The organism is Desulfosporomusa polytropa, from assembly GCF_055380075.1.
The window spans coordinates 4,929,877-4,987,547 of sequence record NZ_AP042400.1 but is presented as its reverse complement, the minus strand read 5'-3'; the positions used below and the strand labels follow the sequence as shown (position 1 = coordinate 4,987,547).

Sequence of the window (57,671 nt, the reverse complement as noted above, 5' to 3'; positions counted from 1 at the left end):
AAAGTAATTTTAATTTTCGCCATGGTGTTACCTCCTTAACCCAACAGTTCCTGAACGGTTTTGCCGCGCAGTGTGGCAACTTCTTCGGCACGTTTAAGCTGACTTAAGCCAGTCATTGTAGCGCGAACCATGTTGTTGGCGTTAGATGAACCCAGTGACTTAGTCAAAATATCATGAATGCCTGCAAGTTCAAGCACAGCACGAACAGGGCCGCCAGCAATTACGCCTGTACCTTCGGAGGCAGGCTTTAACAACACTTTGCCGGCACCGAACACACCCGTGATTTGATGAGGAATAGTGGTACCGACAATCGGAACTTTTATCAGGTTTTTCTTAGCGTCTTCCACGCCTTTACGAATGGCTTCTGGTACTTCACCAGCTTTACCCAGGCCGAAACCTACGTGGCCGTTTTCATCGCCAACAACTACCAGAGCGCTAAAGGAAAAGCGTCTACCACCTTTAACTACCTTGGCAACCCGGTTGATGAATACTACTTTTTCTTTAAGGTCAAGACCGGTGTAATCAATTCTGGCCATTAATTTCCCTCCTTTTCTTAGAATTCAAGTCCAGCTTCACGTGCAGCAGCTGCTAAAGCAGCAACGCGACCGTGATAGATATTACCAGCACGATCAAATACTACTTTGGTGATGCCTTTTTCGAGGGCCCGTTTAGCGATTGCCTCGCCTACAACTTTAGCTGCCTCAATGTTGCCACCATACTCAACTTTAGCCTGAACTTCTTTATCTACAGTACTGGCTGATACCAAGGTCACGCCAGTTTTGTCATTAATAATCTGAGCATAAATATGCTTCAAACTACGGAATACGTTAAGACGCGGACGTTCAGGACTACCAATTATGTTTTTCCGGGCTCTTAATTGACGTTTTTGACGCCCGATGTTTTTGCTCGGTTTACGCAGCAAGGTGTTCACTCCTTTCGCTTAAATTGCCTATCCTGAGTTTATTTCTTGCCTTTACCGCCAGCTTTACCAACTTTGCGACGGACAACTTCGCCTTCATATTTAATGCCTTTGCCTTTATACGGCTCTGGTTCGCGATAGCCACGGATCTTAGCGGCAAGCTCACCAACAGCTTCTTTATCAATACCGGAAACTACGATCCGGTTAGGCGCAGGAACATCAATGGTGATGCCTTGCGGCGGCTCAACTTCCAGCGGATGAGAAAAGCCTAAAGTGAGCGCCAGTTTTTGACCGGCTTTAGCAGCACGGTAACCAACACCAGCAATCTCCAAAGTTTTAGAAAAACCTTGGGTTACGCCTGTTACCATGTTGTTGACCAAAGTTCTGGTCAAACCGTGCAGCGAACGATGTTGTTTGTTATCTGTAGGCCGTTTGACGTTAATAACATTGCCTTCCATTTCGATAATCATATCTTTATGGAGCTGGCGTGTTAATTCGCCTTTAGGGCCTTTAACTGTCACTACATTGTCATCCCCGATAGTTACGGTAACGCCAGCAGCAACAGTGATGGGACTCCTACCAATTCTAGACATGTTGCACCTCCTGTATCACTACTAGACTACCAGACGTATGCGAGTACTTCGCCGCCTAGACCTTCTTTGCGTGCGACTTTATCGCTCATAATGCCTTTAGATGTCGAGATAATCGCAATTCCGAGACCTCCCAGTACGCGTGGCAATTGTTCTTTCTTTGCATATACGCGAAGACCTGGCTTGGAAATACGCTTAATCCCTGTAATTACTTTTTCGCGGTTCGGGCCGTATTTTAAACTTACCCGAAGCATTCCTTGTTTGTCATCAGCAATCAGGTCGTAGTCTCTAACAAAACCTTCGTCTTTTAGAATTTGTACTACGGCTTGTTTGATTTTAGATGCCGGAATTTCGACTTTATCGTGATAAACCGAGTTGGCATTGCGAATGCGAGTCAGCAGATCGGCAATCGGATCGGTCATTACCATGGTTCAGAACCCCCTTCCTATATGTTGCTGCTACTACCAGCTGGCCTTGGTTACTCCAGGAATGGCGCCTTTGTAGCTCAGTTCCCGGAAACAAATCCGGCACATTTCAAATTTACGCATATATCCGTGCGGACGACCGCAGATTTTACAACGATTGTATTTTTGCACTTTAAACTTAGGCTCGTTTTTCCATTTTTCAATCAAAGATTTTTTGGCCACCGAATTCCCTCCTTTGTTTAAACTGTTACCGACTATTCATAGAAAGTTATGCGCTGAATGGCATACCCATCAGTCTTAACAGTTCTCTAGCTTCTTCATCAGTTTTTGCGGTGGTAACAACGATTATCTCCATACCGCGAATTTTATCAACTTTATCATACTCAATTTCGGGGAAAATCAGTTGTTCTTTGATACCGAGCGTATAGTTACCGCGTCCATCAAAGGATTTGGGGCTTATACCGCGGAAATCTCGAACCCGCGGTAACGAAATGTTGATCAGTTTATCAAGAAATTGATACATCCGTTCTCCACGCATGGTAACTTTGGCACCGATTGGCATACCCTCACGGATTTTGAATGCAGCAATTGATTTTTTTGCTCTAGTTACAACCGGCTTTTGACCGGCAATGAGCGTCATATCACTTACCGCTGCATCAAGAACTTTGGGATTGCCTACAGCTTCACCAACACCCATATTAATGATTACTTTCTCGACTTTAGGAATCTCCATAACATTTTTGTAGCCAAACTTTTGCATCATCGCTTGCGCTACTTCATTTTTATATTTTTCTTTCAGTCTTGTAGCCATGAGTTAACCTCCTTTCAGGAAAGAGTGGTTTTACTTATCTTTATCAATAACTTCGCCGCATTTTTTGCACGCACGTGCAAATGCGCCGCTACTTAATTGTGTTTTTTTGATGCGTGTAGGTTTGTCGCAAGCAGGACATACCAGCATAACTTTGGCCGAAGCTAGAGCAGCTTCTTTTACCATAATGCCGCCTTGGGGCGCCTTCTGGCTGGGTTTTGTATGACGTTTTACTTTGTTTACGCCTTCTACAACAACTTTGCCTTTTTTAGGCAGAGCCTCCACAATTTTGCCTTGTTTGCCTTTATCTTTACCTGACAATACAACTACTTTATCGCCTTTTTTAACATGCAATTTTTGGGCTTCGGACACTCCGGACACCTCCTTAATCTAGATAACTTCCGGCGCCAGCGAGATAATTTTCATGAAATCTTTGTCCCTGAGCTCGCGTGCTACAGGTCCAAATATCCGTGTACCTCTCGGGCTTTTATCATCTTTTATAACAACTGCAGCATTCTCGTCAAACCGGATATAAGAACCATCCGGACGGCGCAGTCCTTTACGGGTACGAACAACAACGGCTTTAACTACATCGCCTTTCTTGACAACGCCACCGGGTGTAGCATCTTTAACAGCTGCCACGATAACATCACCAATGTTGGCATAGCGGCGGTAGGAACCACCCATTACGCGGATGCACATAATCTGCTTCGCGCCAGTATTGTCAGCAACATTCATGATAGTCTGTTGTTGAATCATAGTGCTTATCCTCCTTCCTTATGCGGCTCGATGCTTACTTAGCATCTTGAGCGTTAGAAGCATATTTGCAACGATGCGCTAGTATTATTTCGCTTTTTCGAGAACTTCTACTACACGCCACCGTTTTTCCTTAGATAGTGGACGAGTTTCCATGATTTTAACGGTATCACCAATATGGCTTTCGTTATTCTCATCATGGGCTTTAAATTTAACAGTTTGTTTAATTGATTTATGATACAGCGGATGCCGTACTAAGCGTTCAACCGCTACTACTACTGTTTTTTCCATTTTATCGCTTACTACTTTACCGATACGGGCCTTGCGCTCGTTTCTTTCAACGGTCACTTACATTGCCTCCCTTCATACTCACTTGCATACTGCCCTTACTTACTGAGCTTTAAGTTCACGTTGACGCTGAACAGTTTTAATGCGGGCAATTGTTTTCTTGACGGCAGGAATCCGCATTGGGTTGTCCAGTTGACCGGTGGCATGTTGGAACCGTAAGTTAAACAACTCTTCTTTCAGTTTGTTTAAATTTTGGTCAAGTTCGGCGGCACTCATTTCGCGGATATCATTAGCCTTCATTTACTTCACCACCCGCTTTAGCATTAGCACCTGGTGCGTCCATATCCAAGTTCGCGGTATCCTCCCGCGTAACGAACTTGGTTTTAATAGGCAGCTTGTGAGCAGCAAGACGCATCGCTTCACGCGCTACTTCTTCAGGCACGCCGTCCATTTCAAACATTACACGACCAGGTTTAACAACAGCTACCCAATATTCTGGTGAGCCTTTACCACTACCCATGCGAGTTTCGGCTGGCTTTGCAGTAATTGGTTTATCTGGGAATATTTTTATCCAAACTTTACCGCCCCGTTTAATGTAACGGGTCATGGCAATACGGGCTGCCTCAATTTGACGGTTGGAAATCCAAGCCGGTTCAAGCGCAACTAGTCCGAACTCACCATGGGAAACAGTAATGCCTTTAGTGGCTTTACCAGTCATACGACCACGGAATTGTTTGCGATGTTTTACTCTTTTTGGAATAAGCATTATTATTCGCCCCCTTCAATGGCGGCAGCGGCGACAACAGTTTTCTTGGCTTCAGGCAAAATTTCACCTTTATAAATCCAAACTTTTACGCCAATACGACCATAGGTGGTAGCAGCTTCGGCTGTGCCATAATCAATGTCGGCACGCAATGTATGAAGAGGAATACTTCCTTCACGGTAGCTTTCGGTACGGGCAATTTCAGCTCCGCCCAATCGACCGCCACACGTAATTTTGATCCCTTGGGCCCCCATACGCATAGTACGAGTTACTGACTGTTTCATCGCCCGACGGAAAGCAATACGCTTTTCGAGCTGAGCAGCAATATTTTCAGCAACTAAAGTGGCATCAAGCTCGGCCTGCTTAATTTCAGCGATGTTAACATCGATGACTTTACTGGTAAGCTGTTTGAGCCATTTCTTAATATTTTCAATTCCGCTGCCACCACGACCAATAACCATACCAGGTTTAGAGGTGTGAATAGTAACTTTCACCCTATTTGCCGCACGCTCAATAATGATTTGCGACACATTCGAAGTGTAAAGTTTTTCTTTTAGCATTTTACGGATTTTAATATCTTCATGCAGGTTTTTAGCATAGTCTTTATCGGCATACCATTTTGCGTCCCAAGTCTTGATAACGCCAAGGCGAAGACCATGCGGATTAACTTTTTGACCCACTAATTTTCCCTCCTTCGACCTTAGTTTATCTCTCTTTAACAACCAATGTTACGTGGCTGGTACGTTTTAGGATTTTGAATGCCTGGCCGCGTGAGCGCGGATGAATACGCTTTAATGTTGGCCCTTGATCAACAAAGGCTTGTGATATATAAAGAGCATCAGCATTCAAATCACAGTTGTGCTCAGCGTTGGCGATAGCCGATTTGAGCACTTTTTCCAAGACTTCAGCCCCGACTTTCGGAGTGAATTTTAGTATTGCAAAAGCTTCGCCCACGTTCTTGCCGCGGATTAAGTCAATAACAATGCGGATTTTGCGGGGAGCAATACGAATGTGTCTGGCAATTGCTTTAGCTTCCATTATTTAAACCCCCTTCCGGTTACAGTTCCCGGATTTTTGCTAAGCGTATTATTTTACCCCGGTAGACCGTTCAGAACCGCTGTGGCCTTTATATGTCCGGGTTGGCGCGAATTCGCCCAATTTGTGTCCTACCATATCTTCGGTACAATATACTGGTACATGCTTGCGGCCATCATGCACAGCGATGGTGTGTCCGATAAAGGTAGGCAGGATGGTCGAGCTGCGGGACCAGGTTTTAATAACTTTTTTATCATTAGTAGCATTAAGCGCACCAATCTTCTTAGTCAAACTTGCATGCACATAAGGCCCTTTTTTAATTGATCTTGACACCTAAAATAGCCTCCTTTCGCTACGTTCGCGGGTTCGTTCATTCGTGATTTTGCACTATTGGCTCATCCCACGAACATTCAAACCTCGACTTATCGGCCTGTCGTCTGCCTTGAACTACGTCTCTTAACGATCAATTTATCAGAAGCTTTCTTTGTACGGGTTATAGCACCCATAGCGCATTTACCCCATGGAGTAACCGGATGCTTACGTCCAACAGGGGAACGGCCTTCGCCACCACCGTGTGGATGGTCACATGGGTTCATCGCAACACCGCGGTTAGCAGGACGAATGCCCAACCAACGAGAACGGCCAGCTTTACCAATAGTGATGTTTTCGTGTTCAAGATTGCCTACCTGACCAATAGTAGCCCGGCAGTTAATATGAACTTTTCTAAGTTCGCCAGATGGCAAACGGAGCAGTGCGTGGCTGCCTTCTTTAGCCATAAGCTGAGCAGATGCACCAGCAGAACGAACCAATTGGCCACCTTTGCCGATTTTCATTTCAATGTTATGAACTTGAGTACCTACCGGAATATTTTTAAAAGGCAAGGCATTGCCCACTTTGATATCAGCCTCGGGGCCGCTCATTATGGTATCGCCTACTTTAAGACCGTTAGGAGCAAGAATATAACGTTTTTCGCCATCAGCATAGTTTAAGAGAGCAATCCGTGCTGAACGATTTGGATCATATTCAATGGTAGCAACGTTTGCAGGAACGCCATCTTTATTGCGTTTGAAGTCAATAACACGGTATAGACGCTTATGTCCACCGCCTTGATGACGAACAGTTAAACGACCTTGTTGGTTACGACCGGCGTGCTTTTGCAGACGCTCGGTAAGGGAACGCTCGGGACGATCTGAGGTAATATCCGAAAAATCGGCTACCGTCATAAATCTTCTGCCAGGAGCGTATGGTTTAAAACTTTTAACTGGCATGTATGCCCCTCCTTTTTAGAGAATTTGGTTATACACCTTCAAAGAATTCTATGCGCTCGCCGGCAGCCAATTTTACAATGGCTTTTTTGAAGTCCGAACGTTTGCCAATGTTCTTGCCCATACGTTTGGTTTTACCCATAACCCGAATGGTATTGACGTCAAGAACTTTTACTTTGAAGATTTGCTCAACAGCTTGACGAACTTCAACTTTATTGGCTGTAAGCGGCACAATAAACGTATATTTGTTCTCAGCCATCATTGCATTAGTTTTTTCAGTAATATATGGTCTGAGGAGAATGTCGCGTGGATTTGCCATTATGCCAGCACCTCCTCAATCTTGGCGACTGCTTCTTTAGTTACTAGCACTTTGTCATGGTGAAGAAGGTCAAAAACATTCAGTCCAATAGTTCCAATAGCTTTTACACCAGGAATATTGCGGGACGATTTTGCAACATTTTCATCATTATCAGCAGTAATAATCAAAGCTTTTGCTGGCGCCTCAAAATTACCAAGGAAATTTACTACATCTTTAGTTTTTGGCTCAGCAAAGTTAATACTTTCAACTATCAGTAATTCACCATCGTTGACCTTGGCGGTCAGTGCCGATTTAATTGCTAAACGGCGAGCTTTACGAGGCATACTGAACTTGTAGCTGCGTGGATGTGGTCCAAACGCTACACCGCCACCTACAAATAATGGAGAACGGATAGACCCAGCTCGTGCTCGGCCAGTACCTTTTTGCTTCCAGGGTTTTCTGCCGCCACCACGTACCATAGCTCTGGTCTTACTTGCGTGAGTGCCTTGACGCTGGCTTGCCAGCTGCATAACAACTGCCTGATGAACAACGGCTTCATTTATTTCTACGCCAAATATGCTATCATTAAGCTCTATTTCTTCACCGGTTTTTGCTCCGGTCATATCATATACTGCCACTTTCGGCATATAGCACATCCTCCTTTCGATGCTCGCAACCTGCACTCTACGACAAATCGCAAAGTTGCAAGCTGCGATTACTTATTGGGTTTTACTGTATTTTTAACAATCACGAAACTACCTTTAGGTCCGGGAACAGCACCTTTTACAAGCAAAAGGTTGCGAGGTACATCAACACGAACCACTTGCAGGCGTTGTACGGTGACTTTTTGTCCGCCCATACGACCTGGAAGTTTCTTACCTTTAAATACTTTACCGCCGCCGCCGCTCATCCGGGAACCAATAGTTCCTGGTTCACGATGGGATTTAGAGCCGTGGCCCATAGGTCCGCATGCAAAGTTGTGGCGTTTAATTGTGCCAGCAAAACCTTTGCCTTTAGCAGTACCGGTTACATCAATAAGTTCACCTTCGCTGAAAACATCAGCACTAAGAACTTGACCTACTGTATATTCAGAGGCTCCAGGCAGACGCATTTCACGGATAAACTTCACCGCTTTAACGTTGGCCTTAGCAAAGTGGCCCTGCATAGGTTTGTTAACCTTTTTCTCTTTAACAGCGCCAAATCCAAGCTGCACTGCATTGTAGCCATCATTTTCAACTGTCTTGTTTTGCACTACGACATTGGGACCGGCTTCAATAACAGTAACCGGAATAACTCTACCCTCAGCCGTAAAGATTTGGGTCATGCCCAGTTTTTTTCCTAAAATTCCTTTAGCCATATTATCGCACCTCCTCTACAGCTTGATTTCGATGTCCACACCAGCCGGCAAGTCGAGACGCATTAATGCATCTACCGTCTTGGGGGTCGGCTCTAAGATGTCAATAAGACGTTTATGGGTCCGCATTTCAAATTGTTCGCGGGAGTCTTTGTTGACATGGGGTGAACGCAAAATAGTAAAAATATTTTTTTCTGTAGGAAGCGGAATAGGCCCAGAAACCATTGCGCCTGTACGTTTTGCGGTTTCAACAATCTTGGCCGCACTTTGGTCAAGCGCCTTGTGGTCATATGCCTTAAGGCGGATTCTGATTTTTTGTTGTTTAGCCATTTATTTATTCCTCCTTATCGCCCTGTTTCTCTGAACAGACATTCTCGGTGGAAATTTCCCCGCGCGTGCGGGCCACCTTCCACGTCATCGCCGGTCAATACCCTGGTAGAGGCGGCGAACGCCGCCCTTGCCAGATATTATGTTACAAAAAGGGATTATTCTTCAACAGCAGTTACAACACCAGCGCCTACTGTACGGCCGCCTTCACGAATAGCGAAACGCAGACCTTCTTCGATAGCGATTGGGGTAATAAGCGCTATGCTCATTTGGATGTTGTCGCCAGGCATTACCATTTCTACGCCTTCTGGCAGAGTAACAACACCAGTTACGTCGGTTGTTCTAAAGTAGAACTGCGGACGATAGCCGTTAAAGAACGGGGTATGACGGCCGCCTTCTTCTTTGGACAATACATATACTTCGGATTTGAATTTGGTGTGCGGTTTAATACTACCAGGCTTAGCCAATACTTGGCCACGCTCGATTTCTTTACGCTCAACACCTCTTAAAAGTGCACCAATGTTGTCACCTGCTACTGCCGAATCAAGAAGTTTCCGGAACATTTCTACGCCAGTTACTACTGTCGATTTCGGTTTGTCGCTCATGCCAACGATTTCTATGGTATCGCCTACTTTTACTGCGCCACGCTCTACACGACCTGTAGCTACTGTGCCACGGCCAGTGATAGTGAACACATCTTCCACAGGCATTAGGAAAGGCTTGTCGGTAGCACGTTCCGGAGTCGGAATGTACTCGTCAACTTTTGCCATTAGTTCATGGATCTTGCCACACCATTCGCAATCAGCTTTCGCGCAACCACAGTTAAGTACTTTTACGGCCGAACCTGATACTACAGGAATGTCATCTCCTGGGAATTCATAGCTGGAGAGAAGTTCACGAACTTCCATTTCTACTAATTCCATCAGTTCTGCGTCATCAACCAGGTCGGCTTTGTTTAAGAAGACAACCATAGCTGGTACGCCTACTTGGCGGGACAGCAAAATGTGTTCGCGGGTTTGCGGCATCGGGCCGTCAGCAGCCGATACAACCAGGATAGCACCATCCATTTGTGCTGCACCAGTGATCATGTTTTTAACATAGTCAGCATGGCCTGGGCAATCCACGTGGGCATAGTGACGAGCAGTAGTCTCATATTCTACGTGAGCTGTGTTGATGGTGATACCGCGTTCTCTTTCTTCTGGTGCTTTGTCGATCATGTCATAGGCCATGAACTCAGCGCCACCGTGTTTTGCCAATGTCATGGTAATGGCAGCAGTCAGTGAAGTTTTGCCATGGTCAACGTGACCGATAGTACCAATGTTAACATGCGGTTTGTTTCTTTCAAACTTTTTCTTAGCCATTTGAGTGTTACCTCCTAAGTTTATTACTTTAAAGTTTTAGGTAAGCAAGTAAGTGAGCGAGTTATGCGCCCTTATTTTTAGCAGCGATAACTTCGGCGATATTTTTAGGAACTTCTTCATAATGATCAAATTCCATGGAGTAATTGCCACGTCCTTGCGTCTTTGAACGCAGATCGGTAGCGTAGCCAAACATTTCGGAAAGTGGTACAAACGATTTTATCGATTGTGCACCAGCACGTCCTTCCATGCCTTCGATGCGGCCACGGCGGGAGTTTAAATCACCAATAACATCGCCCATGTAATCTTCAGGCACTATAACTTCGACCTTCATATACGGTTCAAGAATAACCGGGCCAGCTTTGGTACAACCAGCTTTAAAGCCCATTGAACCTGCAATTTTGAAGGCCATTTCCGAGGAGTCAACATCATGGTATGAACCATCATACACAGTAACCTTAATGTCAACCATCGGATATCCAGCCGATACACCAGTTGCCATAGCTTCTTTGACACCAGCTTCAATCGGAGAAATGTATTCTCTCGGAATAGCACCACCGACAACTTTGTTTTCAAAGATAAAGCCTTCACCTGGTTCGAGTGGTTGAATTTCCAACCAGCAATGACCATATTGGCCACGGCCACCAGACTGACGAACAAATTTACCTTCAGATTTAACAGTCTTACGGATAGTTTCGCGGTAAGCAACCTGAGGTTTACCCACATTACATTCTACCTTGAATTCTCTAAGCATCCGGTCAACAATAATATCTAAGTGCAATTCGCCCATACCTGAGATAATAGTCTGGCCAGTTTCCTGGTCAGTACGTATTTTGAAGGTAGGATCTTCTTCTGCTAGGCGGTTAAGGGCTATACCCATTTTTTCTTGGTCAGCTTTGGTCTTAGGTTCAACAGCTATCGAAATAACTGGGTCAGGAAAGACCATGGATTCAAGAACAATGATGTTTTTATCATCACAAAGGGTGTCCCCAGTGGTAGTATCTTTAAGGCCTACTGCTGCAGCGATATCGCCGGTATAAACCACTTCGATCTCTTCACGGTGATTAGCATGCATTTGCAAAATCCGGCCGATACGTTCACGTTTACCTTTTGTGGAGTTATACACATAAGAGCCAGAAGCTAATTGACCGGAATATACCCGGAAGAACGCCAGTTTACCAACATACGGATCAGCCATGATCTTGAAGGCCAATGCCGAAAATGGCAGACTATCATCTGCTGCGCGTTCACCTTCCTCACCAGTCGCAGGATCAACACCCTTGATAGCGGGGATATCAGTTGGCGCAGGCATATAGGCAACTACTGCATCCAGCAGCGGTTGTACGCCTTTGTTCTTGTAAGATGATCCACACAGCACCGGTGTCATTTTACAGGCAATGGTAGCTTTGCGGATAGCCGTTTGGATCTCCTCGATAGAAAGTTCTTCGCCTTCGAGGTATTTCATCATAAGCTCGTCGTCGCTTTCAGCAACAGCATCCAACAGTCCTTGGCGGAACGTTTCAACATGTTCAGCCATGTCTTCTGGTATATCAGCAGCTTCGCTTACTTTGCCCAAATCATCGGTATAAACAACAGCCTTCATTTCAATAAGGTCAACAAAGCCTTTGAAGGTATCTTCAAAACCGATAGGCAGTTGGAGCGGCACTGCATTAGCACCAAGACGACTTTTCATCATATCGACAACCCGGTAAAAATCCGCACCGGTGATGTCCATTTTATTAACATATGCCATACGGGGAACGTTGTATTTATCAGCTTGACGCCATACAGTCTCAGATTGTGGTTCTACGCCACCTTTAGCACAGAAGACCGCAACCGAGCCATCAAGTACACGCAACGAACGTTCTACCTCAACCGTAAAGTCCACGTGCCCTGGCGTGTCAATGATGTTAATACGATACCCATCCCATTGGGCTGTAGTGGCCGCAGAGGTAATAGTGATACCTCTTTCTTGCTCTTGCACCATCCAGTCCATAGTCGCAGCGCCATCATGTACTTCGCCAATTTTGTGTACTTTGCCGGTATAAAACAGAATGCGTTCAGTGGTAGTGGTCTTGCCGGCGTCTATATGTGCCATAATACCGATGTTCCGCGTCTTTTCTAGAGGAAACTTTCGGGCCACTATTTTCACTCCTCAGTATCGTGAGTTCGTGTATTCGCTTGTTCGAATATCGTTTTAAGAGCGGGTTGCTTACGCAACCCTCTTATCGAAATTCGAACTTCGAATCTCGAACCTCGAATTTTTACCAGCGATAATGTGCAAAAGCCTTATTGGCTTCAGCCATCTTATGAGTATCTTCACGTTTTTTAACAGATGCACCAGTGTTATTAGCAGCATCCATCAACTCGGAAGCAAGTCTTTCATACATGGTCTTTTCACCGCGCAAGCGGGAATAGTTAACCAGCCAACGAATACCCAGTGACATTTTGCGATCAGGCCGTACTTCAACAGGCACTTGGTAGTTAGCGCCACCTACACGGCGAGCACGAACTTCCAGAACCGGCATAACGTTTTTTAGTGCAACTTCAAACACTTCCATTGGATCTTTGCCGGTTTTGGCACGAATGGCTTCAAACGCATCATATACAATGTTTTCGGCAACACCTTTCTTGCCGTCTAACATAATTTTATTGATAAATCTTGTTACAAGCTTGGAGCTATATACCGGATCCGGTAATACGTCCCGCTTGGGAACAGCACCTTTTCTTGGCATCAGTATCCCTCCTTCTTTCAAAACTCTGCAGCAAATCTAGATTATTTTTTAGCAGCAACGGCCTTTTTAGCACCGTATTTTGAGCGACTATGACCACGCTTGGCAACACCAGCGGTATCAAGAGCTCCACGAACAATGTGATAACGCACACCTGGCAAGTCTTTTATCCTGCCACCGCGGATAAGTACAACCGAGTGTTCCTGCAAGTTGTGACCAATACCCGGGATGTAGGCAGTTACTTCAATGCCATTGGTTAAACGTACACGGGCAACCTTACGGAGTGCAGAGTTAGGTTTCTTCGGAGTAGTTGTATATACCCTCGTGCATACACCACGTTTTTGCGGACATTCTTTAAGTGCAGGAGCGGTAGATTTTTGCAACAGCGACTCCCGATTTTTGCGCACTAATTGATTAATTGTTGGCATGTTATTAAGCGCACCTCCTTCCCCAATCTCGTTATTTATTATTAAAAATTTCAACCACCGACAAACAAGTGGGTAAAATTATTAACGACTTGTCCCAGTACTTACCTATTTTAACAATGCCACAGCCGCAGCAGCTACTTCAATACCACAAGCTTTTCCTAGCTCAATCATAGTTGACTGTTCGTCAATCTGGACTTCTTTTTGGTTACATAGAAGTGCAAGTGGTGCAACTACCCGTCTGTCAGCATCTGTACCAAGGTACACCTTGGCAACCAGACCTTTTTCCACAGCTCGCGCTGTTTGTTTAGTACCAATGGCTTTCTTGCCATTCCTAAAAGTTTCCAATTCTTCGCTGTTCACGGCGTCCAACTCCTTCGGAAAAATGCAATATTTCCAAGACACTCTAATATATTATCATTTCAGTTTCTAAATGTCAATAAACTATTAGATTTTCTGCGGATATTTATAACCACTGCACCGGGTGTTTCATAATAATAAAACTGGAAATGGTTTACACCATTCCCAGTCTTATTATACCTAGTAATTATTATGCTTATTCACCAGGGATTTCTTCCGGTACTAATTCGGGAACAACTTTTTTTAGCCGAATATTACGGTAGCGACTCATGCCGGTACCTGCCGGAACAAGTTTACCAATAATAACGTTTTCTTTAAGTCCCAGTAGTGGATCAACCTTGCCTTTGATCGCCGCTTCAGTAAGCACGCGTGTGGTCTCCTGGAAGGAAGCCGCCGACAAGAAGGAATCAGTAGCCAGCGAGGCTTTCGTAATACCAAGAAGAATAGGTCTAGCTATAGCGGGCTCGCCACCTGCTTCAATAGCCTTAGCATTTTCTTCTTCAAAAGTATTCAAGTCAATATATTCGCTTGGCAGTAGATCAGTGTCGCCTGCTTCTTCCACTTTGACTTTATGGAGCATTTGACGAACCATAACTTCAATGTGTTTATCATTAATTTCAACACCTTGGGATTTGTATACTTTTTGAACTTCGTACACCAAATACCGCTGCGTAGCTTTTAGCCCGCTAACCCGCAAAATATCATGCGGATTGACAGCACCCTCAGTCAGACGATCGCCGGCATCAACCACTTGGCCTTCACTGACGATTAATCTGGCACCATACGGTACGGGGTATACACGTTCTTCACCCAGGGAAGCATCTGTCGGATAAACAGTGACACGGCGCATTCCTTTGATCTCTTTTACTTCCACCCTGCCGTCAACTTCAGTAATAATGGCCTGCCGTTTGGGTTTACGGGCCTCGAACAATTCTTCTACCCTCGGCAAACCTTGGGTAATATCATCACCGGCAACACCGCCGGTATGGAAGGTTCTCATCGTAAGCTGTGTACCCGGCTCGCCGATAGACTGAGCAGCAATAATGCCGACAGCCTCACCGACATCAACCATGTGACCTGTACCCAAGTTACGGCCATAGCAGTTAATGCATACACCATAACGGGAACGACAAGTGAGTACTGACCGGATAGAAACCTTATCACGTACTTTAACAACCTTATCAGCCAAATTCTCAGTGATTAGGTCACTAATTTTGACAATAGTTTCACCAGTGGCTGGATCAACAATGTCTTCTGCCGCCATTCTACCAACGATTCGGTCTTTAAGCGACTCGATAACACCTGATCCTTCAGTGATTGCCTCAACTTGAATTCCTCGGACAGTATTATTTCGCACTTTTACTTCTTTAACAGCACTAGCTAAGACAGCCTCAATATGCTCTTCGGTAAATAGCGTGTCAGCTGGAACAAGTTCGACACCATCGCTGGTTTTAATGGCCTCTGTCGTATTTTTCCCAAGCATTTCGCGAATCATAGCTTCTTTGAGAGCCGCACGTACTTTCGCTTCTGGTGCGCCAAGAACAATGGTTTCAGCAGCAGCACGACCAACATCTTCTTCTACTTCATCTGCTTGACCTTCAATCATAATTTCTGGTACACCATTTTCACCAATTAGGCGTAAGGCGTCCTCTGTAAGCAGTGTTCCTTGCGGTAGGAGTATATCTGCTGTTTTGGGATCTATTACGTCCTGATCCAAAACCCTGCCAAGTAAGCTGTCTTTCAACATATCAATGGCGCCAGCACTTGATTTAGCCAACCGAGCCCGTTCCCGCACCAGGTTAAGTCCAACAACATCACAGTCCTCTTCGCGAACAATGACATCTTGGGCGACATCAACAAGTCGGCGAGTAAGATAGCCTGAGTCAGCCGTCCGGAGCGCAGTATCTGCTAAACCTTTACGTGCACCATGTGTAGAGATAAAGTACTCTAATACGGTCAGACCTTCACGGAAGTTAGCCTTAATCGGCAAGTCAATGATTCGACCGGAAGGATCAGCCATCAGACCCCGCATACCAGCCAACTGACGAATTTGTTGAATATTACCACGGGCACCAGAGTTAGCCATCATGTAAACCGGATTGAACCGGTCCAGGCTATTCATAAGCGCTGTGGTAACGTCATCAGTCGCCGTAGTCCAAAGATCAATGGTCTTTTTATAGCGCTCATCATCGGTAATCAAACCGCGACGGTACTGTTTATCAATAGTATCTACCTTTATTTCGGCTGCCGCCAAAATTTCTTTCTTGGCACCTGGGATTTTGATATCGGAGATTGCAATCGTGATCCCGGCGACGCAAGCAAAGTGGAAACCAAGGCTTTTTACAGCATCTAATACAACCGCTGTCTTAGCATTACCAAAGGTTTGGTAGGAATCAGCCACTAATTTACCAAGCTGTTTTTTGTCCATCAGCTTGCCTAAATGCCAACCATCATCCTCTTGTACATAATGTCTGAGCTCTGGCGGCAATACTTCATTAAAGATCACTCGACCTAATGTGGTATGTACCAAACCATAGCCTTTTAAACGCATTCTGAGTTTTTCATGCAAACCTAGAACCTTATGCTGATAAGCCAGCAACGCTTCATTTAAGCTAGAAAAGGCTCTGATCTTTCCATTCTCTGGATCTTTTTCAATTGTCAGGTAGTACGCACCTAATACCATATCCTGCGTAGGCGTAGCTACCGGCCTGCCATCTTTTGTTGATAGAATATTATGAGCTGACAACATAAGCATGCGGGCCTCGGCCTGAGCCTCTGCCGACAATGGTACATGTACTGCCATTTGGTCGCCGTCAAAGTCGGCATTATAGGCGGTACATACCAATGGGTGAATTTTAATGGCCCGGCCTTCTGATAATACTGGTTCAAACGCTTGAATACCAAGTCTGTGCAGGGTCGGTGCACGGTTTAAAAGTACTGGATGTTCTTTAATAACCTCTTCCAGCACATCCCAAACCTCAGGACGGATCCTTTCCACCATCCGTTTAGCACTTTTAATATTATGAGCATGACCAGCATTAACTAGTTTTTTCATAACAAAAGGCTTAAATAGTTCCAGCGCCATCTCTTTAGGCAAACCACATTGGTGGAGTTTTAATTCTGGGCCAACTACGATTACCGAACGTCCGGAATAGTCAACCCGTTTGCCTAATAGGTTTTGGCGGAAACGACCTTGTTTACCTTTAAGCATATCACTTAACGATTTTAAAGGACGATTACCTGGACCGGTGACAGGACGACCGCGGCGACCGTTGTCGATCAGTGCATCAACAGCTTCTTGCAACATGCGTTTTTCATTGCGAACAATGATATCAGGCGCACCTAAATCTAATAATCTCTTGAGGCGATTATTCCGGTTAATTACCCGGCGATACAGGTCATTTAAATCAGAAGTGGCAAATCGTCCGCCATCCAACTGAACCATAGGGCGTAATTCCGGCGGAATGACCGGGACTACATCCATAATCATCCAGGACGGGCTATTCCCTGATTTTCGGAAGGCTTCTGTAACTTCCAGACGTCTAATCGCGCGGATTTTACGCTGTCCGCTTACTTCTTTTAGTTCCTGCCGAAGTTCACGACTCATTTTCTCTAAATCTAGCTCTTCCAGCAGCTTTTTGACAGCTTCCGCACCCATACCAACCTTGAATGCACTGCCATATTTGTCGCGGTGCTCTCTGTACTCATTTTCGTTTAAGAGTTGTTTTTTCATAAGCGGCGTATCGCCTGGATCAAGCACAATATAGGAAGCAAAATATAAAACTTTTTCCAGCGATCGGGGCGAGACATCCAGAATGAGTCCCATCCGACTAGGTATACCTTTAAAATACCAGATATGCGACACCGGAGCAGCTAATTCGATATGTCCCATCCGATCACGCCGGACTTTGGAGCGAGTTACTTCCACACCACATCGATCACAGATAATACCTTTATAGCGAATCCGCTTATATTTACCGCAATGGCATTCCCAATCTCGAGTTGGTCCAAAAATCTTTTCACAAAACAAACCATCGCGTTCAGGTTTTAGTGTACGGTAATTAATGGTTTCTGGTTTTTTTACTTCACCATGTGACCATTTGAGAATTTGTTCCGGTGACGCCAGGCCTATACGCATTGAATCAAAGTTATTTACGTCCAACAAGGGGTTATCGCTCCCTTCTAACTAGTCTAAATCCTCATCGTCTAGAACTTCTTCTAAATCCTCATGGGAAATAGACTTTTTAGCATTTTTCTTGAGCTTCGCAGCATTACTTTCAGAGGACTCATCTTCACTGGCTCTGTGAGCCAGATCAGGCTCCATTTCGCCAATTTCAGCAATAATATCAAGTTCTTCTTCCAGTGGTTCGATATCATCATTAGCTTCTAGTTCGTCAACCACATCAGCCTCAAAATCCGACTTTTTGCGTTCAACGGCGGCTTGTGGCATATCACTGCCAATATTTAGTTCTAATTCTTTAGCTGTCTCATTGATATCTTCATCTGAATCCCGAATCATAATTTCTTGGGCATCTTCTGTCAGTATTTTTACATCAAGACCAATACTCTGGAGCTCTTTGATTAGTACCTTGAATGATTCAGGGACGCCTGGTTCAGGTATATTTTCGCCTTTAACGATGGCCTCATAAGTTTTTACGCGACCAACAACATCGTCAGACTTAACGGTTAATAGTTCTTGCAGAGTATAGGCAGCTCCGTATGCCTCCAAAGCCCAAACTTCCATCTCACCGAAACGCTGACCGCCAAACTGGGCTTTACCACCAAGCGGCTGTTGCGTAACGAGCGAGTATGGGCCAGTAGAACGAGCGTGAATTTTATCATCAACCAAGTGATGCAGTTTGAGCATATACACATAACCAACAGTTACGTGATTGTCAAATGGTTCACCTGTTCTGCCGTCAAACAGTTGAGTCTTGCCATCTTCTGATAGCCCTGCTACTTTTAATGTGTTAATAACATCAGTCTCGGTGGCACCATCAAATACTGGTACAGCCAGATGAACCCCAGCCGTATCTGGCACAGGCATACCGTTTTTTTCGAAATTATAGTTGACTGCCTTCAGCCTGTCAACCACCGTCGGGTCACCCATCTTAATCTGCATACCAATAGCGGCGGCAGCACGACCTAAGTGAGTTTCAAGTACCTGACCAATATTCATACGTGATGGTACGCCTAATGGGTTTAATACGATTTGAACCGGTGTGCCATCAGGTAGGAACGGCATATCTTCCTTCGGCAATATCCGGGAAACGACCCCTTTGTTACCGTGACGACCAGCCATTTTATCGCCTTCAGATATTTTGCGTTTTTGGGCAATATAGCAACGCACTAGCTGATTTACACCTGGCGGTAATTCGTCGCCATTTTCACGGGTAAATACTTTTACGTCAACAATCTTGCCTGCTTCGCCATGCGGTACTCTGAGTGAGGTGTCACGGACCTCACGAGCTTTTTCACCAAAGATAGCCCGTAATAACCGTTCTTCTGCAGTAAGTTCGGTTTCGCCTTTTGGTGTTACTTTACCAACAAGTATATCACCTGGACGAACTTCTGCGCCGACACGGATTATGCCGCGATCATCAAGATCACGCAGAACATCTTCAGCAACGTTTGGAATATCACGGGTAATTTCTTCAGGACCAAGCTTTGTATCACGGGCATCACATTCATATTCTTCAATATGTATAGAAGTAAAGGCATCCGCTTTTGTTAAGTCCTGGCTTAAGAGAATAGCATCTTCGTAGTTGTAGCCTTCCCATGGCATAAAAGCGACCAGAACGTTTTGGCCTAAAGCCAATTCACCTTTGTCGGTGGCCGGCCCATCAGCCAATACTTGGCCTTTAACGATAGGATCATTCTTATATACGATAGGCCTTTGATTAATGCAAGTTCCTTGGTTAGAACGCAGGTATTTAAGTAACTTATAGGTATCAAGAGCACCTTTTTCCGTACGAATATGAATTTCGGTGGCTGTTACTTTTTCAACAATGCCTGCATTTTTTGCCAGGATTACAACCCCAGAATCACGGGCGGCCTTGTATTCCATACCTGTACCGACAAGTGGCGCCTGCGTTCTTAAGAGCGGCACTGCCTGACGTTGCATGTTTGCACCCATCAAAGCCCGATTGGCGTCATCGTTTTCCAGGAATGGTATCATTGCAGTAGCAATAGATACTACCTGTTTAGGCGACACGTCCATGTAGTCAACCTTTTCAGCCGGAACTACCAAAATTTCGTTCTTGTAGCGACAGGTAACACGCGGCTCAACAAACCAGCCATTTTCATCCAGAACATCGTTAGCCTGAGCGACAATCATTTCATCTTCTTCATCAGCCGTCAAGTAGAATACTTCTTCTGTTACCTTATGTTCTTGCTTATTAATTTTACGGTATGGTGTCTCAATAAAGCCAAATTCATTAATTCGGCCAAAGGTGGACAACGAACCGATAAGACCGATATTCGGACCTTCAGGTGTCTCAATCGGGCACATACGGCCATAGTGAGAATGGTGAACGTCACGAACCTCGAAACCAGCACGTTCCCGGCTAAGGCCACCAGGACCAAGAGCGCTGAGACGCCGCTTATGAGTCAGTTCAGCCAACGGATTAGTCTGATCCATAAACTGAGACAACTGGCTAGACCCAAAAAATTCTTTTATGGCAGCAACCACCGGCCTGATGTTTATTAGCGCCTGCGGCGTAATTACATCAATATCCTGAATGGTCATACGTTCTTTAACCACTCGTTCCATCCGGGACAAACCAATACGGAACTGGTTCTGCAAAAGCTCGCCAACTGAGCGCAACCGACGATTACCTAAATGGTCAATATCATCAGTAGTTCCATGACCTTCCATTAAGTTAAGAAGATAACTAATGGAAGCCATGATATCTTCTTTAGTAATGGTTCGGTGTGTAAATGGTAATACTGAATTAAGTAGCAATTTTACAGAGGTACCGTCTTTTTGCTTAATCCAAGCTTCATGAATTCCCTCGCCATCAAAGACTTTGGCAGCCGCAACCCGGTTAAGAACATCCTCATCCATGACTGTATTTTCATCTACTACAATTTCACCGGTTTCTTTATCTACCAGCGGCTGAGCAAGAACTTTCCCTAATAGACGACGACGCCATCCTAACTTTTTGCCAAGCTTATAGCGCCCTACAGTAGCCAAGTCATAGCGCTTGGAATCGAAAAATAAAGTTTCGAGCAATTGCGCAGCGTTATCTACCGTTGGTGGTTCACCTGGACGCAATCGTTTGTAGATCTCGACAAGAGCCTCTTCCCGCGAATCGGTGTTGTCTCTTTCTAGTGTCGCTCTAATGTGAACATCGTCATTAAAAAGTTCCGAAATCACACCATTAGATACAAAACCTAATGAACGAATAAGGACTGTTACTGGTAATTTACGGGTGCGATCAACGCGAACAGAAATAACATCATTAGCGTCAGTCTCAAGTTCTAACCACGCACCACGATTAGGAATTACCGTTGCATTATACAGTTTCTTGCCTGTGGTATCAATGCTCTCACCATAATATACACCTGGGGAGCGCACCAATTGGCTAACAATAACCCGTTCAGCACCATTAATAATAAATGTACCGGTGTCAGTCATGAGCGGAAAATCGCCCATAAAGACTTCTTGTTCTTTTATTTCCTGTGTTTCCTTGTTGTACAGCCGAACACTAACACGAAGCGGAGCGGCGTAGGTAACATCTCGCTCTTTACATTCTTCAACATCATACTTAGGTTCGCCCAGTGTAAAGTTTTCAAATGATAGGATCAGGTTGCCGGTAAAGTCCTGAATTGGAGATATATCATGAAATATCTCTTGTAAACCTTCCTTAAGAAACCAGCGATACGAATTCTTCTGAATTTCAATAAGGTTGGGCATGTCCAGCACTTCTTTAATTTTGGCGTAACTATACCTGAATCTTTTGCCCACCGGAACAGGATTAAACATTAACCCCTTCACCCCTTAGCCATTTTGCTGGGCATGTTGCATTATTCGCAGCTTACACATAAGCTAACGATATTTCGCAAATACTAAGCCCGCAAATGAATAATTAAATAAATACAAAACAAAACAAGGTTCTTTCGTTTTGGGTAAGGACCTTGCCTTTTTTTCGATGAAAAACGATTCATCCTCCATTATACTACTATTTCCTGCCATTCCATAATTTATACAGGTGTGCCTAAAGACTCTGCTAAGACATAGCAATATAAACATGTACGGCAATGTATAATGTTATCATATATTCTTTACTATGTCAAGAAATTTTATCCTAATTTGTATTACTTTTCAATTTAAAAAAGGAGCACCAGTAGGTGCTCCTTTTAATTAAGCTTAAATTACTTAACTTCGACAGATGCGCCAGCTTCTTCAAGTTTAGCTTTAAGAGCTTCAGCGTCAGCCTTGGAGATTTTTTCTTTAATGGCTTTAGGTGCGCCATCAACTAGTTCTTTAGCTTCTTTGAGGCCAAGACCGGTAACTTCGCGTACAACTTTAATAACGTTGATTTTGCTTGCACCAGCGCTGGTCAGAATTACGTCAAACTCACTTTGTTCTTCAGCAGCAGCAGCGGCGCCAGCTGCAGGAGCAGCAGCTACAGCTACAGGAGCAGCAGCAGATACACCAAATTTTTCTTCAAGAGCTTTCACCAGTTCGGAAAGTTCGAGCACAGTCATTTGCTCAATGGCTTCCATAATTTGTTCTTTAGTCATTTTAAAATACCTCCATAAACTTTCGTTAAATTTAATTTTCGGGTAACACTCAAATAATTTTGTTCTTATAACCTTGGTTATGCAGACTCTTTCTGTTGGCGAACAGCTTCAAGCGCATAGACCAGGTTGCGCAACGAACCAGAAAGTACGTTGACAAAACCGGCAATAGGAGCCTGCATGCCAGCCAATACTTGAGAAATAAGAACTTCGCGCGACGGCAAACTGGATAGTGCCTTAACGCCATTAGCATCAATCACTTTACCTTCAACCAGGCCAGCTTTTACTTCTAGAGCTTGCAGTTTGTTCTCTTTTACAAATTCAGAAATAACTTTAGCTGGAGCTACCGGGTCAGTGTAAGACATAGCAATAGCGGTCGGACCTTCCAGATAAGCATCAAGACCTTCGATACCAGCTTCTTTGGCAGCAATGCGGGTCATAGTATTTTTAAATACACGATATTCCACACCTGCTTCCCGTAGTTTACGGCGAAGTTTTGTATCCTGCGCTACAGTCAAACCACGGTAATTAGTTAAAACAGCACCTTTGGTAATGCTGAGCTTTTCTTTAATCCCAGCAACCGTCTGCAGTTTTTCTTGAGTTACAGCCATTTAGATTACACCTCCTTAAACAAAATCCTTGAAATCAAAAAGCGGCCTCACGGCGTAAACACCGGAGGCCGCATTATAACTAGTTAATAGTTACATGCTGCAAATCCCCGGCCTCGGCAGGAAAGTTTTAATCAAACTTTTACACAACCTGCTGTCTACAGCCCATAAGAACTATTCTTTTTTACCGGCAGATTTGAGCGGGTTAACTTTAACACCAGGGCCCATTGTTGTACTTAAGGAAATGTTCCTCATATACTGACCTTTAGCCGCAGCGGGTTTAACCTTAATCAATGTATCAATCAGCGTGTGGAAGTTGGTGAGCAGTTTTTCAATGTCAAAAGATACTTTTCCAATAGGAGCATGGATATTACCAGCTTTATCGGTACGGTATTCAATCTTACCGGCTTTGATTTCATTAATAGCACGTGTTACATCAAGAGTAACAGTACCTACTTTAGGATTAGGCATTAAACCTTTAGGACCAAGGATTTTACCAAGACGGCCTACCATACCCATCATGTCTGGCGTGGCTACTGCAACATCAAAGTCAGCCCAACCACCTTGAATTTTTTCTACCATATCTTCGGCACCTACAAAGTCTGCGCCAGCAGCTTCCGCTTCTTTAGCTTTTTCGCCTTTGGCGAAAACCAGAACTTTTTTAGTCTTGCCTGTGCCATGAGGGAGTACAACAGCACCGCGTACTTGTTGATCAGCATGTTTTGGATCAACACCAAGTTTAACGGCAATTTCTACCGTTTGATCAAACTTAGCAGTAGCAGTTTTTTTAATAAGTTCTACTGCTTCTTCAGGATCATACAGCTTATCTATGTCGATAAGCTTAGCAGCTTCAATATACTTTTTACCATGTTTCGGCATATTAGTTATCCTCCTTTGTGGTAATAACGGAAGTACATAGTCCTCCCACTAAAATCGCAACTCTATTAGTCGACGATTTCGATGCCCATGCTGCGGGCAGTACCCTCAATCATCCGCATAGCAGCTTCAACACTAGCGGCATTTAAGTCTTGCATTTTGGATTCAGCAATTTCCCGAACCTGGTCGCGTTTTACTTTAGCAACCTTCTTCTTGTTCGGTTCGCCTGAAGCAGTCTCAATACCAGCAGCCTTTTTAAGAAGAATAGGCGCAGGCGGAGTTTTGGTAACAAAGGTAAACGACCTATCTTCAAACACTGTAATTTCAACCGGAATGATAAGACCAGCTTGGCTGGCCGTTCTTTCGTTAAATTCTTTAACAAAAGCCATGATATTGACACCAGCTTGACCAAGTGCCGGACCTACGGGAGGAGCCGGAGTGGCTTTGCCAGCGGGAACTTGCAGTTTTACAAGCTTTACAACTTTTTTAGCCATTTATATTACACCTCCTTAATCAACTTTCGCAATTTGTGTGAAATCAAGCTCTACTGGAGTTTCACGCCCAAACATATTGACAAGCACTTTAATCTTGCCACGATCAGGATTAATCTCAACTACAGTGGCTGTCCAATTTTCGAAAGCACCTGAAGTGATTCGCACCAATTGGTCGAGCTCAATATCAATTTTGGGTTTGGCATCTTCTATCCCCATTGATTTGAGAATATGTTTTACCTCACTCTCACTCAATGGAATAGGCTTGGTTCCCGACCCGACAAAACCGGTAACACCTGGAGTGTTGCGAACAACATACCAGGAACGGTCTGTAACAATCATTTCTACCAAAACATATCCGGGGAAAACCTTTTTCTTGGTAATTTTCTTCTTACCATCTTTTATTTCCACTTCATCTTCCATCGGTACAAGCACCCGGAAAACTTCGTCTTCCATCGCCATGGAATGAACTTTCTTCTCCAAATTGGCTTTTACCTTGTTTTCATAACCGGAATATGTATGGATAACATACCAATGCTTTTCGAGTTTTTCGGATTCCATAGCCTCAAGGGACGTATTGCGTCCCCCACCCCCAGTCTACTTGATAATAGCCTTTAAAACTTGAGCGAAAGAAGCATCAAGCACCCAAATCAAGGCCGCGACAACAGTAACCGTCACAAATACAACCCCAGTAAAGGAAATAAGCTCTGATTTGCCTGGCCATGTTACCTTTTTAAGTTCAGCTTTTACTTCCCGTAAAAATTTTTTCCAGCGCGATGTATTCGTCTGGATGGCTGTTTCCTGGGCGGCCATTTTTCTCACATCCTGTGTCTACATTTTGGCAGGGGCAGAAGGACTTGAACCCTCAACCAACGGTTTTGGAGACCGCTACTCTACCAATTGAGCTATACCCCTACTAGTGGCGAAGTTACCCTATATTAGAATTACTTTGTTTCTTTGTGCAGCGTCTGCTTTTGGCAAAACTTGCAGTATTTGTTGAATTCCAATCTATCCGGGTCATTTTTTTTGTTTTTATTGGTCTGATAATTGCGTTGTTTGCATTCTGTGCAGGCCAATGTTACCGCGTTGCGCATCCTGTTACACCTCTCTTACCAGTAAATATAGCATCTTAGCTTATTTATTGATAACACTTTTTTTAAATGTCACTAATACAATTTATCATAATTACATCAACGTGTCAATAGCCCACAGGCTCGGGTATGTCAATAAAATAAAGCAGGGTTGTCCCCCGCTCTATTATTATATCAGACAGTGACCCGTTTATACCGTTTTAAAAAATATTTTGGTGATTATTCTTCAACAGCGGTTACAACACCAGCCCCTACTGTACGGCCGCCTTCACGAATAGCGAAACGCAGACCTTCTTCGATAGCGATTGGGGTAATAAGCGCTATGCTCATTTGGATGTTGTCGCCAGGCATTACCATTTCTACGCCTTCTGGCAGAGTAACAACACCAGTTACGTCGGTTGTTCTAAAGTAGAACTGCGGACGATAGCCGTTAAAGAACGGGGTATGACGGCCGCCTTCTTCTTTGGACAATACATATACTTCGGATTTGAATTTGGTGTGCGGTTTAATACTACCAGGCTTAGCCAATACTTGGCCACGCTCGATTTCTTTACGCTCAACACCTCTTAAAAGTGCACCAATGTTGTCACCTGCTACTGCCGAATCAAGAAGTTTCCGGAACATTTCTACGCCAGTTACTACTGTCGATTTCGGTTTGTCGCTCATGCCAACGATTTCTATGGTATCGCCTACTTTTACTGCGCCACGCTCTACACGACCTGTAGCTACTGTGCCACGGCCAGTGATAGTGAACACGTCTTCCACAGGCATTAGGAAAGGCTTGTCGGTAGCACGTTCCGGAGTCGGAATGTACTCGTCAACTTTTGCCATTAGTTCATGGATCTTGCCACACCATTCGCAATCAGCTTTCGCGCAACCACAGTTAAGTACTTTTACGGCCGAACCTGATACTACAGGAATGTCATCTCCTGGGAATTCATAGCTGGAGAGAAGTTCACGAACTTCCATTTCTACTAATTCCATCAGTTCTGCGTCATCAACCAGGTCGGCTTTGTTTAAGAAGACAACCATCGCAGGTACGCCTACTTGGCGGGACAGCAAAATGTGTTCGCGGGTTTGCGGCATCGGGCCGTCAGCAGCCGATACAACCAGGATAGCACCGTCCATTTGTGCTGCACCAGTGATCATGTTTTTAACATAGTCAGCATGGCCTGGGCAGTCCACGTGGGCATAGTGACGAGCAGTAGTCTCATATTCTACGTGAGCTGTGTTGATGGTGATACCGCGTTCTCTTTCTTCTGGTGCTTTGTCGATCATGTCATAGGCCATGAACTCAGCGCCACCGTGTTTTGCCAATGTCATGGTAATGGCAGCAGTCAGTGAAGTTTTACCATGGTCAACGTGACCGATAGTACCAATGTTAACATGCGGTTTGTTTCTTTCAAACTTTTTCTTTGCCATTTAAGTATTGCCTCCCTAAATTACATATTTTCGCGTTACTATCATACATACTTATGACAAACAAGGCCTATCCTTATCTATCCACACTATCATTCCCAATATACATAGTTTCCGGGTACTATGCAATATTTTTTTCTTGATATCAAACTAAATTATTCTATCTGTCATATAAAAATCCTGCTGGACTTTGCAATAAATTTAAAAACGCTTGCAGCATTTGCTGCAAGCGTTTTTATCGTATTTGTAATGGTGGCGGCACAGGGATTTGAACCCCGGACACTGCGGGTATGAACCGCATGCTCTAGCCAACTGAGCTACGCCGCCATATTATTATGGAGCTAGTGACCGGGATTGAACCGGTGACCTTATCCTTACCAAGGATACGCTCTACCGACTGAGCTACACCAGCATAAACTTGGTTGCGGGGACAGGACTTGAACCTGTGACCTTCGGGTTATGAGCCCGACGAGCTACCAACTGCTCCACCCCGCGATGTAAGAAAATGGTTTCTTGGTGGAGGGAGGTGGATTCGAACCACCGAAGTCGAAGACGGCAGATTTACAGTCTGCTCCCTTTAGCCACTCGGGAATCCCTCCGGAATTAATTGGATATTAGGATGTTCCTCACTTACGCTCGGAACTAAGCGACTCATTCATGTTCTCACTTCGCTGCCGCTCGCGACAACATGGTTCCCTGCTTAAATGGAGCTGGCGAGAGGAATTGAACCCCCAACCTGCTGATTACAAGTCAGCTGCTCTACCAATTGAGCTACGCCAGCATCATTTTTTTGAGACCTCGTCTCAGTGACAAAACATATTATATAATAGTCTCTAGACTATGTCAACATCTTTTAGACGTTAATTATATTACTTTTATTTCCTTTTATTTGCATGTATGTATTACTACTTCTACCTTACGAAGAAGTAGTAATACGATATACCGGCAACAACAAACCGATAATAGGCAAATGAGGCCAGTGTTGATTTATTGAGGAACCGCAAGAACCAGACAATAGATATATACGCCGTAATGAATGCAACAATAAAGCCAATCGCAAACACGCTAAAATCGGCCATACTCAGTTGATCCACAATCTTCATTAAATCATAAACGCAGGCAACCAACATCAGCGGCACAGCAATAATAAAAGAAAATTCGGCAGCTGCTTTGCGACTCATCCCCAAGAATAAGCCACCCGCAATAGTTGAGCCTGAACGCGAAAATCCTGGCCACAAAGATAGAACTTGGAATAGCCCTACCCAAAATGCCTGTTTAATTGTCATGCTATCAACATTACGCGTAGTCGGACGATTTGCCATTTTTTCAGCTACCAACATAAAAATTGCCCCAACTACCAAGCCAATGATTACAGTATAAGGGGAAAATAGGTACGTCTTTATCGGTTTATGTAAGAAAAATGCTATTCCCATTACAGGTACAATCCCCACTAGGACGTGCATAGCGGTTAGTCCATTTCCATAAATATTAATGGGCCGCGGCCGAACCATATCCAAAAACTTTTCACGATAAAAAATCAATACTGATAAAATAGCACCCAATTGTATAAATACTTCAAAAACACTGGCCTTTTCCCCTTCAAACCCGAGCAGCGAACCAACCAAAATCATATGTCCAGTTGAAGAAATCGGCAAAAATTCGGTCATTCCCTCTACTACACCAATAATTACTGCAATGATATTTTCATTCATATAGTCACTTCCTTAGTCTTTGTTGCGGCCTCTGTCAGGAGCATGTTTATCACTCCAATAGGACGATATTACTACTTTACCATATTTACCTAAATATCCTGCTTAATTATAAAAAAAATAAAAAAGCCCGGAATTTCAGTGCAAAAATACACTGGGTCCCCGAGCATCTTCATTCACAACATGTACCCGTTTGTTTTGATCCATGAAAGCAATAAACACATTGTGAATAGTGTCTTGGTGCTGCCGGCGGAATTCTTCAATCTGTCGCTGAGAAAGTCCCATTTCAGCCAACGCATTCTCCTGCAGCTTCCCCTCCAAAATTACCGGTACCAAAACACTGTTTGGACTTACACTAAAGTTAACTTGGCTAGGCGTTAATGGCAAATGCTCTGCTTTTTTAAGTACACTCAATCTGCCATACGGTTCTAGAATAGCAAGTTCTACAATAGTAATATCAAATGCATCCTTTTCCCGCAGAAGTTGCAATAATGTCTCCACAGGCATACGTACTTTACGGAGGTTTTCTTTGATAATCTGACCATCTTCCACCAGCACAAGTGGTTTAAAGTTTAGTTTGTGATTAACTGGACGCGCTTTGATACTGAGCCAACCAAAAAAAAGTTGCATACCGCCAAGTGCCAACAGGGCAATCAATGAACTAGCAAGTTCAATCCGATGATCGACAATTAATGCACCCGCGACTGCCCCAATAGTTATCGAAGTCAAAAAATCAAAGGAGCTAAACTCACTCACCTGGCGACGGCCAGTAGCCAGCATAATGATCAGTAACACGCCCATGCCTGCAACTACCCTAAATAAGGTAATGCCCAAGGTTTCCATTACAGCCCTCCACTGCACAGCTATCATAGAAAACTACGCAATATTTAGGCTAGTGTAACCGCATAACCGCTTTTTTAATCACCAAAACAAATTCCAATAGACCGTCCGGCTTTTAGTAGTTCGTTATCGGCAGTTACATTATTTGCTTTGCCAGCAATATCGGTGATTGGTACACGAATAATCTCGTTTTTTTGTAAAGCAACCATGTTGCCGAAGTCTCCTTCTAGCAGACATTCGGCAGCAGCCACACCATAACGGGTAGCTAGTACCCGGTCAAAGGCAGTTGGTGTACCACCACGTTGAACGTGTCCTAGCACCGTACAACGGGATTCAACACCAATAAGGCCTTCTATTTGCCGAGCCAGTTTTTCCCCCGCACCGCCTAACCGTATTTTCTCATGGCTGCCTTCCACAATACGCGATACTGAGATCTCCCCGCCTTGTGGATAAGCCCCTTCAGCAATAACAACAAGGCTAAACAGCCGGCCACGCTCTTGACGCTCCTTGATCTTGGCGATAATTGAATCTGTATTAAAGGGGATCTCAGGAATCAAAATACAATCAGCACCTCCTGCCATCCCTGCATGCAGCGCAATCCAACCAGCATATCGGCCCATAACTTCCAACACCATGACCCGGTGATGAGATTCAGCTGTGGTATGGAGACGGTCAAGCGCGTCGGTAGCCACACCGACTGCGGTATCAAACCCAAAAGTCCGCTCTGTTCCCGGTATATCATTATCAATTGTTTTGGGGACAGCCACTACCGGAAAACCTAATTGATAAAATTCTGATCCAATTTTAAGACTGCCGTCGCCACCAATCACTGCAAGCGCTTCAATCTCTCTTTGCCGCAAATTAGTCAACGCCTGGATGGACATATCCTCATAAACGATTTTTCCACCCTCCGTCTTGGGATAATTAAATGGATTATCCCGATTAGTTGTTCCAAGTATCGTACCCCCACGCGGCAAGATGCCAGCTACATTATCATCTGTCATTTCAATAATTTGGTTTTCGACCATACCGCCAAAACCATTTTTTATTCCCCATACTGTAAGCCCATGCCCGATCCCGGTCCTGACAACAGCCCTGATAACAGCATTCAGCCCAGGCGCATCGCCGCCGCCTGTGAGTACAGCAATACTTTTTACTTTGTTTGCATTGATCAATCTCATCACCTCATCCAAATCATTTCACCTAGGAGTAATGCAAAAAATGACACCGAACATGGTGTCATTTTTTGCTGCCGTTATTGTTCAAAGATAGTACTTATTCAGCTAACTCTACCTGAGAATCTTTATTAAGACTGGTAAGACCTTTATATACACCACGAATATCGCTATCATCACCGCGGTTTTCTAGATACCGTTCGAGTTTGCGTTTTACTCGTTGCAAGGCATTATCAATCGATTTAACATGTCGGTCTAGTTCAACGGCAATCTCCTGGTACGACTTGCCATCAAGGTAGGACATGAGTACCTTCCACTCAAGATCGCTCAAAATCTCGCCCATTTTTTCTTCAATATCAACAAATTCCTCACGGCTGATCACCAGTTCTTCCGGATCGGTCACTTTCGAACCAGACAATACATCCAGCAGCGTACGGTCAGAATCTTCGTCATAAATAGGTTTATTTAGAGAAACATAGGAGTTCAAAGGAATATGTTTCTGCCGGGTAGCCGTCTTAATTGCAGTAATAATCTGTCGCGTTACACATAATTCTGCAAATGCCCTAAAGGAAGAGAGCTTGTCATTCCGAAAGTCGCGAATGGCCTTATATAAACCAATCATGCCCTCCTGAATGATATCTTCACGCTCAGCGCCGATTAAAAAATACGATCTGGCTTTAGCCCGCACGAAATTGCGATATTTGTTAATCAAATACTCCAGAGCGACCGTGTTGTCATTATCTTTGGCGTCAAATACTATTTCTTCATCGGTTAAGTTATCAAAACAACCATACAGATCGCGTTGAGTATTTACTCGCATCGCATCGCCCCCATAAGTTTTCTTTTGCTGCCTATAAAGTAAGAGTTAACCTTACCTTTTCCACGCATAGCATTTGCATAGCATCGAAAAAATAAAAATGCACTAAAGATCTTAGTGCCGCAGCATTGCCGCATGTCTGTCATAATAGATTATACTTGTTAGAACAAAGTTAGTCAAGCCCATCACGTCGCATGGCATTAAGGCGTTTCATGATATCTTCTTCCAGACGACTGCCAAGTTCATGGCGATCTCGCGCTAATACCTTGGTGGAAAGACTGGCTGCTATTTCCTTTTTGACAGCAGCAACATCATTTTTTAGTTCTCGCGCCGATATTCGGTAGGCTCCCGCGCCTAGAATAAACATTTGTTCAGCCCTGTCAGAAGTAACAACATATATTCGTTTTTTGTGGCGGACAAGATCATAAACCATTTTTTCAATATAGCTATCAGCGGTTTCGCCCTCTTTAGTATAAATGACCGCAAGCGCACCAGCTTGACTTTGGCTACTACTTTTTTCAGTTGTCATATGCGCATCGAATACTATTATTGTCCTAAATCTTTTATATGCGCCATATTCGCTGAGTATATCTACAAGCTTGTCACGGGCATATTCCAGATTATCTCTAATAGCAATAAGTTCAGGCCAAGCATTAATCACATTATAGCCGTCAACAATTAACAATTCCATTGAGAAAAATTCTCCAATCTTATGCCTACAGGTAATTCCCGGCGGCTTCTTTGGGGAAACAGAAAACTACCGAGAAGCGGCTATAGCTGTGATTGTACCGCTTTAGGCTCTGGCCCAAACCGTATTAACGTATTATCAGGAGCATATTTATCATGCGACACTATTTCACGTTGCAGTTCTTTCCCTGCGTTGTCACGTATGATGCGAACAACGGTTACTTCATACCCAGGCTTTCCCTGCTTTTCTACTTTATTTTCGCCAGGCAGCAGCGCTGAATCAGCCTTTTTTATAATCGCCGGCTGAATAACTTGCTGCTGGGAGGTAAAAATATCAATGCTTTTTTCCAGCATTCGCTGGCCGAATATACCTACATTGAGCTTACTACCACTAGTTTCGGCCATAATCATAACCGGTGCCTGACTGTCATTTACAAATTTAAAATCAAGTATATTGTAGACGACAGTGGCATCCCGTCCCAGCGGTACATAGGAAAGCGGTTTAGAATGATTAGTGCGTTCCACAATAGTAAGTCCTGCCAAGAGTACCGCATTATATAGGGTTGACGAAAGCTGACACACACCCCCACCTACCCCCGGTACAAACTCGCCGTTAATTATTTCCATGGCTTCTTTGAATCCCTGGGATTTCTCCCGTGGCCCAACAGTGTCATTATAAGAAAAAATTTGACCCGGATATACTAATTTACCGGTAATCTTTTGTGCTGACAATTTTATATTGGCCGAACGGTTAACATCTTCAGTGTTAAATTGGGTAGTGTACATAGCCACAAGCTCTTTAATACCATTTTCAGCAAGATCGCTAGCCGTAATTTCGGGATAAACCGGGGCAACCGGCAAAACAATCGTACTGGCATCGGTTCGGTTAAGGGCCAGGAGTATTAGCTCCTTTAATGCAGTTACGTCCAATTCGCGCCCTTCTTCCTCGCGCACTACCCCTCCTGTCCGCAGACTTAAGGTCGCATTACAAGGCGGGCGGCTAACAGTCTCCCGCAATTGTTCTACTATACTATCTAATTTATTCTCATTATACTTGATTTTTAGGGGGATAGACCAGCCCTCAACTTCAGCATTACGAATTTTTTTTAATCTGGTCCACAGAGGCCCTTCACGTCCAAACAGCCAAACCGCATCAGCAGTTGCCTCTTGGTCGATGCTATAATCAAGGTTTTCCGGTTCAATACGAAATGTCGTGTTTTCATAAGCTAATAGGATGGGCCTGGTTTTCTGATCTTTTTGCCAGGTGGCAAGCAATTGCGCTATTTCCTCCCGGGTCTTTCCGCCGACTTCAATATTAGCGATAGTTACCCCTGCATAAACGGTTTGGGAAAATAGTGGTCGAAACAGCCAAAAACTAGCTATCCCTGCTATACTTACTGTCACTACCAGAATAATACCGGCCCAACGCTTCACTTTCCTTTCAGCTCCCTTTGCCTCAAAACTTCATACAACAGCAAGGAACAGGCGACAGAGGCATTTAATGACGCAATCTGTCCTCGCATTGGAATCTTGACAACAAAATCACAGGCCTCTTTGGTCAAACGTCCCAGTCCCTCCCCTTCACTGCCGACAACAATTACTACCGGTCCTGTAAGATCGGCCTCATAATAATTTTTCGTGCCATCCATATCGGCCCCTACTACCCAAAGCCCCTGCTTTTTCAAGGCTTTCAAAGTCTGGGACACATTACCAATCCTAGCAACAGGTACATGCTCAACAGCGCCCGCCGATGTTTTTGCCACAGTTTGGGTAAGTGGACAACTACGCCGTTTTGGTATAAGTACACCGTGAACGCCGCTGGCATCTGCCGTCCGCAATATAGCGCCAACATTATGCGGATCAGCAAGTTCATCTAAAAGAACCAAAAATGGCGGCTCATTTTTCTCATAAGCGACCCCTAAAATTTCATCAACTTCAACATAAGCAACCGGCGCCGCCATAGCGACTACGCCTTGGTGCCGCACACCTGCTGACAGTTGATCAAGTTTAGCGTTATCCACCTCTTGGATAACCAGTCCCCGTTCACGTGCTTGACTAATAATCTCGCGAATCGACCCCTGGCGTTCGCCTTTAGCAACAATAATTTTATTTAGTGATCGCCCAGCTTTCAGCGCTTCAAGCACACTATTGCGTCCTACAATGATTTCTGCATCCTCAGACATACTGATTCACTCCTTTGGCTTACGCCTTATTTTTATGGGTTTCTCTGATAAAGTCGAACTTTATTATTATTATGAAAAAACGGCAGAATATAATCCTGCCGTTTTTCATACTCTTGCTTGTATACCACTAGCTTCAGGAAATATCGGCAATATAAAGACCAGGGTTAGCCTCCATATCAATCGTTACGGTTTGATTCACACGCTCACCAGACTCATTGCGAGTTATATTGAGAATGGGCTTATTTCTTAATTCATCAGCATAATCATTGACAATACCTACTGCCTGATTATTCAAGCGGACAATAGCTCCTAACGGATAAACAGCCACATTATTTACCAAAACCTGAATAAGTGCAGGGTTAAAATAGGCAGCTCCTGCCTTGCCAATAATCCCCAAGGTATCATAGACAGATAACGCTTTACGGTAGGGGGTATTTGCCGTCATCGAAGAATATACATCCGCCAATGCCGCAATTTGCGCAAACTCGTGGATACCGTTGTCTTTTGTACCCCGTGGATAGCCGCTGCCATTAAATCGTTCATGATGCTGTAAAGCACAGTTAGCTACAGCTAAACTTATTTCTGAATTGTGTTGAAGAAGCTCATGACCTTTCTCGGTATGCTGCTTGACAATAGCCATCTCTTCCGGGCTTAAAGTACCCGGCTTATTGAGTATCTCTCGTGAAATTGTAATCATTCCTACATCCCGCAGCAAAGCCCCTAAGCCCAAATCTCGTAGCCGCACACCTTCTACACCACAACTGATCCCGATCATCATAGCAAAAAAATACCCACAAACAGCATGTTTGAACAAGTAATCATTACAATTCTGCATAGCAGTAAATAATGGTTGAATCTCCTTGCGCATGCAACACTCGTCTAAGAGAGTCATTACCCGTCCTTTTATTGAATCAATTTGAACATATTTGCCTACTTGGACCTCATTAAGCGCCATATGGGCGGCCAACACAAATTCGCTTTTGGCATTTAGAGCAACCGTGTCGTTCTCATCAATTAGCACGGCCTCTCCTTGCACATAAATATACTTAACATCCAACTCTGCAATTTTGGAAATATGAAATTCACTTAGCTCTACGCCGCTGTTTACTATTACCTGACCATTAAGCCCATATATCGGCTGATCCAGTATCATCCCCGCGCTAACACTCTCTCGAAGTACACGCCGCACAGCAATTTACCTCCACTACATTCAACTTATCATTCAACCGTTTCATCGTATCTGTACGCACTTCTCTTTATGTTGTTCTTTCTATTTCTGTGCGCTAATTCCTGCCAAACGGCCACAGGACATTTCGCCCTCAGGACAATATCCATTTGCTACGCAAGCAGAGCCTGCTTTAACGAATAAACGCGGTGCCACAGCTTGCACCTGTGCCAACATAGCATTGGCCAAATTACGAATCTCCCATTGGGCGCGCTGGCAACAACGTTTTTCAAAAAAATGCAGAAGAGAACGGGCATTCATAGTTACAACAATTTTGGTTTCGGTGGCATTAGCTAGTACATAGCGGGCATCTTCTTTAGCTACTCCTAGCCCCAGCAGTTCGTCATAGCTTTCTTGCACTTGACGCATAAGCGTCTCATATTTCGCTTTGGCCTCAGGCTTGGCAGCTATGGTGGGTGGTACAATATACTCAAAACCATGTTCAGCAACATAGCGTTGGGACTGTTGGGAATAGGAGGCAATCCGGTGACGGACAAGCTGATGGGTCAACACTCGAGAAATTCCTTCAATCGCAAAGGTGAAACTGACATGCTCATATGTCGATAAATGTCCCATATCACTCAATTTTTTAATTAGCTTATCTACTTGCGCTTCCGACATGCTCTGTTCTAATTCTTCCGCACCCGTAGCCGAATAGCAAAGGCGCGCTGACATAGCTACCGCCCGTTCCGGTTCTGGGGTATATTTAATTAATTTTACTTTCATGACGGTAACTCTCCCATTTTGTTATTTTGGGGAAATGCTTGTCATTTCCCGGGAAATGATGACAAACGCCTTGTCTACAATTTCCGACAATCTAGTTTGCTGCTTTTGCAAGTAGAGATAACCAATCAGCGCCTCAAAACCAGTCGCTGCACGGTATTCCGCAATAGATGCGCTCTTGGGCACAGTTGATTTGCCATTACGTCCCCTACGCACAATGTCGGCCTCTTCCGGCAAAAGCTCTGCCTCCAGTGCCTTAATTGCTTTAGACTGCATGACGGCAGAAACAATTTTAGCATCAAAATTGTGAAGGACTCTTACCTTGTTCTGTTCATAGCTCAGTAAGCGTGTGCGGACATACAGGGTAAAATAAGCATCACCAATATAGGCCAATACCAAAGCCGGCAGACGTTCAACTGGAATATCCTTATATTTAGCAGGAGAAAGTTCTCCTGCTTCATTTACCGAAAAAAAGTTTTCTACTAGTTTTTGATAGTGGTCAAAATTCACTGTCTTTTCCACCTTACCCCTTGCGGTGAGTCTTCAAGAACAATACCAACTGCCGCCAGTTTATCCCGAATTTGATCAGCTATCGCCCAATCCTTTTTCTTACGGGCTTCTTGTCTTATCTCAATAATGATATCCATTAACTCATTTACCAACTCAGCATTACTATCCTGGGTAGCAGCACCAGCATCGTTTAATATACCCAAAACTTCCGCCATCTGACTATAGGCTTTTTCAACCTGCTGTAGGGCATCAGCATCCAGCTCTGTTTTGCCGCCAGTAACTTTACTGTGGTAAATATTAATCTCTTTTGCCAACCCAAACATAGTGCCAATGGCCAAAGCTGTATTAAAATCATCATCCATGGCAGCTTTGAAGTCAATCATAGCTTGAGCCGCCACCTGCGAAAGTACTTGAGACTCTTCACCGCCGTTTGCGATCGCCAGTGTTTTCATCTGCCGCAAATGGGCTTCCGCTGTCTTTAGCCTCTCTAAGCTACGTCCAGCCTCCTGTAAACGTTCATCACTAAAATCCAAAGGACTCCGGTAATGGGTTGACAAAATAAAGAACCGCAGGATTTCCGGACGAAAGTGTTCTAAAATATCGATTACCAAGAAAAAATTACCCAGAGATTTGCTCATTTTTTCTTCATTAACCGTGATAAATCCATTATGTAACCAATACCGGACAAAGGGTTCCTTGCCGGTAAACGCTTCTGATTGGGCAATTTCATTTTCATGATGTGGAAATACCAAATCACTCCCACCACCGTGGAAGTCAAAGCTGGCACCCAAATATTTATATGACATCACTGAGCATTCAATATGCCAGCCCGGTCTTCCCTGTCCCCAGGGGCTCTCCCAAGACGGTTCACCTGGTTTAGCACTTTTCCATAACGCAAAGTCCATTGGATGTTTTTTTCGTTCATCCACATCAACCCTTGCCCCAGCTTTCATATCTTCGATGTTTCGTCCGCTCAATTTACCATAACCGTTAAACGCTTCGACACTATAATAGACATCGCCGTCGACCTCATAGGCAAACCCCTTGTCAATAAGGGTTTTAACCATATCCACAATCTCGGGAATATGTTCAGAAACCTTAGGATACACATGGGCATGGCGGATATTAAGCTTATCCATAACCTCAAAGTAAGAGGCAATATACCTATTGGCGATTATATCCCAGGTTACTTGTTCCCCTTTAGCCGTATTAATGATTTTATCATCAATATCTGTAAAGTTTTGGATATGATAAACCTCATAGCCTGCATACTCAAGATATCGGCGAATGACATCCCAGGTAATGAATGGCCGGGCATTACCAATATGCGGATGGTTATAGGGAGTGACACCACAAACATACATTTTGACTTTTCCCGGCGTTATTGGTACGAATTCTTCTTTTTGCTTTGTTAGGGTATTATACACCTTAAGACTCATGTTTTTTCAGCTCCTTTTCCAAGTGTCCGATACGTGCTTCTAGTCTCAGTATATTGCGTTGCATACAATTCATCATTTCTGCGACAGGATCTGGTAACTCATCATGTTCAAGGTCAATCGAATCTAGCTCAGGGCGGCCTACTTTTACGCCCTCATGCCAAACAATCTTGCCTGGTATGCCAACAACAGTAGAATTAGGCGGAACCGCACGCAGCACAACCGAACCCGCCCCAATTTTCGAATTGTCACCAACTGTGAACGAGCCCAACACCTTAGCGCCACTAGCGACAACAACATTATTGCCAATGGTTGGATGCCGCTTGCCTTTTTCCTTGCCAGTACCGCCTAATGTTACCCCTTGATACAAGGTAACATTATTGCCGATAATACAGGTCTCGCCAATAACCACACCTGTCGCGTGATCAATAAATAACCCTTCGCCAATCGTTGCTCCTGGATGAACATCCACGCCGGTTAACAAACGGTTAAAATAGCAAATCATTCGTGGCAGCAATACCCAGCCACGTTCAAATAAATAATGGGAAATACGATACAGCCAGATGGCATGCAGCCCAGGGTAGCATAATAATACTTCAAGCACACTCCTAGCGGCCGGATCACGATCAAACACTACGCTAATGTCCTTTTTTATCTGGGTAAACATATTATTCCCCTCCCTATTTATTAACATGTTAAAGTTTTTTGCAGGTGGGTGGTGTGGTTGGCAAAATATATAGCTTTATATTAGAACAAATATAAAGCCACCATCTCTGTACAGAGACGGTGGCCCGTGGTTCCACTCTGCTTGGGCATTATGCCCCTGCTTAATGCTGATAACGGCAGTGGCCGGGATGGCTTACTTATCTTTCAGCCAGCCTGCTACCAGATGCATTTCGGCGAAACCTTCCCAGCGCCACTTACAGCCGGTGGCAGCGCCTCTCTGAAGGGGGTAAACGCGTACTTCTTCTGGTCTTCGCATTTTTTAAATATACAAATAGGTTTACGAGTAAATTATACTAATGGCTGCTTGACCATGTCAAGCTAACAATTCACAAACATATAGTAAATAAGGGCACTAACATAACAATCTCGCCATTACTTAGATTTTGGCAATCAGGCAATCAATCCTCGCCAGCGTGCGTTCTTTACCAATTAGCGGAATAAGATTAATCAGCTCTAACCCATGCATTTTACCTGTTACAGCAATCCGAACAGGCATGTATACCTTTTTACCACCCAATTTTAATTCTTTAGTAATGCCTTTTAAGATAGCCTGCACCGCTGCTGGTTCTACAGGATCTAGCACCGCCAGCTTGGTTTTAAAGGCCTCCATCACTTTGGGAATATCGGCGTCTTTCATAATCTCATGCGCCTCTTCATTCTCAAAGTTGATATCATCATTAAAGAAAACATCAATATGTTCGGTTATTTGGGCCGCATAACTGATATAGCCTTGAAGCTCAGCTACCACCTTTACCAGCCATTCTCGCTGCTCAGTTGTTAGTTCTGCCCCAACAAAACCAGCTTCCTGAAGATGTGGCAATGCGAGCTCTGTAACAAGTTCCGGGCTGGCTTGTTTGATATAATGCGCGTTGATATGGTTAAGCTTATCTACATCAAATACAGCTGGGTTCTTAGCTACCCGGTCCATGGAAAATTCTTGAATCAATTCTTCCTGGTTGAATATCTCTTCTTCGCCAAGAGGTGCCCAGCCTAAAAGAGCTAAGAAATTGACAATTCCCTCAGGCAAATATCCTAATTTTTTATACTGTTCGACCGAGGTCGCACCATGGCGTTTGCTCATCTTAGTACGATCTTTACCAAGGATAAGCGAAATATGACCAAACTGAGGCAGTGGCAGCCCAAGCGCCTGATAAAGCAATATTTGCCGAGGTGTATTAGACAAATGTTCTTCGGCCCGAATGACATGGGTTATCTTCATAAGTGCATCATCAAGCACCACTGCGTAATTATATACGGGAATACCGTCCGATTTCACAATAACGAAGTCGCCTACACCATTTGATTCAAAGCTTACCGTGTCCCGCACTATATCTTTAAAAATAATTTGCTGATTTTCAGGTACGCGAAAACGCACTGTAGGTTTGCGTCCCTCGGCAATAAGTCGTTCACGCTCAGCCGGGCTCAAATCACGACAGCGTCCTCCATAATGAGGATTTTCACCCTTATCCATTTGCCGCTGCCGCTCAGTATCAAGTTCTTCTTCGGTACAGTAGCAGTAATAGGCCTGTCCGCTAGCCAACAATTTTTGTGTATATTGACGATAAATTTCTAAGCGTTCGGTCTGGCGGTAAGGACCATATTCGCCGCCAATATCAATGCCTTCATCCCATTCAATTCCCAGCCAACGCAAAGAAGCCTTAATATTTTCCTCAGATTCGCTGGTCGAGCGTTCTAAGTCAGTATCTTCAATCCGCAGGATTAGCTTGCCACCTTCTTTGCGGGCCAGCAGCCAATTAAACAGCGCAGACCGTGCTCCCCCAATATGAAACGGCCCGGTCGGGCTGGGAGCAAATCGTACTCTAAGTTCCTGTTCCATTTATATGTACCCCTTCCATTACTTGAAGTAGTAGTAGTAGTGTCAATCATTGTATATTTTAGCAGATTCTACGTCATCATGCAAAATAAAAAGCGTGCTACCAAATTTATTAGTAGCACTGCGAGGCTTGTCATTCAACTTTTACTACAAACATGCCATTCACAATATCAGGAATAAGTAACGTTGTATTAGCACTGTTGCCATTGCCAGATACCGGTTTAGCCCCATCTGACAAAATAGCCAGCCGCCATACTAATGTATTGTTGAACCATAATTCACCGCAAGTAGCGCCTTCTTGCCTAACAATCGCAAGATTAAAATTAATATCAGCCGCCAACACCGATGAGGGATAGAGCATAATTAGTATTGATAACAGTAAGGAACCTACTAATTTCCGTATTACTTTCTGCATAATTCGCCCTCCAACTAGCGTCAGTATCAATCATTTATAATATGTATCGTTGACTAGCTTTTATGCAGGTTATTTCCGGGTTTTAAACTTGTACCGTTATGATGGTGGCCGTTGCATAGGCCGCCATACCCTCGCCTTGTCCAGCAAACCCTAACCCTTCGGTAGTAGTGGCCTTAACATTAACTTGTCCAATAGCAACACCCAAAGCCTCTGCAATATTAGCATTCATTTGCGTTATATAAGCAGCCAATTTTGGTTTTTGCGCTACAATGGTCGCATCAATATTATTGGCAATATACCCATTTCTACTCAATATTTCGCGCACCTCACCTAAAAGCTTCAAACTGGAAATTCCTTTATATCGTCCATCAGTATCAGGAAAGTGCCGGCCAATATCACCTAATGCCGCTGCGCCTAACAGCGCATCTTTTATTGCATGCAGCAGCACATCAGCGTCAGAATGACCCTCAAGGCCCAACGTATGAGGGATCTCTACTCCTCCAAGAATTAGTTTACGTTCCGGGACTAAACGATGGACATCATAACCAATACCAGTACGAACCATAACCTTTTCCTCCTGTCGCTTTCCAATTACTGTTTCGGCAAACTGCAAATCCTCAGGAGTAGTAATTTTTATATTTTGGTAATTACCAGGAACAACCTTTACTTTAGCTCCTAAGCGTTCTACCAAAGCCGCGTCATCAGTGCCTAGATAACCGTCCTGCCTTGCTTGTTCGTAGGCTGATACTAATATTTTCCTATCAAACGCTTGTGGTGTTTGCACTGACCACAAGGTATGGCGATCTGGCGTGCCTGTTACCAAGCCAGAGGGATCGGCAATCTTAATTGTGTCTTTAACTGGTACGGCAGCAATAGCGGCTTGTTCTTTGCGGGCAGCGGCAATAACCTGATTAAACAGACTCGGCTGCGCCAGCGGGCGTGCTCCGTCGTGCACTACCACAATTTCAGCCGCAGCTTCAACCGCTTTCAGCGCATTAGCAATCGAGTACTGCCGCTCACTGCCACCAGCAACAACCTGCCAGGGTACAGACAGCTTAAGACCAGTGAGCAGCTTGCTAACTATTTCCGTCTCTTCAGCAGCTGTCGTTAGAATGATACTTGTCACCGCCTCTGCTTGACATGCCGCGTGGACAGTATGAGCCAGGACGGATTTACCGGCAAGCGGCAGCAACACCTTATTAATGGCACTCCCCATTCGCTTTCCCTGTCCGGCCGCGGCAATAATAACACATACCATTTTCTTTCCTCCCTCAAAAAAAACACATTAAAAAACCTCCAAGCCCAGAGGGCTTGAAGGCCTGATATCACATCACAATTTTGGGCTTAGCAAAAATCATGCGGCCAGCAGCTGTTTGCAGCACTGACGTAACCAAAACACCTACTGTTTCACCAATATGCTTTTTACCACCGTCCACCACAATCATGGTGCCGTCATCAAGATATGCCACACCCTGGCCAAATTCCTTGCCATCTTTTACAACATGCACGACCATTTCTTCTCCTGGCAGCACTACCGGTTTTACGGCATTAGACAATTCATTAATATTAAGAACAGATACACCCTGAAGTTCAGCCACTTTATTCAGATTATAGTCATTAGTTATAACCTTAGCCTTCAAAAGCTGTCCCAGTTTAATAAGTTTAGCGTCTACTTCCGCAATATCATCAAAATCCTGATTTTCAATCTTAACGTTCAATGCAAGTTCTTTTTGCATACGGTTTAAGATATCTAAACCGCGCCGTCCGCGAGTGCGTTTCAACAGATCAGAAGAGTCAGCAATGTGTTGCAGTTCTTCAAGTACAAAGGTCGGTATTATCAGCACACCTTCAATAAATCCACTTGTACAAATGTCGGCAATACGTCCATCAATAATAACACTAGTATCTAAAATTTTAGCCGGACACATGCTGTCATCCCTATTATCCTTTGTGCGTTCTTTACCATCGCGATTGAGCCAAGGTAATGCCGATAAGTTAGAAAACATACTTAGTATTTCTTCCCGTTTTCTAATAGCAACATTGACACCCAAATAGCCCAGAATAATGCTCAATACTAATGGAACATACTTACCAACAATCGGGATAGGTAAAAAAGCAGACCCGAGTAAATTAGAAATTATTAGTCCAGTAGCTAATCCCAACACACCAGCTAGGACATCATATCCAGGCATCTTATTCAGGCGTAACTCTAGCCAATACGTAACATGCCATAAATGTTTAAGCATAAATGGTGCTAGTAAGAAACCAACGACCCCTCCAGCCAATCCGCCAAAGACAAAGGATAGAATGGTAGTCATGGTAACTCCAAACACGCCAATTCTTAAAAATTCTTCGCTTATTACAGTAGCGAGAAGCGGCATAATCCTATCAGTTATCATAAGTCCGCCAACTGCAGCCAATATAGTAATGATAATTCTAAGCGTTTTGTCAACCATAGGCTTTTACCTCCTTTCTATCAAAATCGGTAATTCTCCAAAAAGTGGAAATACATTTCTATTATGTCCTGCTTTTAATAAAAAAATACGTCCAGATGTTATTGCATCTTGGCTGTATTCGGTTTTAGTATATCATACAGTTTTGTCTTTTGTCAAATTTTACATTGTAACATGTATAATTAAAGCTTGTCAATAATTCACCTCCTGATTATATTTTTCCCATTATTTAGCCAATACAACACAAATCTTTAGTGATTTTTTCTAGCGACATTGACAACTATAGATGGCAGTTTATATAATTAAAAGCAAAGTGAGGTGAACCTACATTGTATGACAATAAATGCTGCTCAGACTTCCAGTCTGCTGTAGACGAATACTTAATCCGACACCGCAGCGTACTTGATATTTTGACAAAATATCAGGAATCGTCTGCCCGGGTGAACCGAGCCATTGCCAAAGCAGTCACCGAGTGCGGCTGTATCCAAGTTGCCGCCGCCCGCCAATCTATCCCCGAGAATACTTCCTATAGCGAACTTAAGGACCACATGTCCTCCCATCTTGTTGGCGAACCTTGTCCACAATGCCAAGAAGTAATCGCCAAGGAACTCGGGCACAGCATGTTCTATCTTGCTGCGCTATGTAATCTTACAGGGCTTTCTTTACATAAAGTAATGCAACAAGAGTATAGCAATGTTAAAATGTTAGGTGTTTTTCATTTAACTTAGACAGTATCTGTATGTAACACAGTCTTTTTACAAGACTGTGTTTTTTTTCGTTAAAAACCAGTATTGAATAAAGTAGACTTATCCCGCTCTTATCTCCTGCTTGTACAAGATGGGAGTCATAGCGTGGTTAGTTATCGGATAAACATTTTACCAGTGGGAATGATACTAGTAAAGGGGGGTAACTATGCGTTATCTTGTGAAAATAGTACTGACCATAATTGTATTAGTTAGCTTTACCGAGCTTCCCGTTATAGCGGCTGTAGACGACTCAATAACTGGCGATGAGCTGGTCTCCGGCTATGTGACCCTAATTGACAATCGAGGAGTCATTGTACTGCAGACAGGTCACGAAGTTCACCTTGGCGATGAATATATCAGTGAAGACAACATCCTTTATGAAGTTATTGCAGTCGAAGGCACACTAGCCCGGTGCCGGTCTATGGAAAAGATTTCAATTCTAGCCCCTGATAATGCCATTTTTGTTCAGGCCCCGCCGCCTGAAGCACCTAAGCCTAAAATCGCTATATATCACAGCCATACCGACGAGTCCTATATACCTAACGATGGAACACCAACCCAGCGAGGCAACGGCTCTATCATGGTCGTTGGCGACGCTTTCGAAAAAAAATTAACTGAACTTGGCTATCAGGTCAACCATTCTAAAACTTTACATGACCCTCATGATGCTAATGCCTACCACCGTTCCCGACGTACGGCCATGAAACTACTGCAGCAGCAACCTATTGCCATTTTTGATGTGCACCGCGACAGTGCTCCACTAAAAGTCTATAGTACTACCATTAATGGCGAAAATGTCAGCAAATTGTTACTGGTCGTCGGCCGTCAAAATCAAAACCAAAAAACCACCCTTGATTATGCCAGACGCATAAAAGCTGCCACAGATGCCCAATATCGTGGCCTTATTCGAGGAATATTTATTGCCCATGGTAATTATAACCAAGATTTAAGCCCTCGGGCATTATTGATAGAAGTTGGCACCCAGTACAATACCCGCGAAGCCGCTGAACGCAGCCTCTCACTCTTCGCTGATGTCGTTCCTTCTTTTCTGGGGCCAGGCAGCAATAGCGGCGGCGTGGCTGAAGCCAGTCAATCTGGGACTTATACCGAAACGAACGACAACAATTCTGGCGGTAATACCCAAACGGCCTCCTATGTTCCAACTGATGCCGCCCCTGCTTATGATATCTTAGGAATAACGCTGGTTGTTGTTGGTTGCACAGTCGCCTTTTTGTTTCTAAGTACTGGCAGTTGGCAAGAAGCCAAGAAAAAACTTAAACACTTTTTCAAATACGAGTTTGTCAATTTTCTAGGATCGCGCAAAAAACGCAAAGAGTAGAGGTGCTGCCTTTTGAGTAAAAGTAGGATATCTAAACTAGCCAGCATTCTTGCCTTAGTCGCCATTATTACCATCGGAGTAGTTTATACTATCCCCCTTACTATGTTCTCTGTTCAGCCGAAACCTGAACAAGCCCCACAAAAAATATATGATCACTATATTGTAGTAGAAGAAGATACCAAAGAAGTTCTTATGTATGTCCCAATTGTTGTCAACGTCGGCGATGAGCTTGTCAGCGACCAGAATAAGCGTTACAAAATTGTAAAAGTGGAAGAAAACCAAGCTTATGCCCGATTTGTTGAAGACTTAAATTTAGAATTGTATAAAAATAATGGCCGTCAGTAATTACGCAAAAGCTAAGGTTGATTTATAGTATCCAGATGCGAGGCGCGACGAGGACGTGACCGTAGTCGTACTGGGAAGTACGTCGGAGGGAACGCCCGCAGGAGCAACAAAGCAGATGGGTGCTAGAAATCAGCCGCGTACTTAGAAGTGGCGGTCTAAAAGAGCCTGCTCCCGCACCCGCTTTAGGCCGTCTTTTATTGTTCTAGCCCTCACCTCACCAATGCCTTCAACTTCATCTAACTCAGCGAGGCTAGCGCTATAAATGTGGTGAAGTGTTTTAAAATGAGCCACTAGCTTTTCCCCTACTAAAAGCGGCAAACGGGGAATCTGACGAAGTACTCGATAACCACGTGGTACAACAGGAATATCCATAGCAGTTGGGCTAACACCATAGCCTAACAGCCGACAGATGGTAAAAGGCTCAAGACTTTCTTCAGGTAAGGCGGCCATTTGCGCCCTTACGGTTTCGTAGTCCTTGAACTCATTGGTATTGCAATAATCTTTAATAAGTAGGGCCACATCATCCACACTAGAAATCAGCTCTTCCATCTGCATGCTGACCAGGCGCCCCTCTACTCCTAGCTCAATAATATTTCGTTCAATCTCCTCGGCAATGCGATTAACCTGCTCAGCCCGGATTAGAATTATGGCAACATCATAGAGTGTAGCCAAATCTTCAAATTCCAGCGCGCTTAAGTTCGTTAACCCTTTATCAAGTACCTTCTTATATTTTTCCAATGTCTGTAATGCTTGATTAGACCGGTTTAATATCACTGAAATATCTTTGAGTGTGTACCGAAGATGACCAAGGTACACTGAAATTATGTTACGACGTTGCGAAATAGCTACAACCGGTGCTCCGGTCTGTTTAGCGACCCGTTCGGCAGTCCGATGCCGCGTGCCGGTTTCGGCAGTTGGTATCCCCGAATCAGGCACTAACTGAGCATTGGCAAACAAGATTCTTTTGCCGTCATTAGAGAGTACAATGGCCCCATCCATCTTGGCTAATTCGTAGAAGCCTGCGGGCGTAAACTCTGAATTAATTTCAAAACCGCCGTCGACAATCTCCAGCACTGTTGGATTATCCCCCACCAGTACCAACGCCCCCATTTTGGCTCTTAGCACATTCTCTAAACCATCCCGGATTGTTGTACCTGGCGCTAGTGTTTTTAGTGTTTTGACAAAGCGAGCATCCCATAGCCGATCTAAACGTTCTTCCCGGTTTTTACTCATACGAATACCGCCTCCATAGCCTCGCTGACACTAGTAGCACCAATAATTTTAAGCCCTGCTGTCCGTGTAAGCTTAAGACCGGACAAATTTCCAGCAGGAAGTACAAAACGTTTAAACCCCAGCGCCGCTGCCTCGGCAATACGGGCTTCAACCCTGCTTATCATTCGTACCTCGCCGGTAAGGCCTACTTCACCCATAACTACAGTACTCGGGTCAACCGCAGTCCCTCTAAAACTAGATGCAATCGCAAGCATCACTGGCAAATCCGCAGCCGGTTCGACAATTTTAAAGCCACCCACTGCATTAACATAGGCGTCTTGATTCGCAAGCATAAGGCCTACTCTTTTTTCCAGCACAGCCATCAACAAGATCAAGCGATTGTAGTCAAAACCTGCCGCCATGCGGCGCGGCATACCAAAACAAGTAGTACTGACCAAAGCCTGAATTTCTATTAAAAGCGGCCGAACACCTTCCATATAGGCTAATACCACTGACCCGGGTGCCCCTTGAGGCCGCTCGGCCAATAAAAGGCCGGAAGGATTAGCCACTTCTGCCAGCCCCTGTTCTTCCATGGAAAAAATACCGCTTTCGTTTGTTGAACCAAACCGATTCTTAATCGCTCGCAGCACGCGAAAAGCATAGCTGCGTTCTCCCTCAAAATAAAGCACAACATCTACCATATGTTCTAATAGACGCGGACCTGCAATGTTACCATCTTTGGTAACATGCCCAATTATGGCTGTAGGAATGCCACTTTCTTTAGCAAACCGCATAAGCTTGCCAGTGCTTTCCCGCACTTGCCCCACACTGCCGGGAGCTGACGGGATCTCTGGACTAAACATAGTCTGAATAGAGTCAATGACAACTAACGCCGGTTTGTGCTGTAATGCCTCAAGAACAATTGTTTCTAAATTATTCTCTGTAAAAATCAATAAATTATTACTTATTTTTCCTAATCGTTCAGCTCTTATTTTTATTTGCGCTGCTGATTCTTCGCCAGATATGTATAAAACCGGACCATACCTTTCAGCTATCCCGGCGGCCACCTGCAATAACAAGGTTGACTTACCAATTCCGGGATCACCGCCGATTAAAAAAAGCGCTCCCGGCACTATGCCGCCGCCAAGTACCCGGTCAAACTCACCCACACCTGTTAACAGTCGGGGCATAGCTGAAGTGTCTACCATGCTAATAGGCTTTGGCTTCGCAGCCGGCATACCAGCCAGTCGTGTTTCCGACTTTTTAACCATAACCTCTTCCACCATGGTATTCCATTCACCGCAGCCTGGACAGCGCCCCAGCCATTTACTTGCTTCTGAACCACATTGTTGACAAACAAACTTGGTTTTAACTTTAGACAAAATCATTCTCCTCTGATGTAGTACCTATAAGAATGTAGTACCAGAATGTATTATATGCATCACCTATGATGTGCAGTATAGCCTTATCTGCCAAACCAACGCGAAAAAGCACTCATTTTGAGTGCTTTTTCGCGTTTATAGAGCAATATTCCTGCTAATCATGCCCTTTTCGCAAACTTTAATTTACCAACGTCGTCGGTATCAACAATTACAGTATCGCCAGCAGCGATGGATTGACGGATAATCATCTCCGAAACCTCATCCTCAATCAGCTTTTGAATAGCACGACGCAGCGGCCGGGCGCCAAAAGCATGGTCACGCCCCTCTTTTAATAGCTCGTTTTTGGCTGTCTCCGTTAATTCCAGGCTTAAATCAGCAGCTGTCAAACGAATAGCTACCTCTTTAAGCATAATTTCTACAATCTGTTTCAAATCTTCGTCTGTCAGACTGCTGAAGACAATAATCTCATCAATTCGGTTTAAAAATTCTGGTCTAAATATCCGTTTAACCTCATCAAGTACCCGGGTTTTAGCGGCCTCGCCATCATTAGCCGTAGCTCTTTCGTCAGAGAGGAAACCCAAGCCAGCAGCGTCCTTTTTCAAATGCTGCGAGCCAATATTTGAAGTCATGATAATTACAGTATTTTTAAAGTCAACAGTCCGGCCCTGGCTATCAGTCAAACGCCCGTCTTCCAGTACTTGCAGCAGCATATTGAACACATCATAATGAGCTTTTTCAACCTCATCCAGAAGAATGACCGCAAAGGGCTTGCGTCGAATAGCATCAGTCAGCTGACCGCCTTCTTCATAGCCAACATAGCCAGGAGGCGCTCCAACAAGACGTGATACTGTATGCTTTTCCATATACTCAGACATATCCAGACGAATCATGGCCGTTTCATCGCCAAATAGGGCTTCCGCTAAAGCGCGAGACAATTCAGTTTTGCCAACCCCTGTCGGCCCCAGGAACAGGAACGAACCAATAGGTCGTTTCGGATCTTTAAGACCGGCCCGGGCGCGGCGTACCGCTTTGGCTACTGCCTGCACAGCCTGATGCTGGCCAATTACCCGGTTATGCAGAATTTCTTCTAACTTTAGTAACCGTTCTGATTCTTCTTCGGCTAATTTTTTAACCGGAATCTTCGTCCACGTAGCAACTACATGGGCAATATCATCAGCTGATACAACGATGCGTTCATTGCCCCGCTGTTTGGCCTCTTTCTGCTTGGTTTCCAGTTCTTCTCGAATTTGCTGTTCCATATCTCGCAGTTTTGCAGCCCGTTCAAACTCCTGAGAGGCAATAGCTGCTTCCTTTTCTGTGCGTGCCTGCTCTAAGCGTTTTTCCACTTCCTTGACATCAGGCGGAACAGAAAATGCCTGCAGCCGTACGCGCGAAGCAGCTTCATCCATAAGATCAATGGCTTTATCCGGTAAAAACCGATCTGAAATATAGCGATGCGAAAGCCTTACTGCAGCATCGATGGCCTCGTCGGTAATTTGCGCCCGGTGAAAGGCTTCATATTTGTCCCTAATGCCTTTTAGAATGTCAATGGCATCTTCAACACTAGGCTCACCCACAGTAATCGGCTGGAAACGCCGTTCTAAAGCAGCATCTTTCTCGATATATTTTTTATACTCATTAAGCGTCGTAGCACCAATGACCTGCAGTTCCCCTCTGGATAGCGCTGGCTTTAAAATATTAGCAGCATCAATGGCCCCTTCGGCAGCACCAGCACCAATGAGGGTATGCAGTTCATCAATAAATAAAATTACATTACCGTCTTCTCGAATTTCATCCATTACTTTTTTTAAACGTTCTTCGAATTCACCACGATACTTAGTGCCAGCAACCATAGATGCCATATTAAGCGACACTACCCGTTTATTACGCAGAATCTCCGGCATCTGCCCTTCGACTATACGTTTGGCCAAGCCTTCGGCAATCGCAGTTTTACCAACGCCAGGTTCGCCGATGAGTACCGGGTTATTCTTGGTCCGCCGTAAAAGGATTTGAATTACCCGCTCAATCTCCGCAGCTCGGCCAATCACCGGATCAATTTTTCCTTCCTGGGACATTTTATTCAGATCGCGGCCAAATTCATCTAAAAGCGGTGTTCCATTACTACCTGACAACGATTGACCGCCAGCAGCTTTAGATTTGGGCTGTGGTGCCTGTCCTGACATCGAATAGCCCCCTCCTAACAGCTCAATAACTCGCTGCCGCATAAGATTAATATCTACACCCAAGCCTGCTAGTACCTGTGCCGCAATTCCCTCACCCTCGCGAATGAGCCCAAGAAGAATATGTTCTGTCCCCACATAATTATGGCCTAGGCGCAATGCTTCTTCCATTGCCAATTCAATGACCTTTTTCGCGCGTGGCGTATAGCCAATATCACTGGTCTGTTCCTGCCCCTTACCAAGAATACTTTCCACCTGAACCCGTACAGAAGCTATCTCCAACCCCAATGAACTCAAAGCCTTGGCAGCCACTCCTTCACCTTCCCGCAGCAACCCCAACAATAAATGCTCTGTGCCAATATAACCATGACCATAACGAGCCGCTTCTTGCTGCGCCAGTATTAACACCTTGCGGGCTCTGTCTGTAAATCTATTAAACATAAGTACTTACCTCCTTTTTGACCTCACCTTGTTTTTGTATTAGCTTCCGTGCAAGCTTGACCGCACTAGTTGTGCCCGGAATTTATTGCGCTCTGCTTGATTCAAAGCAACCTCTCCCGACAGATTTTGCAGAAAATTAGGTTGAGTTGTCACCAACAACTGATTAAATACCGCAGCAGGTGCTTCGTCAATCACTCCCAAATCAATCCCCAGCCGCACCTCACTTAAGAGTGCCAAGGCTTCTGATGCTGACAGGCTTTGTGCGTACCGCAGTACCCCATAAGCTCGCCACACCCTGTCAGCAAGTGCATCTGGTGATTCATCCCTAAGAAGACTTCTCGCCATTCGTTCTTTATCAACAATTTGCTTAACAACACTACTTAGGTTGTTGATAATATCCTGTTCATTACGACCTAAGGTAACCTGATTTGATATTTGAAAAATGTTACCTGTTGCCTCTGTTCCTTCGCCGTATAAACCACGAACAGTTAGCCCTAACTGAGTTGCAATAGCCACCATTGTCCCCATTTGCTTGGTTATTGCCAAAGCTGGCAAATGGATCATAACCGATGCCCGCAAGCCAGTACCAATATTGGTAGGACAGGCTGTCAAATATCCAATATGTTCCATAAAGGCCAAACCGTGTTTGTTCTCAATAATATCATCCACCGTAGTCGCTTTTGTAAATGCGTCTTTCAGATTAAGACCTGCCTCCAAACATTGCAAGCGCAGGTGATCTTCTTCATTAACCATAATACTGACACTGGCATCATCGCGGACAATAAGCGCTCGGTTCTCAGGCTTGACAACATGATTAGGACTAACAATATGCTTTTCCACAAGGACATATCTAGCCAACGGTGATATTTTTTCAAGCTCGATAAAAGCGTATTCGTGCCCATCGTCTGCCATAAGGTCGGCTGGAATGGCCGTTAACTCAGCTACTATTTCACCAAGTTTAGCAACTGAGGCCCGGCCGGGAAAAGGCTGGTTGTTTAGGTTGCGAGCTAAGCGAATCCGACTGGAAAGCACAATTTCCCCTTCTGGACCTGAACCACTGAGCCAGGGCGTAAGTGGCTCACTTAGCAGGTTTTCTAAAATGTTAGCCATCTAGCATCCCTCCCCTTACTCTTGGCTGGCGTCAGAACCAGCAAGCTGTCTCTCCAGTACTTTTATTTCATCCCTAAGCTGAGCTGCCTGCTCATATTCTTCACGCGTAACATGCTGCGCTAGCTCATGACGTAAGCGCTTAATCAGTTGCTCTACGCCAAACCGCCTACCGCTGCGTTTAGGTACTTTGCCAGTATGCGCTGCGGTCCCGTGAATACGCTTAATTAACGGCTCCAATTGTCCAGCAAATGCCTGGTAACAACCACTACAACCAAATTTGCCACTATGGCAAAACTCACTATAACTAAGACCACAGTCTGAGCAGACAGGTTCAAGTGTTGGGCAGGCATTCTCCGGCAAGGTATAATCAAACATTTCTTTCAGAAAATCGTGAACAGAAAACTTGTTGCCAAAAATATTATTTATCCCTTTACCCATGATTTCGCCCGATTTTTGCGCACACTGCTCACACAAATGTTTCTCAATCTTTTGCTGGTTAATAATTTTAGTAATGTGCACACAGGCGGGCTCTTTTTGACATTCATCACATAACATATTCTTTTGCCTCCGCACTCATACTTCATTTTGGTTAGCTAAGGTCATCAATAATGACTTTAATAGCGGTACTCGCTCTTGGGCGGGAATTCGCTCATACACCACAGCAAAACATTTGCACACAAGCGCAGCTTCGCGACTAGTCATGAGGTTATGACTTCGCAAACGGGCGACAATGACTTTTACCTCTTCTAAGCTTATTGTTTCATCAATTTGATTAGCGGCATCTTGATATACGATGGTTTGCACCGGGATGCGGGCAATCCGGACAAAGCCGCCGGAACCGCGTCGTGATTCGACAATAAAGCCGCGTTCAATGGTAAAGCGGGTGCTAAGGACATACGTAATTTGCGAGGGTGCACAGGCAAGCTCTTCTGCCATCTCGTTGCGCCGCAGCATAATAATTTCGTCTTGCTCGCTTGCCATCTGTCGCAAAATCCATTGTTCAATCACATCGGCTAAATTGTTCAAATTCCCACCTCCCTTCTCACACTTTGACTTTAATTGACCTTTTGACTTTATTCTATTTTATTTTTTTTTATTTTGCAATACTCCTTAGATGGCAAATTAAAGCATAAGCGTTAATAATCATCGTTTATTGTTAAATATCTCTTACTTCATAACTATTACTCTATCAGGCATCATCGCATCATTCAACCACTTGCAAGACTAAAAATTTTAGGTAGTTAGTTTCCGCCGCCGCTGGTAAAATGGGATGATCCTTGGCTTGTGTCCGATACTCAACTTCACGGATGACACGTTTCGCATCCCGGGCAGCGTCAACAACAATCGCTTTAAATAAGTCCCGATCTATATGATAAGAGCATGAGCAGGTAACTAGATAACCTCCTGGCCGCGTCAGCTTAAGCCCGCGTAGGTTTATCTCCTTGTAACCACGAGCCGCTCCCTCGATATTGCTACGACTCTTGGTAAACGCCGGCGGATCAAGAATTACAACATCATATTGCCGGTGTTCCTCCACCAAAGACCTTAGAGCGTCAAAGGCGTTAGCCACCTCAAAATTACACTGCTCGCTAACACCGTTCATTTCAGCATTTTCCTTAGCCAATGCAATCGCATCTTCCGAAATATCAATAGAATGCAGGCTCTTAGCCCCATACAAGGCACTATGTACGGCAAATGAACCAGTATGGCAGAAACAATCCAATACTTCAGCATCTTTTACAATAGGTTCTAAGAACCGTCGATTTTCCCGTTGATCATAAAAAAAACCAGTTTTTTGCCCATTTTCCACATCAGCATAAAAAGGAATGTCATTCTCTTTTACAATAATTTTGGTGGGAAAGTTGCCCTTGAGATAGCCTTTGCGCATATCCAGACCCTCTAGCTTACGCACAGGCACATCATTACGTTCATAGATCCCCTCAGGAGAAAACAACTCCTCCAATACTGATATTATGGTCTCTTTATGAACATCAATCCCCAGGGATAATGTCTGCATAACCATATATTTGCCAAACTTATCAATAATGAGAGCTGGCAGAAAGTCAGCCTCACCATAAACTAACCGGCAATACTCCGGCTCTGCCAAAAAAGTCTGCCGATAGTGCCAAGCAGTCTCAATACGCCGCTTAAAAAAGTCGCGGTCAATAGGTTCTTGTTGGCGCGACAACAGGCGTACAATGATTTGGGAACGAGGATTGATATAGCCACGCCCAATAAACCGCTGGCGAAAGTTATATACATCAACAATATCTCCAGGCTGAAAGTCGCCGTCAATATAATCAAGTTCACTTTGGTATACCCAAGGATGGCCATTTTCCACCCGATGTTGGGCCCCTTTTCGCAAAAATACTTTAGTTATAATCTCCATTATTCTTTCTCCATTTCCTAATTCTTCTTTTTCAGTTTTTCCACCATTATAAAAGCATATATAGTGTGCTTCCACCACAGCTACAGTATGTAGAAAGGCAGCGCTCTAGCAGCACTGCCTAACCAGTTAGATTCTAGTCAATACTTTCCGCGCAAACTCGCGACCAAATTCAAAGCATTTATCCAATTCATCAGCATCCGGTACCCATTTAAGCGATAATCCTGGCTGTTCAACAGCTATCCCACTGCTAGTAAGCATCTCCTCAATTGCCTTCTGCGCACCGCCGCCCCAGCCGTAGGCACCAAATGACGCCCCAATTTTCCCAGTTGGCCGCAACCCCTTAAGGTACACAGTTAAAGCGCCCATAGTAGGCAACATACCGTTATTTAAAGTAGGTGAGCCAATTAGTACACCGCCTGCCGCTAACATATCCCGGACAACCTCACTCCTGTCAGCTGCTGACATCTTGTAAAGCTTGCCTGTAACACCAGTACTTGCTACCCCATCTAGTATCTGGCGCGCCATGCGCTCAGTACTTCCCCACATACTATCATAAGCAATAATCACTTTCCCCACCGTCTTACCTCGGCCCCAGTCCTGGTATTTAGCTACTATATCAGAAATATGCTTACGCCACACAACTCCATGGCTGGGAGCAATAACCTTAATCGGCAATTCTTTTAGCTTATCTACTGCTTTTACTACCATTTTACCAAAAGGCTGAAGAATATTCGCGTAATATTTTTCAGCTTCATAAAGCAGCTCAGAAAGATCATTCTCATCATCAAAGCGTTTGGTTGTAGATATATGCTGTCCGAAAGCATCATTAGAAAACAAGATTTGTTCGCCTGTCAAATAACTAATCATTGAATCAGGCCAATGCAGCATAGGTACAGGTACAAATTGCAGCTTGTTGCGGCCAAGGTCGAGCACATCTCCCTCTTTAACTACCTGAAAATCATAATTTTGCTGGTAATGCTTAATAATACCAGTACGGCCATGTTCAGTCAATAGCACCTTGGCTTGCGGCGCTCTGGTCATTACCACTGGCAGAGCACTGGAATGATCTGGTTCAATGTGATTGGTAATAATATAGTCAATTTTGCTCGGGTCAATAATTTCACTAATACGGTCTAGCAATTCCTGCGCAAAAGGGGCTTTAACAGTATCAATAAGACATACCTTTTCATCTATAATAAGGTACGAATTGTAGGTTACCCCCCGCGGTGTAGTATAACCGTGGAAATCGCGAAGATTCCAATCGACCGCACCAACATAATACACATTCTCTGATAGTTTAACCGTATTCATTAATTTTCGGCTCCTTCCATGTTTTTACATTATCTTACTACCTAATTTCTTAACTCTTCTCTTCACTGTCTATGCAAATAATTCCTGCTGCAGTTTAGGTAATGCTACTAATTATTATGTCTCAATAATTAATATGTGGATTTATTACGAAATTATCAAATAACTCTTTACATTCGTGTACAATCTAACTATAATGTAAAATTGTATAAATCTCATCTTATAACGGCAGATTACTATTTTCTATTATAAGTAAATTATGTTCACTTACCGCTGTATATAATCACGATTTTTCATAAAGGGGCGAACCATCATGACATGCATTGGGAGACATCTAACCATTGATATGTACGGCTGTAACTATGACCACCTTAATAACCTCGAATTTATTAAAACCGCTATGCTGACAGCAATTAGAGAAACTAATCTGGAAGTACTGGATTTAGTCGGTCATCAAACTGAGCCGCAAGGTCTGACAGTTATTGCCTTGCTAGGCCAAAGTCATATGAGTATTCATACCTTTCCCGAACAGCGCTATGTAGCTGTTGACATTTTTACCTCTGGTGATTATACCCGTCCTGATAGAGCGCTTACTGTTTTAAAAAGTTTTTTGAAGCCCGATAAAACTAGGACAACCAACATTATGCGCGGCGACTTTGGCTTACAAAAAGATATGAAACCCCGCATACGAGTGAGCATTGCACCACTTCGCCGTGTGCGCAATACGAGCGCTCGAGTTTGGCGGTTTCTGCGCAACAAATAAAAAAACAGCCAGTTCGCTGGCTATATTTTTGTCCTCCTAGCAGGTACTCATCTTGTAGATATATTTTTATTGACAAAGTAAGGAAAATAGATAATAATAATCCATAGATAATAACGGTTTATTAAATTTCAAGGAGGAATTTCCTAATGAGTACTACTGATAAGAATCTTGCTGCCGCTTTTGCGGGCGAATCACAAGCTAATCGCAAATATCTTGCTTTTGCCAAACAAGCTGACAGTGAAGGACATGCCCAGGCAGCTAAACTATTTCGTGCTGCTGCTGAGGCTGAAACTATTCATGCTCATACTCACCTAAAAACAATGGGCGCAATTAAATCAACTGCAGAAAACCTCCAATCCGCTGTAGAAGGTGAAACCTATGAGTTTGAATCTATGTACCCTGATTTCATTAAAGTAGCTAAAGAAGAGAATAATACGGCAGCTGTCCGCACCTTTACTCTTGCTAACGAAGCTGAAAAAGTTCATGCTGAGCTGTATAAAAAGGCACTCGCCAATATTGGTAATGATGAAACCTATGAGTATTATATCTGCGCAGTGTGCGGTCATATTGCCGAAAAAGGTGCTCCAGAAAAATGTCCTATCTGTGGAGCTAAATCCCAAGCTTATAAAACTATAGGTTAAGAACTACATATATACACACCAAACCCAACCTGTTAAGGTTGGGCTTTTATTTTCCAGCTGCTTCGTTGTCACTGCCGACGTCGCCTCCGCCATACTTTTCAGTACGACTACGGAAAGGGGTTTTACTTTTGGCATTGCCCCAAAAGTAA

64 protein-coding genes, 6 tRNA genes, 1 pseudogene and 2 other annotated features (1 of these 73 running past the window's edge) are annotated in these 57,671 nt (G+C 44.2%); of the genes and pseudogenes, 5 read left to right on the top strand and 66 right to left on the bottom strand.

Translation table 11 applies throughout. From position 1 onward, the window contains the following. The 58 genes and pseudogenes from rpmD to ACZ449_RS24755 form a co-directional block, all read right to left on the bottom strand. A protein-coding gene (gene rpmD, locus ACZ449_RS25040) for a 50S ribosomal protein L30 (protein WP_464258746.1) crosses the window boundary here: on the bottom strand, nt 1-23 show its beginning. 163 nt of this gene lie to the left of the window's left edge; only the first 23 of its 186 coding nucleotides appear in the window; the start codon lies at nt 21-23; its stop codon lies beyond the left edge, outside the window. 12 nt (nt 24-35) lie between these two features. After that, entirely contained in the window at nt 36-536 is a 501-nt protein-coding gene (gene rpsE, locus ACZ449_RS25035; RefSeq protein WP_464258745.1) for a 30S ribosomal protein S5, read from the bottom strand. Between the two features lie 17 nt (nt 537-553). Continuing rightward, nucleotides 554-922 carry a 50S ribosomal protein L18 gene (gene rplR / locus ACZ449_RS25030; protein ID WP_464258744.1) on the bottom strand — a complete coding sequence of 123 codons (369 nt, stop codon included), beginning with the start codon at nt 920-922 and terminating at the stop codon, nt 554-556. Between the two features lie 38 nt (nt 923-960). Next, nucleotides 961-1,512 carry a 50S ribosomal protein L6 gene (rplF, locus tag ACZ449_RS25025; protein ID WP_094607419.1) on the bottom strand — a complete coding sequence of 184 codons (552 nt, stop codon included), beginning with the start codon at nt 1,510-1,512 and terminating at the stop codon, nt 961-963. A gap of 26 nt (nt 1,513-1,538) precedes the next feature. Continuing rightward, nucleotides 1,539-1,937, bottom strand: coding sequence for a 30S ribosomal protein S8 (gene rpsH / locus ACZ449_RS25020; RefSeq protein ID WP_464258743.1), 399 nt, complete (start codon nt 1,935-1,937; stop codon nt 1,539-1,541). A gap of 33 nt (nt 1,938-1,970) precedes the next feature. Further along, nucleotides 1,971-2,156, bottom strand: coding sequence for a type Z 30S ribosomal protein S14 (locus ACZ449_RS25015; RefSeq protein ID WP_464258742.1), 186 nt, complete (start codon nt 2,154-2,156; stop codon nt 1,971-1,973). A gap of 46 nt (nt 2,157-2,202) precedes the next feature. Then, complete coding sequence (gene rplE / locus ACZ449_RS25010) at nt 2,203-2,745, bottom strand: 50S ribosomal protein L5 (protein ID WP_464258741.1); 543 nt, start codon at nt 2,743-2,745, stop codon at nt 2,203-2,205. 30 nt (nt 2,746-2,775) lie between these two features. Then, complete coding sequence (gene rplX, locus ACZ449_RS25005) at nt 2,776-3,114, bottom strand: 50S ribosomal protein L24 (protein WP_464258740.1); 339 nt, start codon at nt 3,112-3,114, stop codon at nt 2,776-2,778. Between the two features lie 18 nt (nt 3,115-3,132). Next, nucleotides 3,133-3,501 carry a 50S ribosomal protein L14 gene (gene rplN, locus ACZ449_RS25000; protein WP_464258739.1) on the bottom strand — a complete coding sequence of 123 codons (369 nt, stop codon included), beginning with the start codon at nt 3,499-3,501 and terminating at the stop codon, nt 3,133-3,135. A gap of 84 nt (nt 3,502-3,585) precedes the next feature. Beyond that, a complete protein-coding gene (rpsQ, locus tag ACZ449_RS24995) occupies nt 3,586-3,846 on the bottom strand; it encodes a 30S ribosomal protein S17 (protein ID WP_464258738.1) in 261 nt (86 codons plus the stop codon). Nucleotides 3,847-3,888: 42 nt separating this feature from the next. Beyond that, nucleotides 3,889-4,086 (bottom strand): 50S ribosomal protein L29, encoded by a 198-nt coding sequence (rpmC, locus tag ACZ449_RS24990; RefSeq protein ID WP_021168701.1) that lies wholly within the window; start codon nt 4,084-4,086, stop codon nt 3,889-3,891. Further along, nucleotides 4,076-4,552, bottom strand: a complete 477-nt coding sequence (rplP, locus tag ACZ449_RS24985) for a 50S ribosomal protein L16 (RefSeq protein ID WP_464258737.1) — start codon at nt 4,550-4,552, stop codon at nt 4,076-4,078. Before rplP ends, rpmC begins: the two co-directional genes overlap by 11 nt. 2 nt (nt 4,553-4,554) lie before the next feature. Continuing rightward, entirely contained in the window at nt 4,555-5,229 is a 675-nt protein-coding gene (rpsC, locus tag ACZ449_RS24980; RefSeq protein WP_464258736.1) for a 30S ribosomal protein S3, read from the bottom strand. Between the two features lie 25 nt (nt 5,230-5,254). Next, nucleotides 5,255-5,587 carry a 50S ribosomal protein L22 gene (gene rplV / locus ACZ449_RS24975; protein WP_464258735.1) on the bottom strand — a complete coding sequence of 111 codons (333 nt, stop codon included), beginning with the start codon at nt 5,585-5,587 and terminating at the stop codon, nt 5,255-5,257. 48 nt (nt 5,588-5,635) lie between these two features. Then, complete coding sequence (gene rpsS, locus ACZ449_RS24970) at nt 5,636-5,917, bottom strand: 30S ribosomal protein S19 (RefSeq protein ID WP_464258734.1); 282 nt, start codon at nt 5,915-5,917, stop codon at nt 5,636-5,638. Between the two features lie 89 nt (nt 5,918-6,006). Then, on the bottom strand, nt 6,007-6,852 hold the full coding sequence (gene rplB, locus ACZ449_RS24965; RefSeq protein ID WP_464258733.1) for a 50S ribosomal protein L2: 846 nt from the start codon (nt 6,850-6,852) through the stop codon (nt 6,007-6,009). Nucleotides 6,853-6,880: 28 nt separating this feature from the next. After that, nucleotides 6,881-7,168, bottom strand: coding sequence for a 50S ribosomal protein L23 (rplW, locus tag ACZ449_RS24960; RefSeq protein WP_464258732.1), 288 nt, complete (start codon nt 7,166-7,168; stop codon nt 6,881-6,883). Next, the gene (gene rplD / locus ACZ449_RS24955; protein ID WP_464258731.1) at nt 7,168-7,794 is read right to left on the bottom strand and encodes a 50S ribosomal protein L4; all 627 of its coding nucleotides are present in this window, start codon (nt 7,792-7,794) and stop codon (nt 7,168-7,170) included. Before rplD ends, rplW begins: the two co-directional genes overlap by 1 nt. Before the next feature lie 68 nt (nt 7,795-7,862). Further along, nucleotides 7,863-8,504, bottom strand: coding sequence for a 50S ribosomal protein L3 (rplC, locus tag ACZ449_RS24950; protein WP_464258730.1), 642 nt, complete (start codon nt 8,502-8,504; stop codon nt 7,863-7,865). Nucleotides 8,505-8,519: 15 nt separating this feature from the next. Beyond that, nucleotides 8,520-8,831 (bottom strand): 30S ribosomal protein S10, encoded by a 312-nt coding sequence (rpsJ, locus tag ACZ449_RS24945; RefSeq protein WP_021168692.1) that lies wholly within the window; start codon nt 8,829-8,831, stop codon nt 8,520-8,522. A gap of 155 nt (nt 8,832-8,986) precedes the next feature. Beyond that, nucleotides 8,987-10,189 (bottom strand): elongation factor Tu, encoded by a 1,203-nt coding sequence (gene tuf / locus ACZ449_RS24940; RefSeq protein WP_464258716.1) that lies wholly within the window; start codon nt 10,187-10,189, stop codon nt 8,987-8,989. Nucleotides 10,190-10,250: 61 nt separating this feature from the next. Then, the gene (gene fusA, locus ACZ449_RS24935) at nt 10,251-12,329 is read right to left on the bottom strand and encodes an elongation factor G (RefSeq protein WP_464258729.1); all 2,079 of its coding nucleotides are present in this window, start codon (nt 12,327-12,329) and stop codon (nt 10,251-10,253) included. A 121-nt stretch (nt 12,330-12,450) separates the two neighbouring features. Next, complete coding sequence (rpsG, locus tag ACZ449_RS24930; protein ID WP_464258728.1) at nt 12,451-12,921, bottom strand: 30S ribosomal protein S7; 471 nt, start codon at nt 12,919-12,921, stop codon at nt 12,451-12,453. Between the two features lie 41 nt (nt 12,922-12,962). After that, a complete protein-coding gene (gene rpsL / locus ACZ449_RS24925) occupies nt 12,963-13,346 on the bottom strand; it encodes a 30S ribosomal protein S12 (protein ID WP_464258727.1) in 384 nt (127 codons plus the stop codon). A 105-nt stretch (nt 13,347-13,451) separates the two neighbouring features. Further along, nucleotides 13,452-13,706: a L7Ae/L30e/S12e/Gadd45 family ribosomal protein gene (locus ACZ449_RS24920; RefSeq protein WP_464258726.1), complete on the bottom strand. Its 255-nt coding sequence runs from the start codon at nt 13,704-13,706 to the stop codon at nt 13,452-13,454. Nucleotides 13,707-13,899: 193 nt separating this feature from the next. Further along, entirely contained in the window at nt 13,900-17,868 is a 3,969-nt protein-coding gene (rpoC, locus tag ACZ449_RS24915; RefSeq protein WP_464258725.1) for a DNA-directed RNA polymerase subunit beta', read from the bottom strand. Nucleotides 17,869-17,889: 21 nt separating this feature from the next. Next, nucleotides 17,890-21,690 (bottom strand): DNA-directed RNA polymerase subunit beta, encoded by a 3,801-nt coding sequence (rpoB, locus tag ACZ449_RS24910; protein ID WP_464258724.1) that lies wholly within the window; start codon nt 21,688-21,690, stop codon nt 17,890-17,892. Nucleotides 21,691-22,079: 389 nt separating this feature from the next. Next, entirely contained in the window at nt 22,080-22,451 is a 372-nt protein-coding gene (rplL, locus tag ACZ449_RS24905) for a 50S ribosomal protein L7/L12 (protein ID WP_464258723.1), read from the bottom strand. Nucleotides 22,452-22,528: 77 nt separating this feature from the next. Further along, a complete protein-coding gene (gene rplJ, locus ACZ449_RS24900; protein WP_464258722.1) occupies nt 22,529-23,059 on the bottom strand; it encodes a 50S ribosomal protein L10 in 531 nt (176 codons plus the stop codon). A 26-nt stretch (nt 23,060-23,085) separates the two neighbouring features. Beyond that, nucleotides 23,086-23,238 (bottom strand) — a sequence feature (ribosomal protein L10 leader region). Continuing rightward, nucleotides 23,231-23,935, bottom strand: coding sequence for a 50S ribosomal protein L1 (gene rplA, locus ACZ449_RS24895; RefSeq protein ID WP_464258721.1), 705 nt, complete (start codon nt 23,933-23,935; stop codon nt 23,231-23,233). It overlaps the preceding feature by 8 nt. Before the next feature lie 65 nt (nt 23,936-24,000). Next, complete coding sequence (gene rplK / locus ACZ449_RS24890) at nt 24,001-24,426, bottom strand: 50S ribosomal protein L11 (protein WP_464258720.1); 426 nt, start codon at nt 24,424-24,426, stop codon at nt 24,001-24,003. A gap of 15 nt (nt 24,427-24,441) precedes the next feature. Then, the gene (gene nusG / locus ACZ449_RS24885) at nt 24,442-24,984 is read right to left on the bottom strand and encodes a transcription termination/antitermination protein NusG (RefSeq protein ID WP_464258719.1); all 543 of its coding nucleotides are present in this window, start codon (nt 24,982-24,984) and stop codon (nt 24,442-24,444) included. 36 nt (nt 24,985-25,020) lie between these two features. Then, on the bottom strand, nt 25,021-25,236 hold the full coding sequence (gene secE / locus ACZ449_RS24880; RefSeq protein WP_464258718.1) for a preprotein translocase subunit SecE: 216 nt from the start codon (nt 25,234-25,236) through the stop codon (nt 25,021-25,023). 26 nt (nt 25,237-25,262) lie between these two features. Continuing rightward, a tRNA-Trp gene (locus tag ACZ449_RS24875) sits at nt 25,263-25,338 on the bottom strand. A 29-nt stretch (nt 25,339-25,367) separates the two neighbouring features. Further along, nucleotides 25,368-25,517, bottom strand: coding sequence for a 50S ribosomal protein L33 (gene rpmG / locus ACZ449_RS24870; protein ID WP_464258717.1), 150 nt, complete (start codon nt 25,515-25,517; stop codon nt 25,368-25,370). A gap of 216 nt (nt 25,518-25,733) precedes the next feature. Continuing rightward, nucleotides 25,734-26,936 (bottom strand): elongation factor Tu, encoded by a 1,203-nt coding sequence (gene tuf / locus ACZ449_RS24865; protein WP_464258716.1) that lies wholly within the window; start codon nt 26,934-26,936, stop codon nt 25,734-25,736. A 247-nt stretch (nt 26,937-27,183) separates the two neighbouring features. Then, nucleotides 27,184-27,260, bottom strand: a tRNA-Met gene (locus ACZ449_RS24860). Nucleotides 27,261-27,269: 9 nt separating this feature from the next. Further along, nucleotides 27,270-27,345 (bottom strand) — tRNA-Thr (locus tag ACZ449_RS24855). 7 nt (nt 27,346-27,352) lie between these two features. Further along, nucleotides 27,353-27,428, bottom strand: a tRNA-Met gene (locus ACZ449_RS24850). Between the two features lie 19 nt (nt 27,429-27,447). Beyond that, nucleotides 27,448-27,532 (bottom strand) — tRNA-Tyr (locus ACZ449_RS24845). Between the two features lie 106 nt (nt 27,533-27,638). Then, a tRNA-Thr gene (locus tag ACZ449_RS24840) sits at nt 27,639-27,714 on the bottom strand. 130 nt (nt 27,715-27,844) lie between these two features. Further along, nucleotides 27,845-28,645 (bottom strand): undecaprenyl-diphosphate phosphatase, encoded by an 801-nt coding sequence (locus ACZ449_RS24835; protein WP_464258715.1) that lies wholly within the window; start codon nt 28,643-28,645, stop codon nt 27,845-27,847. Nucleotides 28,646-28,780: 135 nt separating this feature from the next. Beyond that, the gene (locus ACZ449_RS24830) at nt 28,781-29,485 is read right to left on the bottom strand and encodes a DUF421 domain-containing protein (protein ID WP_464258714.1); all 705 of its coding nucleotides are present in this window, start codon (nt 29,483-29,485) and stop codon (nt 28,781-28,783) included. A 74-nt stretch (nt 29,486-29,559) separates the two neighbouring features. Next, entirely contained in the window at nt 29,560-30,666 is a 1,107-nt protein-coding gene (locus ACZ449_RS24825; protein ID WP_464261942.1) for a 6-phosphofructokinase, read from the bottom strand. 91 nt (nt 30,667-30,757) lie between these two features. Then, the gene (gene sigH, locus ACZ449_RS24820) at nt 30,758-31,477 is read right to left on the bottom strand and encodes an RNA polymerase sporulation sigma factor SigH (RefSeq protein WP_464258713.1); all 720 of its coding nucleotides are present in this window, start codon (nt 31,475-31,477) and stop codon (nt 30,758-30,760) included. Nucleotides 31,478-31,646: 169 nt separating this feature from the next. After that, the gene (locus ACZ449_RS24815; protein WP_464258712.1) at nt 31,647-32,165 is read right to left on the bottom strand and encodes an NYN domain-containing protein; all 519 of its coding nucleotides are present in this window, start codon (nt 32,163-32,165) and stop codon (nt 31,647-31,649) included. A gap of 80 nt (nt 32,166-32,245) precedes the next feature. Further along, a complete protein-coding gene (locus ACZ449_RS24810) occupies nt 32,246-33,595 on the bottom strand; it encodes a VanW family protein (RefSeq protein WP_464258711.1) in 1,350 nt (449 codons plus the stop codon). Then, nucleotides 33,592-34,344: a 23S rRNA (guanosine(2251)-2'-O)-methyltransferase RlmB gene (gene rlmB / locus ACZ449_RS24805; RefSeq protein WP_464258710.1), complete on the bottom strand. Its 753-nt coding sequence runs from the start codon at nt 34,342-34,344 to the stop codon at nt 33,592-33,594. Before rlmB ends, ACZ449_RS24810 begins: the two co-directional genes overlap by 4 nt. Before the next feature lie 133 nt (nt 34,345-34,477). After that, nucleotides 34,478-35,533, bottom strand: a complete 1,056-nt coding sequence (locus ACZ449_RS24800) for an HD-GYP domain-containing protein (RefSeq protein ID WP_464258709.1) — start codon at nt 35,531-35,533, stop codon at nt 34,478-34,480. A gap of 81 nt (nt 35,534-35,614) precedes the next feature. After that, nucleotides 35,615-36,295, bottom strand: a complete 681-nt coding sequence (gene thyX / locus ACZ449_RS24795; RefSeq protein ID WP_464258708.1) for an FAD-dependent thymidylate synthase — start codon at nt 36,293-36,295, stop codon at nt 35,615-35,617. A gap of 21 nt (nt 36,296-36,316) precedes the next feature. Then, entirely contained in the window at nt 36,317-36,802 is a 486-nt protein-coding gene (locus tag ACZ449_RS24790; RefSeq protein ID WP_464258707.1) for a Mini-ribonuclease 3, read from the bottom strand. Further along, nucleotides 36,799-38,241, bottom strand: coding sequence for a cysteine--tRNA ligase (gene cysS, locus ACZ449_RS24785; protein WP_464258706.1), 1,443 nt, complete (start codon nt 38,239-38,241; stop codon nt 36,799-36,801). Before cysS ends, ACZ449_RS24790 begins: the two co-directional genes overlap by 4 nt. Beyond that, nucleotides 38,231-38,905: a serine O-acetyltransferase gene (gene cysE, locus ACZ449_RS24780; RefSeq protein ID WP_464258705.1), complete on the bottom strand. Its 675-nt coding sequence runs from the start codon at nt 38,903-38,905 to the stop codon at nt 38,231-38,233. Before cysE ends, cysS begins: the two co-directional genes overlap by 11 nt. Before the next feature lie 109 nt (nt 38,906-39,014). Beyond that, nucleotides 39,015-39,224: a binding site (T-box leader), on the bottom strand. Between the two features lie 116 nt (nt 39,225-39,340). Next, entirely contained in the window at nt 39,341-40,801 is a 1,461-nt protein-coding gene (gene gltX, locus ACZ449_RS24775; protein ID WP_464258704.1) for a glutamate--tRNA ligase, read from the bottom strand. 130 nt (nt 40,802-40,931) lie between these two features. Continuing rightward, nucleotides 40,932-41,213, bottom strand: a complete 282-nt coding sequence (locus ACZ449_RS24770) for a hypothetical protein (RefSeq protein WP_464258703.1) — start codon at nt 41,211-41,213, stop codon at nt 40,932-40,934. 82 nt (nt 41,214-41,295) lie between these two features. Further along, a complete protein-coding gene (gene ispF / locus ACZ449_RS24765) occupies nt 41,296-41,778 on the bottom strand; it encodes a 2-C-methyl-D-erythritol 2,4-cyclodiphosphate synthase (RefSeq protein ID WP_464261941.1) in 483 nt (160 codons plus the stop codon). Between the two features lie 36 nt (nt 41,779-41,814). Further along, nucleotides 41,815-42,471 (bottom strand): annotated as a pseudogene (ispD, locus tag ACZ449_RS24760) (2-C-methyl-D-erythritol 4-phosphate cytidylyltransferase); the annotation flags it as partial. 67 nt (nt 42,472-42,538) lie between these two features. Beyond that, nucleotides 42,539-43,669, bottom strand: a complete 1,131-nt coding sequence (locus tag ACZ449_RS24755; RefSeq protein WP_464258702.1) for a PIN/TRAM domain-containing protein — start codon at nt 43,667-43,669, stop codon at nt 42,539-42,541. Nucleotides 43,670-43,995: 326 nt separating this feature from the next. Between ACZ449_RS24755 and ACZ449_RS24750 the strand changes: the two genes are divergently transcribed. The 3 genes from ACZ449_RS24750 (at nt 43,996) to ACZ449_RS24740 (ending at nt 46,096) form a co-directional block, all read left to right on the top strand. Beyond that, complete coding sequence (locus ACZ449_RS24750) at nt 43,996-44,394, top strand: nucleoside triphosphate pyrophosphohydrolase family protein (RefSeq protein WP_464258701.1); 399 nt, start codon at nt 43,996-43,998, stop codon at nt 44,392-44,394. Nucleotides 44,395-44,578: 184 nt separating this feature from the next. Further along, on the top strand, nt 44,579-45,751 hold the full coding sequence (gene spoIIP, locus ACZ449_RS24745) for a stage II sporulation protein P (protein WP_464258700.1): 1,173 nt from the start codon (nt 44,579-44,581) through the stop codon (nt 45,749-45,751). A 12-nt stretch (nt 45,752-45,763) separates the two neighbouring features. Continuing rightward, nucleotides 45,764-46,096, top strand: coding sequence for a stage II sporulation protein P (locus ACZ449_RS24740; RefSeq protein ID WP_464258699.1), 333 nt, complete (start codon nt 45,764-45,766; stop codon nt 46,094-46,096). Nucleotides 46,097-46,237: 141 nt separating this feature from the next. Here ACZ449_RS24740 and disA read toward each other — a convergent pair whose 3' ends face one another. The 8 genes from disA to ACZ449_RS24700 form a co-directional block, all read right to left on the bottom strand. Then, nucleotides 46,238-47,329 (bottom strand): DNA integrity scanning diadenylate cyclase DisA, encoded by a 1,092-nt coding sequence (gene disA / locus ACZ449_RS24735; RefSeq protein ID WP_464258698.1) that lies wholly within the window; start codon nt 47,327-47,329, stop codon nt 46,238-46,240. Continuing rightward, nucleotides 47,326-48,690, bottom strand: a complete 1,365-nt coding sequence (gene radA / locus ACZ449_RS24730) for a DNA repair protein RadA (protein WP_464258697.1) — start codon at nt 48,688-48,690, stop codon at nt 47,326-47,328. The genes disA and radA overlap by 4 nt, the downstream gene beginning before the upstream one ends. A 158-nt stretch (nt 48,691-48,848) precedes the next feature. Next, nucleotides 48,849-51,311 carry an ATP-dependent Clp protease ATP-binding subunit gene (locus tag ACZ449_RS24725; protein WP_464258696.1) on the bottom strand — a complete coding sequence of 821 codons (2,463 nt, stop codon included), beginning with the start codon at nt 51,309-51,311 and terminating at the stop codon, nt 48,849-48,851. Between the two features lie 39 nt (nt 51,312-51,350). Then, on the bottom strand, nt 51,351-52,421 hold the full coding sequence (locus ACZ449_RS24720) for a protein arginine kinase (protein WP_464258695.1): 1,071 nt from the start codon (nt 52,419-52,421) through the stop codon (nt 51,351-51,353). Nucleotides 52,422-52,436: 15 nt separating this feature from the next. Further along, nucleotides 52,437-52,976 (bottom strand): UvrB/UvrC motif-containing protein, encoded by a 540-nt coding sequence (locus ACZ449_RS24715; RefSeq protein ID WP_464258694.1) that lies wholly within the window; start codon nt 52,974-52,976, stop codon nt 52,437-52,439. A gap of 18 nt (nt 52,977-52,994) precedes the next feature. After that, entirely contained in the window at nt 52,995-53,447 is a 453-nt protein-coding gene (locus ACZ449_RS24710) for a CtsR family transcriptional regulator (RefSeq protein WP_464258693.1), read from the bottom strand. A gap of 178 nt (nt 53,448-53,625) precedes the next feature. Further along, nucleotides 53,626-54,810 carry a class I SAM-dependent rRNA methyltransferase gene (locus ACZ449_RS24705; protein WP_464258692.1) on the bottom strand — a complete coding sequence of 395 codons (1,185 nt, stop codon included), beginning with the start codon at nt 54,808-54,810 and terminating at the stop codon, nt 53,626-53,628. 126 nt (nt 54,811-54,936) lie between these two features. Further along, nucleotides 54,937-56,121: an FprA family A-type flavoprotein gene (locus tag ACZ449_RS24700; protein WP_464258691.1), complete on the bottom strand. Its 1,185-nt coding sequence runs from the start codon at nt 56,119-56,121 to the stop codon at nt 54,937-54,939. A gap of 310 nt (nt 56,122-56,431) precedes the next feature. On the opposite strand from ACZ449_RS24700, the gene speD reads away from it, so the two are divergent. Beyond that, nucleotides 56,432-56,881 (top strand): adenosylmethionine decarboxylase, encoded by a 450-nt coding sequence (speD, locus tag ACZ449_RS24695; protein WP_464258690.1) that lies wholly within the window; start codon nt 56,432-56,434, stop codon nt 56,879-56,881. Nucleotides 56,882-57,027: 146 nt separating this feature from the next. Next, nucleotides 57,028-57,522 carry a rubrerythrin family protein gene (locus tag ACZ449_RS24690; protein ID WP_464258689.1) on the top strand — a complete coding sequence of 165 codons (495 nt, stop codon included), beginning with the start codon at nt 57,028-57,030 and terminating at the stop codon, nt 57,520-57,522. Nucleotides 57,523-57,671 lie beyond the last annotated feature (149 nt).

What these genes read in the sequence shown, in the direction of transcription:
- ACZ449_RS24705 (WP_464258692.1), bottom strand. Translation starts at nt 54,810, where the DNA reads ATGGAGATTATAACTAAAGTATTTTTGCGAAAAGGGGCCCAACATCGG.
- speD (WP_464258690.1), top strand. Translation starts at nt 56,432, where the DNA reads ATGACATGCATTGGGAGACATCTAACCATTGATATGTACGGCTGTAAC.
- rplF (WP_094607419.1), bottom strand. Translation starts at nt 1,512, where the DNA reads ATGTCTAGAATTGGTAGGAGTCCCATCACTGTTGCTGCTGGCGTTACC.
- thyX (WP_464258708.1), bottom strand. Translation starts at nt 36,295, where the DNA reads ATGAAAGTAAAATTAATTAAATATACCCCAGAACCGGAACGGGCGGTA.
- rplW (WP_464258732.1), bottom strand. Translation starts at nt 7,168, where the DNA reads ATGGCAAATCCACGCGACATTCTCCTCAGACCATATATTACTGAAAAA.
- rplK (WP_464258720.1), bottom strand. Translation starts at nt 24,426, where the DNA reads ATGGCTAAAAAAGTTGTAAAGCTTGTAAAACTGCAAGTTCCCGCTGGC.
- rpsL (WP_464258727.1), bottom strand. Translation starts at nt 13,346, where the DNA reads ATGCCAACAATTAATCAATTAGTGCGCAAAAATCGGGAGTCGCTGTTG.
- nusG (WP_464258719.1), bottom strand. Translation starts at nt 24,984, where the DNA reads ATGGAATCCGAAAAACTCGAAAAGCATTGGTATGTTATCCATACATAT.
- ACZ449_RS24755 (WP_464258702.1), bottom strand. Translation starts at nt 43,669, where the DNA reads ATGGTTGACAAAACGCTTAGAATTATCATTACTATATTGGCTGCAGTT.
- ispF (WP_464261941.1), bottom strand. Translation starts at nt 41,778, where the DNA reads ATGGTTCGTACTGGTATTGGTTATGATGTCCATCGTTTAGTCCCGGAA.
- cysS (WP_464258706.1), bottom strand. Translation starts at nt 38,241, where the DNA reads ATGAGTCTTAAGGTGTATAATACCCTAACAAAGCAAAAAGAAGAATTC.
- cysE (WP_464258705.1), bottom strand. Translation starts at nt 38,905, where the DNA reads ATGTTTACCCAGATAAAAAAGGACATTAGCGTAGTGTTTGATCGTGAT.
- rpmG (WP_464258717.1), bottom strand. Translation starts at nt 25,517, where the DNA reads ATGCGCAACGCGGTAACATTGGCCTGCACAGAATGCAAACAACGCAAT.
- ACZ449_RS24700 (WP_464258691.1), bottom strand. Translation starts at nt 56,121, where the DNA reads ATGAATACGGTTAAACTATCAGAGAATGTGTATTATGTTGGTGCGGTC.
- rpmC (WP_021168701.1), bottom strand. Translation starts at nt 4,086, where the DNA reads ATGAAGGCTAATGATATCCGCGAAATGAGTGCCGCCGAACTTGACCAA.
- spoIIP (WP_464258700.1), top strand. Translation starts at nt 44,579, where the DNA reads ATGCGTTATCTTGTGAAAATAGTACTGACCATAATTGTATTAGTTAGC.
- rpsE (WP_464258745.1), bottom strand. Translation starts at nt 536, where the DNA reads ATGGCCAGAATTGATTACACCGGTCTTGACCTTAAAGAAAAAGTAGTA.
- ACZ449_RS24770 (WP_464258703.1), bottom strand. Translation starts at nt 41,213, where the DNA reads ATGCAGAAAGTAATACGGAAATTAGTAGGTTCCTTACTGTTATCAATA.
- rplL (WP_464258723.1), bottom strand. Translation starts at nt 22,451, where the DNA reads ATGACTAAAGAACAAATTATGGAAGCCATTGAGCAAATGACTGTGCTC.
- disA (WP_464258698.1), bottom strand. Translation starts at nt 47,329, where the DNA reads ATGAGTAAAAACCGGGAAGAACGTTTAGATCGGCTATGGGATGCTCGC.
- secE (WP_464258718.1), bottom strand. Translation starts at nt 25,236, where the DNA reads ATGGCCGCCCAGGAAACAGCCATCCAGACGAATACATCGCGCTGGAAA.
- rplJ (WP_464258722.1), bottom strand. Translation starts at nt 23,059, where the DNA reads ATGGCTGTAACTCAAGAAAAACTGCAGACGGTTGCTGGGATTAAAGAA.
- ACZ449_RS24835 (WP_464258715.1), bottom strand. Translation starts at nt 28,645, where the DNA reads ATGAATGAAAATATCATTGCAGTAATTATTGGTGTAGTAGAGGGAATG.
- rplP (WP_464258737.1), bottom strand. Translation starts at nt 4,552, where the DNA reads ATGCTTATTCCAAAAAGAGTAAAACATCGCAAACAATTCCGTGGTCGT.
- rplV (WP_464258735.1), bottom strand. Translation starts at nt 5,587, where the DNA reads ATGGAAGCTAAAGCAATTGCCAGACACATTCGTATTGCTCCCCGCAAA.
- rplD (WP_464258731.1), bottom strand. Translation starts at nt 7,794, where the DNA reads ATGCCGAAAGTGGCAGTATATGATATGACCGGAGCAAAAACCGGTGAA.
- tuf (WP_464258716.1), bottom strand. Translation starts at nt 26,936, where the DNA reads ATGGCAAAGAAAAAGTTTGAAAGAAACAAACCGCATGTTAACATTGGT.
- rpoB (WP_464258724.1), bottom strand. Translation starts at nt 21,690, where the DNA reads ATGTTTAATCCTGTTCCGGTGGGCAAAAGATTCAGGTATAGTTACGCC.
- rplA (WP_464258721.1), bottom strand. Translation starts at nt 23,935, where the DNA reads ATGCCGAAACATGGTAAAAAGTATATTGAAGCTGCTAAGCTTATCGAC.
- rplN (WP_464258739.1), bottom strand. Translation starts at nt 3,501, where the DNA reads ATGATTCAACAACAGACTATCATGAATGTTGCTGACAATACTGGCGCG.
- sigH (WP_464258713.1), bottom strand. Translation starts at nt 31,477, where the DNA reads ATGCGAGTAAATACTCAACGCGATCTGTATGGTTGTTTTGATAACTTA.
- rpsG (WP_464258728.1), bottom strand. Translation starts at nt 12,921, where the DNA reads ATGCCAAGAAAAGGTGCTGTTCCCAAGCGGGACGTATTACCGGATCCG.
- gltX (WP_464258704.1), bottom strand. Translation starts at nt 40,801, where the DNA reads ATGGAACAGGAACTTAGAGTACGATTTGCTCCCAGCCCGACCGGGCCG.
- ACZ449_RS24720 (WP_464258695.1), bottom strand. Translation starts at nt 52,421, where the DNA reads ATGGCTAACATTTTAGAAAACCTGCTAAGTGAGCCACTTACGCCCTGG.
- ACZ449_RS24715 (WP_464258694.1), bottom strand. Translation starts at nt 52,976, where the DNA reads ATGTTATGTGATGAATGTCAAAAAGAGCCCGCCTGTGTGCACATTACT.
- rlmB (WP_464258710.1), bottom strand. Translation starts at nt 34,344, where the DNA reads ATGTCTGAGGATGCAGAAATCATTGTAGGACGCAATAGTGTGCTTGAA.
- ACZ449_RS24690 (WP_464258689.1), top strand. Translation starts at nt 57,028, where the DNA reads ATGAGTACTACTGATAAGAATCTTGCTGCCGCTTTTGCGGGCGAATCA.
- ACZ449_RS24830 (WP_464258714.1), bottom strand. Translation starts at nt 29,485, where the DNA reads ATGGAAACCTTGGGCATTACCTTATTTAGGGTAGTTGCAGGCATGGGC.
- ACZ449_RS24725 (WP_464258696.1), bottom strand. Translation starts at nt 51,311, where the DNA reads ATGTTTAATAGATTTACAGACAGAGCCCGCAAGGTGTTAATACTGGCG.
- rplB (WP_464258733.1), bottom strand. Translation starts at nt 6,852, where the DNA reads ATGCCAGTTAAAAGTTTTAAACCATACGCTCCTGGCAGAAGATTTATG.
- rpsH (WP_464258743.1), bottom strand. Translation starts at nt 1,937, where the DNA reads ATGGTAATGACCGATCCGATTGCCGATCTGCTGACTCGCATTCGCAAT.
- rplE (WP_464258741.1), bottom strand. Translation starts at nt 2,745, where the DNA reads ATGGCTACAAGACTGAAAGAAAAATATAAAAATGAAGTAGCGCAAGCG.
- rpsJ (WP_021168692.1), bottom strand. Translation starts at nt 8,831, where the DNA reads ATGGCTAAACAACAAAAAATCAGAATCCGCCTTAAGGCATATGACCAC.
- tuf (WP_464258716.1), bottom strand. Translation starts at nt 10,189, where the DNA reads ATGGCTAAGAAAAAGTTTGAAAGAAACAAACCGCATGTTAACATTGGT.
- rplC (WP_464258730.1), bottom strand. Translation starts at nt 8,504, where the DNA reads ATGGCTAAAGGAATTTTAGGAAAAAAACTGGGCATGACCCAAATCTTT.
- ACZ449_RS24815 (WP_464258712.1), bottom strand. Translation starts at nt 32,165, where the DNA reads ATGGAATTGTTAATTGTTGACGGCTATAATGTGATTAATGCTTGGCCT.